Raw genomic sequence first — 57,671 nt, forward strand, 5'->3', positions numbered from 1 at the left:
GGTCACATTTGGCGCATCAGGCACCGCCAGCGCGTCAGGTTTGTCCCGCTTCAACCGCTTGCGGGGTTTGATCCGCAGGTTCAGTTCCAACTCGCAGTAGATGCGGTAAACGCGTTTGTGGTTCCACGGATGACCTTTGACGTTGCGCAGGTGCAGGAAACACAGCCCAAACCCCCAGGTCTTCCGGGCGTCCGTCAGCCCGGTCAGTAGATCGGCGATCTCTTCATTCTCGGCACGCAGCTTTGGGCCATAACGATAGCAGGTCTCACTGACGCCGAAGGTCCGGCAAGCCAGAGCGATGCTTGCCCCACGTCGCGCCACTGCATTCTCGGCCATCTCGCGGCGTTGAGATGGCCCGGTCACTTTTTTGCAAGGGCTTCCTTCAGCAAGTCAGCTTGCATGCTCAGTTCCGCATACATCCGCTTCAGCCTACGGTTTTCTTCCTCCATGGCCTTCATCTGGCTGACCATGGACGCATCCATGCCGCCATACTTTGCCCGCCATTTGTAGAAGGACGCTGAGCTCATGCCGTGCTCACGGCACAGCTCAGCCACCGGCACACCGCCTTCAGCTTGGCGCAGTATCGCAAGGATCTGGGGTTCCTGTATCTTGTCATCTTCATCTGAATCTCCTCGTTCATCTTGCCATTGATACCGCAGCTTATGCGGCTTGACTGTCCGTCACGGATGCCAATGGCACCCAGTTCCACGGCAGCAATTCATCCAGCTTGTTGATCTTGTGATCGTGGATGCGGCCGAGGATGTCGGCAAGGTAGGCCTGCGGATTGAGACCGTTCAGCTTTGCCGTTTCAATGACCGTCATCGCACGTGCGAGGGTTTCCGCGCCGGTATCTGCCCCTGCAAATAACCAGTTTTTCCGTCCTATTCGAATCGGGCGCAGGGCGCGCTCGGCGGGATTGTTGTCGATGGCCACACGCCCGTCGCTCAGGAACAGGCTGAAGGCCTCCTGCCGCGCGAGGCCATAGCGGAAGGCTTTGGCCAGATCGCTTTTGCCGGGGATGCGCAGGAGCTGTTGTTCAGACCAGGCAAAGAAGGCCGTCACCTTGGGCCGGGTAAGCTTTTGGCGCGTCGCATGACGCACGTCAGCGGGCTGGCCGTTGATATCGCGCTCGATGTCGTAGAATTTGCCGATCCGGTCGAGCGCCTCGCGGGCGATCTCGGATTTGGTCGAGGTCCAGAAGTCGTGGAAGTCGCGCCGCAGGTGCGCCCAGCAGGCCGCCTCGCGCAAACGCGATGTGCCATCAGGTTCAGGCGCGTAGAGCTTGGCATAACCTTTGTAACCATCGGCTTGCAGGATACCACGCGCATCGGCGAGATGGCCAAGAACATGCTCTTCCTTCCAATCCGGCGCAAAGCGATAGACAGCCCCCGGTGGCGACGCCCCCGCCCAGGGTCGCTGATCGCGCACATAGACCCAGATCCGGCCTTGTTTGACCCCTTTGCCAAGGCCTTTGTCGCGTAAAGAGCGATCCAGCACCCGGATCGGCGTGTCGTCCGCATGCAGCAGGTCGCTGGCCATGATGTCGGCCTTGATCCGTGCGATCAGCGGCTGCAGGGTCTTCATGGCCCGCCCGCACCAGCCGACAAGCGTGCTTTCGGGAATGTCGGCCCCCATACGGGCGAAGATCTCGTGCTGGCGATACAAAGGCAGGTGATCATCGAACTTTGAGACCAGCACATGGGCCAACAGGTTCGGTCCCGCCATGCTGCCCGGGATCGGGCGGCTGGGGGCCGGTTCCTGCACCATCCGCTCACAGCGACGACAGGATTTCTTGATCCGGGCGACCTGGATTACCTTCATCTGAGCGGCGATCATGTCCAGCAGTTCGCTGACATCCTCGCCCATCGCACCAAAGGTGCGTGCCTTTACATGCGCGCTTCTGGCGCGACACGCAGATCGCCGCCACAGTCGGGGCAGCAGGCACCGGGGTTCAGTTCGCGACGCTCGCGCGGGGTCGCATCCGAGACACGTGGCCGACGACGCAAAGCGGGCGCATCGGCAGTGTCCGGTGACGGTTCATCCTGACCTTCGTTAATGGGCGCGTCATCGTCTTCGGCCACCGCGACCAACAGGTCTTCGAGTGCCAGTTCCAGCTGTTCGATCTCGCGCTCGACCTTTTCCGAGGATTTGCCAAAGGCCAGTTTCTGCAACTTGGCGATCCGCAGGCGCAGCGCCTGAACCAGCTGGTCATGGACCCGAAGCGTTGCCGATATCTTGGCGTTTTCCGCGGCGATCCGGGCATTCTCAGCCTGCAAAGCGGCGATCATCGCGCGCAATTCAGCGGGATCATCCGGCAGATTTTCAGCAGGTTTCGACATGCGACTGATTAGCAAAAGTCAGGTCGAAGAACCATATGAATAACGCCAAAACGTCAATAAAATCATCCCACCCGCGCAGGCGGAGCACCCCAATCCGGACGTCGCCAGTCGATCCCTTCCCACAACATCGCAAGCTGCGCCGAGGTCAGCCGCACCGCGCCATCTTGCGCGCTCGGCCACACAAAACGGCCCCGTTCAAGCACCTTGTAGTAAAGGCAAAATCCCTGCCCATCCCAAAACAGAAGCTTGATCCGGTCACCACGACGACCCCGAAACGCAAAAACCGCACCACTGGCAGGCTTTTGCCGCAACACGTCCTGGGTCAGTGCCGCCAGCCCCGCGATCCCCTTGCGCATATCCGTGATCCCACAGGCCAGATACACGCGAACGCCGGTGCCGGGACCGATCATGCTGCGTCCACTGCACGGATCAGCACCGACAACGCAGTCGGATCGATCGTGCTGTCAAAATGCAAACTGCGTCCACCCCGCAGGCGCAATTCAACCGCACTTGGGCGCGGCACATCAGCGACACGAGACTGCGCCACCGGCACGCCTGCTGTCACGGGTATGTCCAACGGAAAGAAAAGCGCTCCGGCATCGGGCGACCACAGACCCTTCTTCTTCAGGTCATGCCGCCAGGCATAAATCTGCTGCCGCGTGATCTCGTGACGCTGCGCCACCTGTGTCACAGTTGCCCCGTCGATCCCGACCGACATGACAATCTCGAGCTTGTCCTCGTCACGCCAGAAACGCCGCCGCTCCACCCCAAGAATTTCGCCACGCATCGCAGACCCCGCATAAGACACGTCGTGAACGACGTCTTTAGCGACGTGTCTTAAATCATCGCCCCACACCCAGGCAGGCGGTGCCAATCGCCCGGTTACCCTTCTTCGACGGCTGAAACCGGATGTAGAGACGCTCATTTCGCGTCATCTCATGCAGCGGGCCGAGGATGTGCATGTCACCGACGCGGCCCGCTGTCGCCTCAGCGAGCAGAAACCACCGGCGGGCCATCGTGCCTTCTCTGTGACACAACAGGAATTTCTCTGCGTCGGCGTCGCTCCAAGGTTCTGCACCACCCTTCTCGACATGTCCGCTCTTCACCTTGAAGACCGGGCTGTCGATCGGATAGGCGCGCAGAACGAAAGCCCGGCTGTGCGACAGCTTGATATGCGCCACTTGCAGCTTGGTGCGCTCGCCGCCGAGAACCGCAAAATCCTCGCTCCAGTCGAACTGGACGGCATCGCCAGGGTCAAAATGCAACGGCACAAAGGTCCCGCGCCCCGTCGTCTGCTGTTCACGCTGCCGATCTGCCCGCCACGATCGCGCAAAAGCCGCCACCCGGGCATAGGACCCGGTGAAGCCAAGCGCAGATCGGCGTGCAACTGGTTCACTTTGCGCCGCTGTTTGCGCGACTTTCCGGCTTCGGTCTTCCGCCGACCCGCCAGCTTCTCGGCAAAGGGGGCGATCTTACTTTGCCGTTCCGGCGTCGCGAATTTTGACCCGATGGTGTTCGCCCCTAAATGCTTGGTCACCGTATTGCGTGACACGCCCGTAAGCCGTGCTATCTGCCGGATCGATAGCTTCTGCCGCAAATGCATCCGTCGGATGATGTTCAATAGTCCCATGTGGATCACTCCGTCGCCCCCTCCGCTCACCGCTTCGAGGAAAGGTTCACATGGCTCAGTTCTCAGTGAAAATTATGCGCCTAAACTGCTCAGTTCTGGGTGAAAATCAACAGCCATGGACACTGCCACGTCTGACATCCGAGCGGTGGAATTCACCCCAGGCAGCGCTGGCGATAGCCCTGTGCTACCGGAACTGCTCGGCCAGATCCCAGAGACCACGGTCACCGCCTATGACACCCGCCGCTGTCACACCGCCATCATCGACCGCCAGGCCACTGCGATCATCCGGATCCGCAAGAATGGTCGGCCCTGGAAAGAGGACTGTCCGGCAGCCCGAGCCCGCAACGACACCCTGCGCGCTACACGGCATTATGGCCGGGCGTTCTGGAAACGCTGGGCCGGATACCACACCCGAAGTCGAATCGAAGCGAAGATGCGTTGCCTCAAGGCTTTCGGTGAACGCATCGCGGCAAGAGACCCCGACCGCCAAGCTGCAGAAATCCAGATCCGCGTCGCCCTGATGAACCGCTTCTCCGCCCTCGGCACTGCCGAGATCGTTTGCGTGGCATGACGTCAGTCGGGAAAGGGGAAGTCACGCCTCAGTCGTAAATTGCGCAACAATGCCACAGTTGTCGCTGGATTTTGTCTCAGATCAACTGACAGATGGGCGGCGGTTTCCGACGCCGACCGTGGTCGACAAGCGCACCGTGAATATCGGTCGCTCGTCGCCGACACATCCCCGTCCGGCGCCCCATGACCAGCCCCCTTTGCACAAACGAGCTAACTGCGCAAAGCTGAACACCAGAGTTTCGTTCAGGTTGGATAAAACTTGGGGGCAACGTCAAATTTTGGCACCCTGCTAGGGCGCGCGGCCTCGGAAGAGAGCCGCGCTGCAAGTCTCAGACGATTTTGATATTGGCCTTGGCGGCGTCCTTGACGAATTGGTCCAGACCCTTGTCGGTCAGCACATGGTTCGCCATCGCCTTGATTACATTTGGGGGGGCGGTGCAGACATCGGCGCCGATCTTGGCGCATTCCGACATGTGATTGGCGGTGCGGATCGACGCGGCAAGGATCTGCGTCTCGAATCCATAATTGTCGTAGATGATGCGGATGTCCGAGATCAGCTCGAGTCCGTCCATGTTCAGATCGTCCAGACGCCCGATAAACGGCGAGATGAATGTCGCGCCCGCCTTGGCCGCCAGCAGCGCCTGATTGGCGGAAAAGCACAGCGTGACGTTGACCATATTGCCCTCGTCCGACAGAACCTTGCACGCCTTGAGGCCGTCCCAGGTCAGCGGCACTTTGACCGCGATGTTCGGCGCGATTTCGGCCAGCTTGCGGCCCTCATTGATCATCGATTCAGCGTCCAGCGCGATCACTTCGGCCGAGACGGGGCCAGAGACCAGGTCGCAGATCTCTTTGGTGACTTCGAGGATGTCGCGTCCGGATTTCAGAATCAGTGACGGGTTTGTGGTTACCCCGTCCACCATGCCAAGTGCGTTCAGTTCGGCGATGGCGTCGATTTCGGCGGTGTCTACGAAGAATTTCATACTGCGCTCCTCTGCGTTGCTTGGCAATTGGTTGGCGCTGTCATACCCCAGAGTCACGGCCACAGGAACCCCAATCCTGATTGCGCTAACATGAAAGGCCCCCATGCCCCCGAGCTTCTTTGACCAAGGCGCGACAATTGCGGTGCTGACGGCGCAACCGCTGGACAAGACGCTGGATTACCGCGCGCCCGAGGGCGGCTGCTTCCTCGGCGCGTTTGTCGAGGTGCCGTTGGGCCCGCGCAAGGTGGTGGGCGTGGTCTGGGGTCCTGGAACCGGTGACTGGGACCGGGCCAAGCTGCGCGCGGTGATCAGGGTGCTGGACGCGGCACCGATGCGCGATGAGCTGCGCAGCTTCCTTGAACGGGCGGGCGACTATACGCTGACGCCGCTGCCTGCGATGCTGCGGCTTTGTACACGGGCACCGGGGCTGGGTGACCCGCCGTCGATGCGCAAGGTGTACAGGTTGGGGCAGGGCGCTGCGGATCGCATGACCGATGCCCGTACCCGCGTGCTCGCGGTATTGCGCGATCTGGGCGGGCTGTCACTGACCCTGGGCGAGCTGGCCGAGGCGGCGGGCGTGACAACAAGTGTGGTCAAGGGGCTGGTCAAGTTCGGCGCCGTTCAGGAAGAAGAGAGCCCGCGCGACACGCCGTTTCCCGTGCTCGACCCCGCGTATGGTGGCAAGGAACTGACCGGCGATCAGGCGGCAGGGGCCGAACGGTTGCGCGAAGGGCTGCGCATGGGCGGCTATGGCACCGTTTTGCTGCGCGGCGTCACCGGGTCGGGCAAGACCGAGGTGTATCTTGAGGCGGTGGCGGAATGTCTGGCGCAGGGCCGTCAGGCGTTAGTACTGTTGCCTGAAATTTCGCTGACCGCGGAATTCCTGACGCGGGTTCAGGCGCGGTTCGGCGCGCGCCCCGCCGAATGGCATTCCGGCGTGACCATGACCGAACGCCGCCGGGTCTGGAAAATGGTGGGCGAGGGCAAGGTGCAGTTCGTCGCCGGAGCACGCTCTGCCCTGTTCCTGCCGTTTCGCGATTTGGGCCTGATCGTCGTGGATGAGGAACACGACACCTCATACAAGCAGGAAGAGGGTGTACTGTACAACGCCCGCGACATGGCGGTGCTGCGCGCGTCGATTTGCGGCGCACGTGTGGTGCTCGCCTCGGCCACCCCTAGCTTGGAAAGCTGGGCCAACGCCGAGACGGGCAAATACGAGCGGATCGAACTGACCTCGCGTTTCGGTGCGGCTGTCCTGCCCGAGATGCGCGCCATCGACATGCGGGCCGAGGATCTGCCGGGCAATAAATGGGTTTCGCCCACCCTGAGGCGGGCAATCGAGGTGCGGCTGGAACAGGGCGAGCAGTCATTGCTGTTCCTCAACCGGCGTGGCTATGCGCCAGTGACGATCTGCCGGGCTTGTGGGTTTCAGATCGGATGCGACCATTGTGATGCGCGGATGGTTGAACATCGGTTCCTTAAACGGCTGGTCTGTCATCAATGCGGAGAGAGCAAGCCGGTGCCGACCAAATGTCCGTCCTGCGAGGCCGAGGATCGGTTATCCGCCGTTGGTCCCGGCGTTGAGCGGTTGGGCGAAGAGGTCACCGAGTTGTTTCCGCAGGCGCGGGTCGCAGTGCTGTCGTCAGACATGTACGGATCGGCCCGCGCCATGAAGGCCGAGATTGAGGGGATCGCCGAAGGGTCGGCGGATATCATCATCGGCACGCAGCTTGTGGCCAAGGGGCACAATTTTCCGCTGCTGACGCTGGTTGGGGTAATCGACGCCGACCTTGGGTTGCAGGGCTCGGATCTGCGCGCCGCCGAACGCACGTTTCAACTGATGCGCCAGGTGGCCGGGCGGGCCGGGCGGGCGGAAAAGCCGGGTATCGCGCTGATGCAGACCTTTCAACCCGAACATCCGGTGATCCGCGCCATCCTCGGTGGTGACGAGGAACGGTTCTGGCGCGCCGAAGCCGAAGAACGCCGTGCCGCTGGGGTGCCGCCCTATGGCCGAATGGCCGGGATCATTCTGAGTTCGACCGAGGTGCAGGAAATCTTTGACCTTGGCAATGCGCTGGCACGGCAGGACGACGCGCTGCGCAAAGTGGGCGCGCAGGTCTTTGGCCCTGCGCCGGCACCAATTGCACGGGTGCGCGGGCGGCATCGGGTAAGGTTGCTGGTCAAGGCGCCAAAGGGCGCTCCGCTGCAATCCGCGCTGCTGGCCTGGACCGGGCAGTTCCGTTTGCGCGGGCAAATCCGCATGGCAATCGATATCGACCCTCAAAGCTTTTACTGATGTCATCGCGGGTCTGCCCCGCAGTGGCGCGCAGGATTCGACATGCGTGTCGATCTAAGACGCTAAAAACGGGTTCTTTCCTGCTGGTGCCTTGTTTGTCTGTGGCCGCCCCTCTACATCTCGGGCATGAAACGCTGGATCCCTTTTGTGAAATCCGACCCGGTTGTGTCGGTTGTCCGCCTGCAAGGCACCATCGGCATGGGTGGGCGCGGTGCGCTGAACGATTCCGGCCTGCGCAGCTTGTTTGAAAAGGCCTTTCGCAAGGGAAAACCGGACGCTGTTGCTCTAGAGATCAATTCTCCTGGCGGCTCGCCGGTGCAATCGTCGCTGATTGGCAGCCGTATCAGGCGGCTCGCTGACGAAACCGGAGTCCCGGTCTTTGCCTTTGTCGAGGATGTGGCCGCGTCGGGCGGATACTGGCTGGCTTCGGCCGCGGACGAGATCTATGCCGACAGCAGCTCGATCCTTGGCTCTATCGGTGTCATTTCTTCCGGTTTCGGCGCGCAGGTGTTTCTGGCGCGGCAGGGGATCGAGCGGCGGGTGCATACTGCGGGAAAATCGAAATCCATGCTCGATCCGTTCCGTCCCGAAACCGAAGAGGATATCGCCCGGCTGAACCGGCTTCTGGGTCAGTTGCACGACAACTTTATCAACCATGTGCGCAGCCGTCGCGGTGACAAACTGGCCGCAGACCCGGATCTGTTCACGGGAGAGGTCTGGATCGGCGAAAGTGCCGTGCGGGTCGGTCTGGCTGATGGTGTGGGTCATTTGTTGCCAGTGATGAAGGAGCGCTTTGGCGACAAGGTGAAATTCCGCCGCTTTGAGATGCGCAAGCCGCTGTTTTTGCGGTTTGGCGCCCAAATGACGCAGGATGCCATAGCCGGGATCGAAGAGCGTGCGGATTTCGCGCGCTTCGGGTTGTGACGTGATCGTCAAGATTGTCAGCCTGTTTCTGCTCGGCATGGCTGTGCTGGCGATGTTTGGCAAACTGCGCGTGCCGGGAGCACGACGCCTGAGCGATCGGAAATGCCAGCGATGCGGACGCTATCGGATCGGACGCAGCCCGTGCGCCTGTGGTCACAAAAAAGGCTAGGATGGTCCGGCCCGAAAGTGCGGCCGCCGATTTTGTTTTGGCGGCTTTGTGCTGACAGCGCTCTATCTAATATATGTGGCGAGTGTTCTGAGTTTGGGATCAAAAGATGCGCGCATTGGTGATAGGCGGTGAGACGGGTCCGGGCTGGGCAGCGGCACGGTATTTGGCGGCGCGTGGTTATGATGTGGCTGTGCAGCACGCGGGTACTGCCGCGTCAATGATGCAGCTGCTGAACGAGATTCGGGCACTCGGGCGGCGGGCCGTGGCCGTCACCGAGGACCAGTCCAACATTGGGGCGTGTGCCGGACCGGTTGCCCGCGCGGCCGCAGCGTTGGGTGGTCCTGTAACATGTTTGGTCCATGCGGATACGACAGGTGTTTCTGGCGCTCTGCCAGAGCAGGGGGGCACGCTGGCTCTGACGCAGCAACTTGCGGCACAGATGGGGCCTGCGTGCGTCGATGCGCAGGGCGAGCGTCGGGCACAGGCGTCAATGATCATCCTGATTGATCGTGGTTGCGCGGGGCGGGGCGCAGCGCGGCCTGCCACTGATCAGGCCCGCCATGCGCTGACACAGTTAACCCAGACAGCGGCGCTGGCTTTTGCGCCCGCTATACGAGTGAATGCCATCGGGATCGATGCTGTTCAGCCTGGCCGAACGGGGCTGTCGGGCGGGTATGACGACGCAGATTTTGACGACCTGCTGGCGGCGCTGGGCTATCTGGACGATTCGCACGCCGTGACGGGTCAGATGCTCTGCGTGAGGGTCTAGGGATATCGTATGACGGTATACGCGCTCGGCGGGACGCCGCCGGGTGCCGCGACGGAAAGTTGTGCACCGTGTTAATAATTGTTACGAGAGCGTTACAAATCCTTCAATAAAATCAGTTGCTTGCATGTGCCTTGACATAATTTTCTTTAAAATCAGATTGTTATAGTTTCGCTTAAAAATCGGGCAGATCAGCGAAGCCAGCCGAAACCATAGAAGAATTCGGATTCGGCAAATCTTGTGCGCAGACTTGTCCACAGGAACGGTGGATGTCTTCAGTCTTGCGCGCTGGAACGAGACAGTGCAGCGAAGGGAGAGAATCAGTGTTGAAATGGTGGATTGACAGCGGCGATGACAACAGGACTTGACACCGGCTCAGAGGCCCCGCTGACCGGGTACAACTGCATACATTCCTACCTCAGGACTTTGGAAACTTCCCCCGGCGTATACCGTATGCTGGATGCGGAAAGCCGGGTGCTTTATGTCGGCAAGGCGCGCAACCTGCGCGCGCGCGTCAGCAACTATGCACGACCCACCGGACATTCAGGACGCATCGCGCGGATGATCCGCGAGACAGCGTCGATGATGTTCCTGACCACCCGCACCGAGACCGAGGCGTTGCTGCTAGAACAGAACCTGATCAAGCAGCTCAAGCCGCGCTACAATGTGCTGCTGCGCGACGACAAGAGTTTTCCCAATATCCTGATGACGGATCACACCTATCCGCAGATTACCAAGCATCGTGGTTCAAAAAAGGACAAGGGTCAGTATTTTGGTCCCTTTGCCAGCGCAGGGGCTGTGAACCGGACGCTGAATCAGCTGCAAAAGGTGTTCCTGCTGCGCAACTGCGCTGACACCATGTTCGAAGGGCGCACGCGTCCCTGTCTGCAGCATCAGATCAAACGGTGCTCCGCCCCGTGCGTCGGCAAGATCTCAGAGGCGGATTATGCGACAACAGTGCGCGATGCGATGCAATTTCTGCAAGGCAAGAGCACGCATATCCAGGCGACGCTGGCGACCCAGATGTCCGAGGCCTCCGACGCGATGGAGTTCGAACGCGCGGCGGCGTTGCGCGACCGGATTCGCGCGCTGACGCAGGTGCAGACTGCGCAAGGGATCAACCCGCGCGGCGTCACCGAGGCGGACGTGATTGCACTGCATCTCGAAGGCGGTCAGGCCTGCGTTCAGGTGTTTTTCATCCGTGCCAACCAGAACTGGGGCAATCGCGACTTTTATCCGCGTGTCGGCCCGGATGTGGACGAGGCTGAGGTGCTTGAGGCCTTTGTTGGTCAGTTCTACGACACCAAGGAACCGGCGCGGTTGTTGTTGCTGAGCCACCCGATCGAGAACACCGATCTGATGGAGGACGCGCTGAGCGGGAAGCTGGGCCGCCGGGTCGAGATCGCGGTACCGCAGCGGGGTGAAAAAGCCGAGCTGATGGAAGGGGCTGCACGCAACGCCCGCGAAAGTCTGGCCCGCCGCATGGCCGAAACGGCGACACAAGGCAAACTGCTCAGGGGGCTAGCCGAAGCTTTTGGACTGAACGCACCGCCGGGGCGGATCGAAGTTTACGACAACAGCCATATTCAGGGCACCAACGCTGTCGGCGGGATGATTGTGGCAGGGGCCGAGGGGTTCCTGAAGAACCAGTATCGCAAGTTCAACATCCGGGGTGACGATCTGGTGCCAGGCGACGATTTCGGCATGATGAAAGAGGTGTTGTCGCGCCGGTTCAAACGCTTGCTCAAGGAAGACCCGGACCGGGATAAAGGGTTGTGGCCGGATCTGTTGCTGATCGACGGTGGCGCCGGGCAGGTGTCGGCGGTGGCGTCGATCATGCAAGAACACGGGGTCGAGGATATTCCGATGGTCGGTGTCGCCAAGGGGGTGGACCGTGACGCCGGAAAAGAGGAATTCCATCGCGTGGGCCAACGCCCCTTTGCCCTGCGCCACAATGATCCGGTGCTGTATTTTGTGCAGCGTTTACGCGACGAGGCGCACCGCTTTGCCATTGGCACCCATCGCGCGCGCCGCTCCAAGTCAGTGGGTGCGACGCCGCTGGATGATGTGCCGGGCGTCGGTGCCGCCCGCAAGCGGTCGTTGTTGGCGCATTTTGGCTCGGCCAAGGCAGTGAGCCGCGCCAACCTTGCTGATCTGCGCGCGGTCGATGGCGTGTCCGAGGCGCTGGCAGAACGGATCTACGGCTTTTTTCACGAGCAGGGCTGATTGCGCGGTGCGGGGGATCAACGATCCCGCAAAAGACGAAACCCGGTAGAGGCGCCCCAACCGGCGGCAATGGCGATTGCCAGCGACAGTAGGCCGTATAGCAGCGGCTGTTCGTGCGACAGATTAAAGAGCCAGCGTTCAATTCCGACCTTGCCGACCTCGATTGTGGTTTCATGTTCCGCGATCACGATGCTGTCGCGGGTCAGCAGGATGCGGGTGCGATAGGCCCCTTCGGTCAGGTTCGCGGGCAGCGCCACGGCGGTATCAAACAATGTCTGTTGGTTCAGATCGACAGTTTCCTCGTGCAGCTGATACAGACCGCTGTTCGTGCGGACTCGGATCAGCGCTTCGGTAAAGCTCTGGGAATCCTGCACCGACATCGGCGCGCCGACCGAACGGATCGCCTGCGGGATCGAGACCGAGTGGCGCAGGTCTTCGATTTCGCTGATTGTTTCGCTCCAGGGGGCAGAGGTGGCGACGGCATAGAAGGACGGGGCCAGGTCAACCTCGACCGCGTCTACATTGACCCAGATGCCAAAGCGGCGTTCTTTGCGCCGCACCGTGACGGGCACTGACGGGCCGGACACTGCGACGATGACCTGCAGCGGTGGACCTTGGGGAATCAGGCTTTCGCGTTTGATTGCACCAAATATCAGGATCTCGGAGCCGTCGAAATTCGTGGTGATCTGAACATTGCTGCGGCTAAGACCAATGATCACCTGTTCGTCGGTCTGCGCCGAGGCGGTGGCCGGGGCCAAGCCAAGGGACAGGGCCAGAAGGTGCAGAAGACGGCGGATCATGACGCGCCACCGGACAGAGAATAGAGTTCGGACGGCTGCAACAACAACTCTAGCGCAATCTTGCCACAGACAGCCAGCACGAGGATCGCAAGGAGGATGCGGAGTTGTTCAGCCTTCAGGCGGGCACCGACCACGGTGCCGAATTGCGCGCCGACCACCCCGCCGATGATCAGCGCGAGCGCAAGGATCAGATCGACTGTCTGGCTGGTCGTGGCGTGCAGGAGGGTGGTAAATGCGGTCACAAAGATGATCTGAAACAGCGATGTGCCAATCACCACCTTGGTCGGCATGCCCAACAGGTAAATCATCGCAGGCACCATGATGAACCCGCCGCCAACCCCCATGATCGCGGCAAGGATACCGACAAATGCACCGACCATCAGTGGCGGTATTGCCGAGATATACAGCCCCGAAGTGCGGAACCGGATCTTGAACGGCAAACCGTGGACCCAGCCATGCTGACGGCGCTTTGCCGGGGCGCCACGTTTGGAACGGCGCAGCGCGCGCACGCTCTCGACAAACATCAGGGCGCCGATGACGCCAAGAAACAGCACATAGCACAGGCGGACAAGCAGATCGACCTGCCCAAGCTGGCGCAACAGGTTAAAGACATAAACGCCGATTGCGGCACCGATCAGGCCACCGATCAGCAGGACGGTACCCATGCGCAGATCAACGGTCTTGCGCCTCAGATGGGCCAGAACCGCCGATATTGACGAGGCGACGATCTGGTTGGCCCCCGTGGCCACGGCAACGGCCGGCGGGATGCCCATAAAGAACAGCAGCGGCGTGATCAGAAACCCGCCGCCAACGCCAAACATCCCCGACAGCATACCGACCAGCGCACCCACCCCCAAAAGCAGGAACAGGTTGACCGAGACTTCGGCAATGGGAAGGTAGAGCTGCATGAAATCACATTGCGCTGCGTTGCAGCAGTTGGCAACGGGGCGTTTAGTGGAAAATACTTAATGCCGACGACTGTGTTGTCACGGCGTCTTTGCACAGTGATAGCCATTGATCGGATGTCCGCAGTGCGGCGGCGGAATGCCTCTGGCTGGCCTAGCGTTCCTTGACGTAGGGTTCGCCGCCGGCGCGGGGCGGGATCGCCTTGCCGACAAATCCGGCAAGGATCACAACCGTCAGGATGTAGGGCAGGGCGTCCATCACCTGTACCGGGATCACGATGCCACCAAGGTCGATATTCTGGTAGCGCAGCGCCACCGCTTGTAGCAGCCCAAAGAGCAGGCAGGACCAAAGCGCATACCATGGCCGCCATTTTGCAAAAATCAGTGCCGCCAAAGCGATGTAGCCGCGCCCGGCTGTCATATCTTTGACGAAGCCGGCCTGTAGCCCGGTGGCCAGATACGCCCCCGCGATGCCGCAAAGCAGCCCGCAGATGGCGACCGCGGCAAAGCGAAGCCCGACAACCGATACGCCGGCCGTATCCACCGCTTCGGGTGCCTCGCCCACCGCGCGCAGACGCAGGCCGAAACGGGTGCGAAACAGGATCCACCAGGTCAGCGGGACACACAGGAACGCCACATAAACCAGCACCGAATGACCCGAGATCAGCTCGGCGTAGATCGGGCCCAGAATTGGCACACCCGACAAGGCACCGGCAAACGGCAGGGTGATCTGTTCAAACCGTCCCCCACCCATCAGGGATGGCGTGCGCCCGCCCTGCGAAAACCAGTCCTGCGCGATCAGAACCGTCAGGCCAGCCGCAAGAAAGTTGATCGCCACGCCCGAGATCAGCTGATTGCCGCGAAAGGTGATCGAGGCCAGACCGTGGATCGCCGCCAGCACCATCGACGATGCGATCCCCGCCAGCAGGCCCAGCCAGACCGATCCCGTCAACGATGCCACTGCGGCTGAAAAGAACGCCGCCATCAGCATCTTGCCCTCAAGCCCGATGTCAAAGATCCCCGCGCGCTCGGAAAACAAACCCGCGAGGCAGGCCAGCAACAAAGGCGTGGCCAGACGGACGGTTGAATCGAGAACCTGCAAGAGGGTGAGGAATTCCATGCGTCTACCCTTCTGACGTCGCCAGCCGCCAGGCCGCGAATGTAAAGAAACCGCCCAGAGCTGCCTCGACCCAGCGACGTCCGCGCTGATAGGCGGCGCGCACCGGCCTGGCCGACAATAGCACCGCCCAGGCCGCGTGGCAGAGGAAAGAGATGCAGAATGCACCTACCACAAAGGCCGTGATTACCGGGGCGCCGCCGCCCTTGGTCGCACCTACCGAGGCGATGGCCAGCCAGAACACGATGGCCTTGGGATTGGTGACCTGCAGCAGGAACCCGGCCGCGAAATGTTTGGCCACGCTTTGCTGGGTCGCGACTGTCGGCGCGACCGTGGGCGGGTTCAGCGCCTTGCGGGCCGCGCCCCAAGCCAGCCAGAGCAGATAGGCCGCGCCGATCAGACGCAGAATTTGCATGGCCCAGGCGGCCTGCGCAATCAGCAGGCCAACCCCCAGCAGCGTGGCGATGTTCAGGCAGAGACTGCCACAAGCAATCCCGGTGGTGGCAATCAGCGCCGGGCCGCGCCCCTGCGACGTCGACAGCCCCAATAAAAACGCCACCGCCGGACCAGGCGACGCAGCGGCGAGAAAAAGAATCGAATAGGCAGCAACAAACGCGGGCAGGTGGGCAACAAGCTGTTCCATTCTCAGCCCTCTTGCCGGCGCATCGCCAGGAACACACGCTCCAGTGGGCCCCGCACCATATTGTCAAGCGCCCCGGTGAACAAGATCACCAACGCCTGGATGACGACGATCAACTCGCGCGGGATGTTGGTCCACAGCGCGAGCTCGGCCCCGCCCTGGTAGAGAAAGCCAAACAGTATGGCGGCGAGGAACACGCCCAACGGGTGCGAACGGCCCATCAGCGCCACGGCGATGCCGATGAAACCCGCCCCCTCGGTGGCATTCATGATCAGGCGCTCGGCTTCGCCCATCGTGGTGTTGACGGCCATCAATCCCGCCAGACCACCCGAGATCAGCATCGCGATCACGGTGATCCGCACGGGCGAGATGCCGGCATAGCGCGCCGCCGGTTCCGAATGGCCAAAGGCGCGGATCTCATACCCCAGTCTTGTGCGCCAGATCAGCACCCAGACGGCGATGCAGGCCAGTACGGCGACAAAAAACGACACATTGGCCGGTGCGCCGCGGAACATCGGATCCGCCGCGGTTGAGAACATGTCCTGAAAGGTTGGCAGGCTGACCGCATCGGGGAACCGCGCAGTGGCGGGGTCCATGGCACCCACCGGACGCAGGACATTGACCAGAATGTAATTGAGCAGCGCGGCGGCAATAAAGTTGAACATGATCGTGGTGATCACGATATGGCTGCCGCGTTTTGCCTGTAGCCAGGCCGGGATCAGCGCCCAGAGCGCGCCAAAGGCCGCAGCCCCGACACAGGCGAATATCAGCGCCAGTGACCAGTGCGGCCATGGGATATACAGGCACACCAGCGCCACGCCTAGCCCGCCGAGCATTGCCTGCCCTTCGCCACCAATATTGAACATTCGCGCGTGGAATGCCACCGACACGGCCAGACCGGTAAAGATGAAATTGGTTGCGTAATAGAGCGTATATCCCCAGCCTGCCGATCGCATCAGCGCGCCTTCGACCATCAGGTTGAAGGCATCAACCGGGTTTTCGCCGATGGCAATGATCACCAGCGCCGACAGGACCGCCGCCAGCAGCAAAGAGATCAGCGGAACAAGGACCGCATCGGCCCATGGCGGCATCTTATCCATGGCTGTGTCCTTTCATGGCGACGTGATCCTGATTTTGCGTGCTCCAAAGACGCCGCATCTGTCGCTCACTCATGCGACGCGGCCTCCCGCGCTTCTTTGGCGCGGAGCTGTTCATCGACAGCTTCGATCAGCGGTTTGTCGGGGATGTTGGTGATCCCGGCCATCATCAGACCCAATTCCTTTTGGTTGGTTCGTGCCGGGTTGCGAAAGCCCATGATACGTCCGTCGAACATCACCGCGATGCGGTCGGACAGCGAAAAAATCTCGTCCAGTTCGACCGATACCAGCAGGATTGCCTTGCCTGCGTCGCGCAGCGCCACGATCTGTTGATGAATGAATTCGATGGCACCGATATCCACCCCGCGCGTCGGCTGGCCGATGAGCAGGATGTCTGGATTGCGCTCGATCTCGCGGGCCAGAACCACCTTTTGCTGATTGCCGCCCGAGAAATTTCTGGCGGCGAGGTTGGGATCGGGCGGACGGACGTCAAAGCGCGCCATCTTGCCGGCGGCGTCGGCGCGAATGGCGGCGTTGTTCATGAACAGCCCAGATTGGAACGCTGGGTCGCGATGATAGCCGAAAACGGCGTTTTCCCAGGCGGCGTAGGGCATGATCAGCCCTTCGTTCTGTCGATCCTCGGGCACATGGGCGATGCCCTGCTCGCGGCGCGACTGACCGTCTGACTGACTGCCGGTCAGGTCCAGTTCGATGCCGTTGACGCGCACGATGCCGGTGGCGTTGGCATAGCCGCCCAGCACTTCGAGGAGTTCGGACTGGCCGTTGCCCGCGACGCCGGCGATGCCTAGGACCTCGCCCGCGCGCACCTCAAAACTGATGCCGCGCAGTCGTTCCACGCCCTTGTCGTCATGCAGACGCAGGTTTTCGACCTCAAGCACCGCAGGGCCGGGCAAGGCAGGAATTTTGTCGAATTGTAGCAGTACCTTGCGTCCAACCATCAGCTCGGCCAGCTCTTCGGGCGATGTGTCGGCTGTCTGGACCGTGGCCGTCATTTCGCCACGCCGCATGACCGAAACGGTGTCGGTGATTTCCATGATCTCGCGCAGCTTGTGGGTGATCAGGATGATCGTTTTGCCCTCGGCGCGCAGATTGTCGAGGATGCGGAACAGGTGATCCGCCTCGGCGGGGGTCAGCACACCAGTCGGTTCATCAAGGATCAGAATATCCGCCTGCCGGTACAGCGCCTTGAGGATCTCGACCCGCTGCTGGTGGCCAACGGAGAGGTTTTGAACCAAGGCATCCGGATCAACGGAAAGCTCGTATTCCTCGGCCAGCTTTTTCAGCGCGCCGCGCGCCTTGGCCAGAGAGGGGCGGAGCAGGCGGCCGTCCTCGGCCCCGAGTATGACGTTTTCCAGAACGGAAAAATTCTGCACCAGCTTGAAATGCTGGAACACCATGCCAATCCCTGCGGCAATCGCGGCCTGGCTGTCGGGGATTTCAGTCTTTTTGCCGCCGATAAAAATCTCGCCCGCGTCAGCCTTGTAGAATCCGTAAAGGATCGACATCAGCGTCGATTTCCCAGCGCCATTTTCACCAATGATGCCGTGGATCGTGCCCGGCATGACGCGAACCCGGATATCCTTGTTGGCCTGAACCGGGCCAAACGCCTTGGAGATCCCTTTGAGTTCGATGGCGGGGGCGATATCTGTCATGGGCCCGTTCATTTTCAGCGTCAGGAAAGCAGGTCGCGTCTTGATGGCGCCGCGACCCGTGTTTTCAAGCGATCAATTTGCCTGTGCAGATTATTCCACTGGGCAGGTGTTGTCGGACATGTAGTCATGCACCATCAGTTCGCCGCTGGCGATCTTGGCCGAGGCATCGTCAACTGCGGCCTGCATCTCGGCTGTAATCAGATCGGCGTTGAATTCATCTACGGCATAGCCGATGCCGCCGTTGGCAATCCCCATCACATTGATTCCAGTCTCGAGGTCCGCGCCCGAGGTCATGGCGTCGTAGACGGCATTGTCAACGCGTTTGAGCATGGATGTCAGGACCTTGCCGGGATGCAGGTAGTTCTGGTTGCTGTCGACGCCGATTGACAGGATATCCTCGTCCGCAGCGGTTTGCAGTACGCCGACACCGGTGCCGCCGGCGGCAGAATACACCACATCGGCGCCTTGGCTGATCTGGGCCTTGGTCAGTTCGGACCCCTTGACCGGGTCGTTCCAGGCGGCAGGCGTGGTGCCGGTCATGTTCTGGATCACAGTCGCATCGGCGTTCACGGCCTTGACGCCCTGCACATAGCCGCAGGCGAATTTTCGGATCAGCGGAATGTCCATGCCGCCGATGAATCCAACGGTGCCGGACTCGGATGCCAGCGCGGCCATCATCCCAACCAGGTACGATCCCTCATGTTCGTTGAACACAACCGAGCGGACGTTGGGGGCGTCGACCACCATGTCGATGATCGCGAACTTGGTGTCAGGATAGTCGGGGGCGACCTCACCCAGTACGTTGCCAAAGGCAAAACCGGTCATCACGATCGGGTTGTTGCCGTTTTCGGCAAAGCGGCGCAGGGCCTGTTCGCGCTGCGCCTCGGATTGCAGTTCGATTTCGCGAAAGGACTCACCGGTTTCCTCGGCCCAGCGGGTGGCGCCGGCAAAGGCGGCCTCGTTGAACGACTTGTCGAACTTGCCGCCAAGGTCAAAGATTAGCGCCGGTTCGGCTGCGGCGGCACCGGCTGTCAGAGCCAGCGTCGCAGCCGCGCCGAGGAATTTCTGCATGAGGGTCATGAGGTCTTGCTCCCAAGAGTTGGATCTGCGGCCGGTGATCCTGCCGCGTGTTCGTGGATCATCGAGGATCAACTGTAAGTAAGTCCGCACGCGGGGGAAGGGTCAACAGCTATTTGCAACTTATATTTGCAGCTGATCCGACCTTGGTGCTGTTAAAAGGGATAAGTTCCGCATCATGAGCACCGCATCAATGCGACTGCCGTCCGGTTGGGCATAATAGCCTTTGCGCAGGCCAGTGTTGACGTAGCCGAAATTTGCGTAAAATGCACGGGCTCTTGAATTTGTCGCAGCGGTTTCGAGGAAAATTCGCACCGCGCCGCGCACTTTGGCCTGTGACTCGAACCGGGTCAGGATGTCGGTGCCCAAGCCTCGGCGCTGATGATCTGGGTCAGTGGCAAGGGCCAGGATCTCGGCCTCGTCAATGATTACGCGGCCAAGGCAGAACGCATGTGGCCTGCTCACCAAGAGGGCGGTGGGCTGCGTCAGAAGATCGTCAAAATCCCGCGCTGACCACGGCGCCATGTCCTGATAGGCGCGGGCTTGCAGTGTCGCGAGCTGCTCTGATCTCACGGCAGCATAACCGGCGGCGCGGTGCGCGATGGCGCTGCGTCGGCGGGTTTGACATAGAGCGGGGCAGGGCGATGTGCGTCCGGTTGGTGCAGGTATTTGAGGCCGACAGCGGTCAGCGTTATCCCGATCCTGTCGGGCATCACCGGGTTGCTGTGGGCGTCCAACTGTTGGCAGATTTCGTCTGCCGCAAATCCCGATACTCCCATCCCGAAACGCATTTGCAAGTCAGCCGGAGTCGCAATGGGGTCGATCAGGCGCGCAGCCCCAACGGGCACTGCATCCTTGAATTGCTGCACATAGGCCTGCCCCCTCGGCGCAGGCAGGGAAAACAGCGTTGGTTCCATGGTTGGAATGGCCTTTGGCGTGGATTCCGGGTCGTCGGCGTAATGCGCCAGAACTTCGAACATCGACACGCCGATCGCTGGGATGTTCAGCGCCAGAGCCAGCCCGCGCGCCGCCGCAACCGATATCCTGATGCCGGTAAAATTGCCCGGTCCGATACCGACCGCAATGCCTGAAAGGTCATGCCAGTTCTTGCCTGCGCTGCGCAGCATGTCCTCAAGCATCGGAATCAGGTGCTCTGCCTGTCCCTTGGCCATGGCGTCATGGCGTTCTGCCAGAACAAAATTGTCATTGAGAAAGCCGTCCCGCCAGACCAAAGCGGCCGCGCAATGCGCGGCCGAGGTGTCAAAGCCCAGAACGAGTGCCTCAGACCGCAACCGGGCGAACCTCCGTCACCTCCGGAATGTAATGCCGCAGCAGATTCTCGATCCCCATCTTCAGCGTCAGGGTCGATGACGGGCAACCCGCGCAGGCGCCCTGCATGTGCAGGTAAACCACACCGCGATCAAAGCCGTGAAACGTTATATCGCCGCCATCCTGCGCCACGGCAGGCCGTACGCGGCTATCCAGCAGCTCTTTGATCTGGCCGACGATTTCGGAATCCTCGCCCTGGTGCGCGGCATGGCCGCCACTGCTCTTGGCATCGTCTGCCATGACGGGCTGCCCGGACTGGAAATGCTCCATGATCGCGCCAAGGATGGCGGGCTTCACGTGATCCCAGTCGGTGGCTTCATCTTTGGTAACGGTGACAAAGTCGGTGCCAAAGAACACCCCCTTGACCCCGTCGACGGAAAACAGCCGTGCCGCGAGCGGGGACGCGGCTGCGCCATCGGCGCTCGGAAAATCGGCGGTTCCCATCTCAAGCACAGTCTGTCCTGGCAGAAACTTGAGCGTAGCCGGATTGGGCGTGGATTCTGTCTGAATGAACATCGTGGCAGGTCCTTTCTGCGTTGAAACTTATATGCGCCTGACCGCCCGCTGCGTCAAGGTTTGGAATCGTTCTAAAATGGTGCCACCACGAGGCTACCGACCTACTCCGGTGCCTTTGGTCGCAGAATCGAAAATCGTTTGAAACGCGCGCAGCATATATCCTATGGCGCAGGTCTCAGGTGATCGCCTCTAGCCGCTCTTTGGACAGATCCCCCGGAACAATGGTGATCGGAATCGGTAACGAACCTGCACTGCGTGTCATCTGCGTGACCAGCGGCCCCGGACCTTTCTTGTCGGTTCCGGCCCCCAGCACCAAAACACCGATCTCGGGGTCGTCGCGGACCTGCTCGATGATTTCGCTCACGGACTCGCCTTCGCGGATCACAAGTTCGGGATCAACGCCCTGCTTGTCGCGCATCCATTTGGCGAACACTTCGAAATGCGCCTGAATACGCTCGCGCGCCTCTTCGCGCATGATATCTCCAACCCCGATCCAGTGGTTGAATTCATCTGGCGGAATCACCGACAGAATGGCCACGCCGCCGCCGGTGCGGGCAGCGCGCATCGCGGCGAACCGCATCGCATTGAGGCATTCGCGGCTGTCATCCAGCACAACGAGGAACTTGCGCATATTTTTCAGTCTCCCTTGGACGGGATCATGGCGCAGGGGACATTCCGGCGCAAGAGAGCCGTGACCGGACGTCCCATTCAGGCAGATTTGACTTGCTATGTGCGCGCGGTTCCTTATTGCAGAAGCAAAGCCACAAAACGAGCAGTGTATGACCTTTCAAAACGTGACGATGCGGCCCTCTGAGCAGCCAACAGGGACCGTACCTAGTGATGCCCGCGACTGGATCAAGATTCTGTCCGCCTATCGCGCGCCCAATCTGCGGCGCAGCCTTTGGGAACTGGCCGCGAGTCTGGTGCCGTTTCTGGCACTCTGGGTGCTGGCATATGGCGCTTTGCAGGTTTGGGCCCCGCTTGCGGTGGTTGTGGCGCTGTTCAACGGCATGTTTCTGTTGCGGTTGTTTGCGATTCAGCATGATTGCGGCCATGGCGCGTTTCTGAACAACCGCCGCGCCAGCGACTGGATCGGGCGCAGCCTGGGTGTGCTGACGCTGACCCCTTATACGGTGTGGAAACGTGCCCACGCGATACATCACAGCCATTCAGGTAATTTGGACACGCGTGGGATTGGCGACATCGACACCATGACCGTAGCCGAATATCAGGCGCTCAGCGCGTGGGGCCGGTTTGGCTACCGGCTTTATCGCAACCCTGTGGTGATGTTCGGCATCGGGCCGGCCTACCTGTTCTTTTTCAAGCATCGCCTGCCTTTTGGTCTGATGTCGGCCGGGCGCCAGTACTGGATCAGCGCGATGGGCACCAATCTGTCGGCGCTGTGCCTGCTGATTGGGCTGTATGTGATCGGCGGTTGGCAGTTGCTGCTGTTCGTTTATGTGCCGACCACGCTGACCGCTGCTTCGGTCGGTGTGTGGCTGTTTTATGTCCAGCATCAGTTCGAGACGACCCATTGGGACGGTGCCGAGGATTGGAAAATGCACGAGGCGGCGCTGCACGGCTCTTCGCATTACGATCTGCCGGTGGTGCTGCGCTGGCTGACGGCGAATATCGGCATCCATCACGTACATCACCTGTACAGTCGGATCCCGTTTTACCGCCTGACCGAAGTTCTGCGCGATCACAAGGAACTGGTCGAGAGCAGCCGCCTGACCCTGCGTGACAGCTGGGCCTGCGCCAGTCTTGACCTTTGGTGCACAGAAACACGGCGTCTGGTGTCGTTCCGGTCGCTGCGCAACATGGCGGGCTAAAAAAACCGCCGATTGCGCGTCGGTTCAGGCCGACGCGGCCCAGTCCCAATACAGTTGACGCGCGCGACGGGTGATCGGACCGACCTGATACTGCGTGTCATCAAACGCGGTGACTGGCGTGACCTTGTTCATGTTTCCCGACAGGAACACCTCGTCCGCGGCGTGGAAATCACCGAATGATAGCACATTCTCAACCACCTCGACGCCATCGGCGCGCAGGTTCGAGATGTGGCGCGCGCGGGTGATACCGGCCAGAAAGGTGCCGTTGGGCACGGGGGTGAATACGGTGCCATCCTTGACCATAAACACATTCGAGGTGGCGCTTTCGGCGACATTGCCCATGGCGTCCGCAACCAGCGCGTTGTCGAACCCCTTGGCGCGTGCTTCGGCGAGCATCCGGGCGTTGTTGGGGTACAGGCAGGCGGCCTTGGCGTTGACCACCGCATCCTCCATAACCGGACGGCGAAACTGTGTGCGGGTCAATGAGACCGAGGCCCCGTCGGGCGCCATCGGGATCTGTTCGAGGCTGATGGCAAAGCCGGTTGCGCCGGGTTTTGGCAGGATCGCACTATACCCACCGTCCAGCGCCCAGTACATCGGGCGAATGTAGACGGCAGCGTCTTTGGCATAAGCGGACAGGCCGTCCCAGACGATCTTAACCATGTCCTCGGGTGTCACGGTGGGCGTGACCAGCAGCGCCTCGGCGGATCGGTTGACGCGGGCGCAGTGCGCCGTCAGATCCGGTGCCATCCCGTTCACATAGCGCGCACCATCAAAAACGTTGGATCCCAGCCAGGCACCATGATCAGCGGCCCGGATCACGGATACGTCGCCATCATGCCAGCGGCCATCAAAATAGGTGCGGATATTTGTGCCGGTAACCATGCGGGATGCTCCTTGTGTTCTGCGCGGCGACGGTATGCCCAAGCCTAGGCGAGGTCCAGAGGCTCTGGCCGTTTCCGTCGCAGTCGGTGCCTACGCCGCCTCGGCCAGCAGGGCGTCCAGATCCAGCGGAGTGTTCACCATCTTCAACTGGCCCGATGCGTCGCGGGGCCACTCGGTTTGGGCGCGATCCCAATAAATCTCGATCCCGTTGCCATCCGGGTCGTTGAAATAGACCGCCTGAGACACCCCATGATCCGCCGCCCCCCGGAGCGGGACACCTGCGTCCAGCACATTTTGTAAAATCTGCGCCAGCGCCCGGCGGTCCGGATAGACAAAGGCGACATGATAGAGCCCGGTTGTCCCCGGTGCAGGCGCTTGGCCGCCGCGGCTGTCCCAGGTGTTCAGGCCGATGTGATGATGATAGCCGCCAGCGGACAGAAACGCCGCCTGTGCGCCGTATTGCTGCATCACATCGAACCCCATCACGTCGCGATAAAACATGATCGCGCGGTCAAGATCGGCCACCCTAAGGTGAACATGTCCAATACGGGTCTCGGGGTGGGTCTGTGTCATCGGTTCGCTCCTGTGCTTGCGACAGATATAGCTGTTGCGCCCACTTCCACATAGATCCCAAAAAACAGACCGAAGGTGCGCGCATGCACAGAGTAGGGCGAAATGTCAGTCGGGCCACGGTGACGATATCGCAGATTTCAGTCGTTGTTGATCGCCTCTTCGTCGCAAAGCACTTGCATGGCGCGCGCCATTTCTTGGCTATGGGCGTCGCGTATCGGCGCCTTGGCACGGGGGGCGGCTGTGGTGTCCACGGTGACGCCGGCCAGATGGTGAAAGAACAACCGCATCACATGCGCCACCCCGGCGGGCAGCACCTCGCGGCCATCTTCGGCAAAATAGCGGCCGCGCGCCTGCGGGCTGGTGATGACCTCGAATGAGGGAAAGTAGCAGCAGGCGTCAAACCGGTTGCGCACTTTTTCTGCGGCGATCCGCAGTGCCGCCTTGGACCAGGTGGTGGACACGGCCACATGCCGGTCGATAAACGTCGCGTTCAGCGGCACCGGTGATACGGTGAGGATGATCCGCACATCCGGGTTGCGCTGGCGGATCAGGGTCAGGGCCTCGGTTAGATCGTCGGCGGTTTCGACCTCATCAAAATTGCGAAAGGCCGTGAGAGCAGGATCATAAGTTCCACCGGCCACGCCGGGGGCGAGCGGAAACACTGCACCGTCGCGGGTATCTTCCCACCCCTCGGTCAGGCCAAGGGTGAACACAAAGACATCCATCGTCTCGAACGCGCGGCGCACAGCGGCAAGATGCTGTGCGCGATCCGCAGCCAGCTCTTCGACGCTGGCGTAGCCGCCGGGCTGGATCTGTGGGCGGAAGGGATCGACAAACGTGCCCGGCTTTGGTCCGTCCCAGGCGTCGGCCTGCGGGGTAAAGTCGCCATAGGCGCGGCGGATCAGCTGCAGCAATTGGCGGGCGGTATACAGGTTGCCGTATCGCGCAGAAAACAGACCATAATTATGCGCTTCGGCCACGTCTGCGGGAACAATAGGGTGGGCCGGTTCGGCAATGTGGTGGTCAAACCCCGACTGACTGAGATAGCGCGCCACATGCTGGGCAAAGCAACTCCCGGCGGTCACAATCCGGTCGTCGGGGCTGATCCGGAACGGCACGTCCGATACCGGATCAAAGGCGTTCAGATCAGCCACACCCGGCGCACGTTTCCAGAACTGGCGATCAGGCAGGCCGGAATAGGGGTGTTTACGGGTCATGCGGCCTCGGTAAAATGCTGCTGGATGAGATCAAGCATCACGCGCCCATAGGCGGTGTTGCCGTGGGTCGGATCGTTGTTGGCATAATCGTTGGCAAGAAAGCCGTCTGCGTCAAGCACGCTGGACGGCGCCATCAGCAGTGGATCGCCGGTTTCCGCCGCAAGGTCGGCATAAAGTACGGTCTGTATCCGGTAGAGCGCCAGCCGCAGCTCTGGTGGCGATATCCCCAATTTCAGCTGGGCGCGAAAAATGCCGGGATGGGCCAGAATATGTTCTGGATTGCCGATCGGTGGCGGTGGATTCAGGTACAGACACCGGCTGTTCGGAAACTGTGCCCGCACATTTCGGGCCAGTACAAACACCTGACGCAGGTTGTGTTCTGTCGTATCGCGCATCACCGCCTCGGGAATCAGCATCCGGCCCGGCGCGGGGCGATCCAGCGCAAACGGCTCTGGGTGGTTTAGCAACCCCAGCGTGCTATGAGCATTGCCACCAAGGCACAACACGATGCGGTCCGGCGTGCCTAGTCCCATATCCGAGATGTCGATCCCCCGCGCCCCGCGCTTGATGCGGTGCTTTTTCGTGGTGAGGCTTACAACATGCACGCCCCGGTCCTTGGGGTTCACAGCGCGGTCTAGGCATTCCACGTGGCTGTGGCCGACAATCAGCAGACTTGGATCAGGCTGCGATTTGCGCATAGCACGGGTAAGGGTTCGGAACATAATAAAAGTCCTGTGGAGCGTTGCGCCGAAACGTGACGCAGCCGTCAGAAGCTAGCAGTGCAATCACAGGGCGTCGAGGGGCGCGTTTGCGCCCCCGTCGCGGAATCAGCGAACCATGCCGATGATGTCATAGGTCTGTTGCAGGATCGGCGCAGCTATGGCGCGGGCCTGATCCGCCCCTTTACGCAGGATGGCGTCGATCTCGGTCGGGTTCTGCATCAGGCGGGCCATCTCGGACGATATTGGCGACAGTTTGGCCACGGCAAGATCGGCGAGCATCGGCTTGAATTCGGAAAACTGGCGACCGCCAACATCGCGCAACACCTCGTCCACCGTCTGATCCGACAGGGCGGCATAAATATTCACCAGATTGCGCGCCTCGGGGCGCTCGCTCAGGCCCTTGGCCTCAGAGGGCAGGGCATCGGGATCGGTTCGGGCCTTGCGGATCTTGGACGCGATGGTTTCGGCATCGTCGGTCATATTGATCCGGCTGGCATCCGACGGGTCGGATTTCGACATCTTCTTTGATCCGTCGCGCAGGGACATGACGCGGGTTGCGGTCCCTTCGATCACCGGTTCGGTGATAGGAAAGAAATCGACGCCGTAGTCATGGTTGAATTTGGTTGCGATGTCGCGGGTCAGCTCAAGATGCTGTTTCTGATCCTCACCCACGGGCACATGCGTCGCGTGGTAGACCAGAATATCGGCCGCCATCAGCGCTGGATAGCCGAACAGCCCAAGCGAGGCATTCTCGGCGTTCTTGCCGGCCTTGTCCTTGAATTGGGTCATGCGCTTCATCCAGCCCATGCGAGCGACGCAGTTGAACACCCAGGCCAGTTGCGCATGTTCGGCAACCTGACTCTGGTTGAACAGGATCGACCGGTTAGGATCGACGCCCGAGGCGATGAACCCCGCGGCAAGCTCGCGCGTCTGGCGTCGGAGCGCCGCTGGGTCCTGCCAGACCGTGATGGCGTGCATGTCGACCATGCAGTAGATCGTCTCGATGCCCTGGTTTTGCGCATCGGCGAACCGTTTGAGCGCTCCAAGATAATTCCCGAGCGTGAGGCCGCCCGAGGGCTGTATTCCCGAAAACACCCGCGTCTTGAAGGCGGGAGAGGTTTGGACCCCCTCGGACATGGCAATTCTCCGTCTGATCTCTGGCATTATGGCTGTGGCTGGCTTACCCATGCCCCGATGCGCCGTCAAGCAAAGGGCCCGGACATGCAAAGCGACCACAACGCCAGCCCCGTAAATCCGTTGCCGCCCGTGGTGGTGGCGCTGTTCCTGATGATGGCGGGGGTCGAACTGGCCTTTTCGCTGGGTGCGCGCGGTATTGTGGGCGGACCGGGGGCCATAGGCTGGCGGCTTGAGGCGATCCAGACCTATGCATTTTCCGGCGATATCCTCGACTGGATGTTGGCGACCGGGCAATATCCGGTGCGGCATTTGATGCGGTTTGTCACCTATCCCTTTGTCCATGGCAGTTTCAGCCACGCGATGTTCGCCTGCGTGATGCTGCTGGCGCTGGGCAAAATGGTCGGCGAGGCGCTGGGCCAGATGGCAACGCTGGCGATCTTTGTGGTGTCGGGTATCGGCGGGGCGCTGGCCTATGGCCTGGCGCTGAATGACCCGGTGCCGCTGCTCGGGGCATTTCCGTCGATCTACGGGCTGATCGGGGCCTTTACCTATCTGCTATGGCTTCGGCTGGGACAGATGGGCGCGCAGCAGATCCGGGCGTTTTCGCTGATCGGCATCCTGCTGGGGATTCAGTTGGTGTTTGGTCTGTTTTTTGGTAGCGGCAATGACTGGCTGGCGGATGTGGCGGGCTTTGCCGTGGGATTTGCGAGTTCGGTGGCATTGGTGCCGGGCGGCTTGGCGCGGTTGCTGGATCGGGTGCGCCGGGACTAAAGAACCCGATGAACAGCCCTGGCCGCCACCTAAAAGAAATTGTCCGGCACGATTGGCAGGCGGCGGGCAAACCGGCGCCCCGGCGTCATCGGGAACGGCAGGACAAAGCCCTCTCGCGCTTCAACTGACAAGGCTGCGTTGGCTCGGGCAGCGCGGTTCCAGGTCGCGGCCAGGGTCACGTCCGCGCCCTCTGCGTCCGGTCCCAGCCAAATACCGGCGAGACGTCGCCGCAAGTCCGCAACCACAGCGCTGTCGCGGAACAGCACCGATGCTTCGGTATCCCACAGCATCGAGCGACCATTCAGGTTGGCCGACCCGACCAGCCCGACCTCATCGTCGATCAACAACACCTTGGAGTGGATGTAAATTGGCCCAGCCCCATACAGCAGCGGGCCGTCATGATTCTTTTCGGCTGTCTGGCCCGGCGCGACCAAGGCCACACGTTCACCATACGCCGTCTGAAGTTGATCCAGCGCAGCCATCTGGAGTGCGTGCCCGTGGCGGGCATCCCAACTGCGGGTGCCCTCGAACAGCACGCGGTCTTCGGCAGCGGGAAGCAGGATGACCAACTGCAGCTCGGGCGCGTTCGCCGCGGCGTCGGCCAGCGCTTTGGCAATGGGCTGATAGCGCAGGAACTGCGTCTCGATATAGATATGACGGCGCGCCGCTCCAATCGTTGCAATCAGCGTTTTGATGTGGTCGGTGATCAGTGATGTCGGACCAAAGGCAAGTGCGCCCAGTTTGGGCCGCGACACTGTCCGCACCAGTCGCAGATCCGGCGTGCTTTGCGGAATGGCGCTGTTGTCCATCGGCTGCGCCCGCCCAGCCAGCGAAGCTGCCCCGGCCTCAAGCGCGGCATTCCAGGTGTCGGCAAGATGCGCGCGCAACGTGCCCGCGAAATCGCCGCTGACCTTCATGCTGACGTCATGCCAGGTTTGATTGGGCGCGCGGTCGTGGCTGGCATCGTCAAAACGGCGTTCGTTGATGTCCAGCCCGCCGATCACGCAGAGGCGGCCATCGGCCACAGCGCATTTCTGGTGCAGCGTCACGGGATACAGCGTCGGGCGCTGGTCTTTGATCTTGCGCTGCACCGGGGTCAGGCGTTGCGGATCATCCTGCGCCAGTTCGCCGACCTTTTCGCGGATCATCGAACCAAAGATCAGTTGCCAGACCCGCCCCAGCTTTTGGCCGTGCCGCGCGCAGAGGATTTGCACATCGCCGTCCGCCGCTTCTGCAAAGCCGCTGGCAGAAGCCCAGGCCAACCGGTGCAGATCCGGCATAAAAAGCGGGTCAAAATCCGCCAGAATCAGCCGCAGCCGAACCCCGCGCCGGGCCGCATCTGCCAGCAAGTCGCCCCAGGTCGCGAGACCCTGTTCGCGCAGTTCCGGCGCGCGCAAACGGGTGTGCGGGTCAATGATGCGGAACGACAGCACCAGTTCTTTCTGGGCGCTGGCGACCAGCCGTTCGAGGGCGGGAAACCCCTCGGCGGCAGTGATGAGGGGGGTGAGCGTCATGGTTTGCGAGGTCTCCTGCGGAGGGCTGTGCTAAATTCGGATAGGCGGAAGGCGCCGACCGCCTGTCCGGCGGCGCCATAAACTATAGCGCCCGCAATCAGCAGGACCAGCAATGCAAGGTAACGCCAGCCCGGTGCGACCAGCAGCGGCCCCAGCAGAAGGGTGGTCGCCAGCAGTCCGACCCCCATCAGCGCAGAAGCCAGGCAAATACGCCACAGGCGGCGGCGGAACCGCGCATCGAATCGCGCTACGGGGCCCAGGCGGCGGCCGCCGACGATCAGCAGGACAACCATGACCCAGCCCGCGACCGAGGTAGCGATCGCCGGGGCAACCCAGCCCAGAACCGGGGCCAGACCAATAGCCAGCCCTGCGTTCACCAGCATCGACCAGACTGCGTAGACAAACGGTGTCCGTGTATCCTCACGGGCAAAGAACAGCGGCTGCAATACCTTTTGGAGAACGAAAGCCGGCAGGGCGAGGCCATAGAGAGCGACAGCCATGGCGATGGCGGCGGCATCGTCCGAACTGGTGGCACCGCGTTGGAACAGGACCGACACCATCGGCAGCGGAATCACCACCAGTGCCACGGCACAGGGGATGGTCAGTGCCAGCGAAATCTCGCCCGCGCGGCTGAGTGCGGCCTGTCCGCCAGTGTCATCACCGGCCTTGAGCCTGCGGGACAGATCTGGCAGCAGCACGATCCCGACAGCGATCCCGACAACGCCCAGCGGCAACTGATACAATCGGTCCGCAGCATAGAGCCAGCCAACCGCCTTTTCGAAGTTCGACGCCACTTGCTGACCGACAAGCAGGTTGATCTGCATCACCCCGCCCGCGAGTGCAGCAGGAATGGCGACACGTGTCAGACGCTTCATGTCCGGTGTCAGGCGCGGACGACCGGGGCGCAGGCTGATTCCGGCCTGATCGGCAGCGTACGAGACCAGCGCAAGCTGCGCGACACCGGCCAGCGGTACGATCCAGACCAGTGCAGTCACCACGTCGCCGCCGGCATAATATGCCGCAACCATCGCGGTGATCACAAAGATATTAAGAAAGACAGGCGCGGCTGCAGCAGCAGCGAAATGTCCTGCCGCATTCAATGCGCCCGAGAACAGCGCCGCCAGCGAGATAAAGAAAATATAGGGAAACACGATACGCCCATAGCCAACGGTCAGATCGAAGCGGTCAGTCCCGGCAAAGCCACCCGCCGTGGCGTAGACCAGCGCCGGCATGAAGATCAGCGCCAGAGCGGTCAGGATCAGCAGTACAAAGCTCAGCCCGTTCATCGCATCGCGGGCAAATTTTATCGGATCGTCACCAGCTTCGTACTTTTTCGAAAACATCGGCACAAAGGCGGCGTTAAACGCCCCCTCGGCAAAGAAGCGGCGGAACATGTTGGGCAGGCGAAAGGCCGCGACAAAGGCGTCTAGGACCGGACCTGGCCCAATCAACGCGAGGATTATGATTTCTCGTGCAACCCCAAGGACGCGACTGGCAAGGGTCCAGAACCCGACCGTGAGAATGCCTGACATCAGGCGGATAGGCTTCATTTCGGGCTCCCGCTCCGGGCGTCGTTGGTGACACGATGAGCAGATCTAGCGGATTGCCGTTTAAGGGGAAAGAGGCGCGGCGTGCTGGTCGGCATAGCACGTTCGATTCGGTCTACCCTGCCGGTTTGCGGTGGGTTTGATGCGGGAAAAACCGTGCGGTATAGTATGTGTCGTGACGGTCGGGTGCCCTATAGGATCGATAGGTTGATGAATAAAAACTGGCAAGCCCTCCTTAGCGAGTGCACTTGCCCCCAACCTTGGACCACCTGGGTCTAGAGATTTCCGGCTTTCGTCAGATCGGTGGGCTGGTTTCACCTTCTGATTTTACGAGCATGATCGGTGACTTGTTTCCGATCGCGCTGTGGGGCCGTTCTTCGTTGTAGTATCTACGCCAAGTCTCCACCTTTTCTGCCGCATCCGCAAGGCTCAAGAACCAATGCGCGTTCAAACATTCCTGGCGAAACTTACCGTTGAAGGCCTCGATGAAGGCGTTGTCTGTCGGTTTTCCTGGCCTGCTAAAATCCAAAACCACGCCCCGATGATAAGCCCACAGATCCAGATCCCGAGAGATAAATTCCGGCCCATTATCGACTCGAATGGTCTTAGGATACCCAATCTTGGCACAAGCCAGATCAAGAGATTTAACCACATCCTCACCGCGATAATTGAACCTTACGTCTAGAATTGGCACATAGCGCGAGAACGTATCGACGACGGTCAAAACGCGCAATTTGCGGCCTGTGGCGAGTTGATCATGCACAAAATCCATTGCCCAGACGTCGTTATTCTTCACAGCTTCTGTGCGAGCATCCCGCAGCTTCGCTTTCACGCGACGTTTCGGTGTCTTGTTGCGCAGTTGAAGACCCATCTCCTTGTAAATACGATATGTTTTTTTAGCGTTCACTGGCCAACCCTCACGCTGCAACACAAAATGGACGCGCCGATATCCATATCGAACGCGTGTCTCACAAATCTCCTTAATGCGCTTTTTCAACGCGGCCGGATCGGTGCGGCGGGATTTGTAATGATAGGTCGAGCAATCAAACCGCAAAGCACCACATGCCTTTCGGATCGACACACGCCAATCAGACCGCATCCCATCGACAAGCTCACGCTTTCGATCCGGCCTTAGAGCTTTCGCTTGATAACGTCCTGCAACATCTCACGATCCAACGTCAGATCAGCGACAATCCGTTTCAAACGGTTGTTCTCGTCTTCCAGATCACGCAACCGGCGCATCTCTGACGGCATCAGCCCCTCATACTTTTTCTTCCAGTTGAAATACGTCGCCGGACTTATCCCGGACTTGCGGCAAATCTCCGCAACCGTCGTGCCCTCATTACCTTGCTTAACAATAAACGCCTTTTGGGCGTCCGTGAATTTGGATGCTTTCATCGCGTCCACTCCTTTTCCAGCCAGGAAAGTAGCAGTCGGAAACTCTAATTCAAAATGGTCCAGTTTTTAGGGGGCAGAGCACCTCCACCTTTTCCAGCCTCCTTAACATATCCCGGTAGGCGATTTGGTATTCATGCAAGATCCGTTCCGGGCGGCTGTCTGCCTCGGCCTGAGGGATGCCACTGGCCTCACAGAACTGGGTCAGGAAGGCGTCGGTGCCCTCGGGGCGCATTATCCCCCAGTATTCCTCTGACGACGCCTCAGCGAGCGCCAGAGAGTTCTCATACGGTGCGCGCTGATAATCGGACCTCGGGCCATCTGCGCCCAGCCGGTCTGTGGCTTTGGCGAGGCTTGCCGTGAAATACGCGTGTATCAGCTTTCGGAGTTCATCATGCCGCATCTCGGTCGGCACTCCGTTGCTGAGTAGTGAGGAACTGCACAAGGCGAGATACCGGGCTAGGCACCCAGCGTACTTTGGGCAGCGTGTCCGAAGTGATACCCGGACTGTGTGTCTCTTGGTGGTAGCTGGTTGCTTTGGCATAGGCCAGCGGAAGTAGAAAATGCCGTGTCGGGAGCGCGAAAGGTATGAGTCGAAATGCATCTCTGTGCCTCACCTGTGTGGCACACCTATCTAAATCTTCTCTAAGACGTTGATCTTGAAGGAAATGGTGGAGCCTAGGGGGATCGAACCCCTGACCTCCTGCATGCCATGCAGGCGCTCTCCCAGCTGAGCTAAGGCCCCATTCCTGCACTGACGATATCTTTTTGCCAGTGCCGTAGCGCTGTGCCCGTTCAGGACACTGTGCGCGCTCTGTTACGCAAAGCTACGGGGGGGATCAAGGGAAAAATCAGCCCCCCGGAACAATGCTTCAGTCGTCGTCGGTTGCAACGTCCTTGATATCGTCGAGCGAGACGTTCTCGTCATCGTCGTCGTCATCCGCCAGAACATCGTCGTCGTCGTCCAGATCCACATCATCTTCGTCGAGAACGTCTTCGTCTTCGTCCTCTTTAACCTTGGCTTTGCGGGTCGCGCCATCGGCCGCGTCCGCCGCGATCATGCTGCGTTTGTTGACATCAACCTCGACAACCTCGCCCGTGTAGGGGCTGATGATCGGGTTCTTGTTCAGGTCATAAAACCGTTTGCCGGTCGTCGGGCAGACGCGCTTGACGCCCCATTCTTCTTTGGGCATGGGAAGTCCCCTTCGCTCTCTTGATCCATGTGGACGATCCGGGCCAACTGCCATAACACTAAACCGGTGTCAAAGGCTTTGGCCGCATAACTCTTGATAGGTGTATATGGGCGATCTCACGCTCCCCGGCAACCCTCCGATTCCTGTGATCTTGCGACGATCGGCGCGCGCGCGTCGGCTGAGCCTGCGATTGTCGCAGTTGGACGGGCGTGTGACGCTGACCTTGCCGCAGCGTTTGCCCCAGGCGCAGGCGTTGGCTTTCCTGCATGAAAAAGAGGGCTGGTTGCGCAGCAACCTGGCGCAACAAGCCGAAATCGTGCCTGTCGGGCGCGGCGCGATGGTGCCGGTCGAAGGGAATGTGCGCCAGATCCAGTGCGTTCCGGGGCGCGGCATCCGTCTAGAGCCCGGCGCGATTCTGGTGCCTGGTGATCCGGCGCGGGTGGCGCCGCGTCTGCTGGGGCATTTCAAGGCGCTGGCGCGTGACCGGCTCGCACAGGCGTCGGATGCTTACGCAACGGAACTGGGGCGACCCTACACGCGGCTGACGCTGCGTGACACCCGGTCGCGCTGGGGATCCTGTACCAGCGATGGCGGGTTGATGTATTCGTGGCGGCTGATTCTCGCCCCGCCAGAGGTGTTGCGCTATGTCGCGGCGCATGAGGTGGCGCATCTGGCCGAGATGAACCATTCGCCTGCTTTCTGGGCCGTGGTCACGCAACTCTATGGCAACTGGAAAACACCGCGTCTTTGGCTGCGAAACCATGGTGCAGATTTGCACCGTTACCGGTTTGGCAATTGACGCCGTCGAAATTTGTGATCACAAGCGCCGCATGAGAAGTGTTCCACGTACACAAGAGGCCGTCGTTTCGGCCCATGACCGGGTCTACCGCGGGCTGCGGTCGCGGATCATGCTGGGACAGATTGCTCCGGGTGAACCGCTGACCCTGCGCGGCATCGGTCGGTCGTTTGAGGTGTCGATGACACCCGCCCGCGAAGCGGTGCAGCGGCTGGTTGCCGAAGGCGCGTTGTCAATGTCGAACTCGGGGCGGGTTTCGACGCCGGAGCTGAGCAATGAGCGGATCGAGGAGTTGGCGGCGCTACGTGCCTTGATCGAGGTCGAGCTGGCCAGCCGGGCGCTGCCAAGGGCGCATATGGCCTTGATAGATCGGTTGCAGGCCGTCGATGGCACCATTTTGCAGGCGGTATCGAACCGCGATGCGGTGGGCTATATCCGTGGCAATCTGGAATTTCACCGAACCTTGTACCTGCGTTCCCAAGCGCCCGCGATGCTGGCCATGGCAGAAACCGTCTGGCTGCAACTTGGCCCTACCATGCGCGCGCTTTACGATCGACTGCGTCGCACCGAGGCGCCGCAGTTTCACCGACTGATCATTGCGGCCCTCAAGGCGGGGGACGAGCCGGGGCTGCGGCTCGCCGTGCGGTCGGACGTCACGCAGGGTCTGCGTATGCTGATCAACTGACGGCGCGGGGGGCGCGACATCGGTTCAGAAATCCAAGCCTAATCGCGCATCGAGCCGGACAGTCGTCGCGAGGTCACCACCACTTGCGGTGATGCCCGCGCTCCAGATCGCGCCAGAACCCGCAGTGTAGGACGCACCGGCACCGACGCGCAGTTCGATCCCCTCGGCTGACCGTGCCTTTAGTGATCCGCTGGTGCCCGCGGTGCGGTAGCGAATGTCGGAACTGTCTGTGTCGGCATGGTAAAATACATCGGCACTGACCCAGGGCGACAGCGTCAGATCGCGCGGCTGGCGTTCCGCCTTGACCCCCAGGCCAAGCCGCAGGCGTTCATAGCTGCGTTCATCAAAGCTCATCGCGACGCCGGACGACGCGGATTCGGTAAAGGCGTCCTCGCTCACATGGAAGTAAGCCAGACTCGAGCGCCAGCTTGGGCGCCAGTTGCCGTGTTCGATGGTCTGGCCGACGCCGACGATCGCGCTCCAGCGCTGTTGGTCGGTGCTGCCATGGGCGGTGCCCGCGCCAGTCTCGCGGCTGTAATCGACATCTGCTTTGCCGTAGAACACCGACGCCGAGACGTCGAGCGCGCCAACCCCGAACCCGACGCTAAACCCCGCGGATAGGTTGTCGATATCCTGGGTCGCGCCGCCATCACTGACGCTGGCGCTGGATTGGGTCTGAGCCACGGACAGCGCGTAGTAGCCGCCAGATCCAAGCGGCCCGCCGATCCCCCCCATCAACCCGCTGGTGCCGATATCAAACCCGGCGACGCCATCCTCTTTGTCATACGAGGCAAAGGACCCCAGCCCGCGGGCGAATCCAAAGGGGCGGGACGGGGTGTTGCGTGCCATACCCTCGGACTGGCTCAGTGCCTGATCCAGAACCGAGAGGCTGTCGTTGTAGCTGCCGGCTGCCACGGCATCAAAGGCCGCCGGGCTGGTGCTGGTCAGTAGAACGCTGTTGGTGGTGTAGACCAGATTGTACTGCAGGCGACCGGATGACGCGTCAAGCACCCCAGCGGTATCGTCGATCTGTGAAAATGTGCCGGTCAGGCCGTTGACCGCTGTCAGGATCGGAGTCTGAATATCGCCGCTCAGCGGCGTACCCGTCAGGCGAAGCGTGCTGTTGTCCAGAACTGCGATCCCTGTGTGAGAGACGGCAAAGCCCTCGGACTTTTGTTCGTCGACCAAAAGGATATTTGCAGTGCCTGCGTTGCCAAACACGTTGATTTCAAGCATGCCGCCGGTCGGTTCAAACCGCGAAACGGTCATCGAGGAAGCAGTGGTGCCGCCCGGCATTCCGGGGGCTGTGGTACCTGTGCCATCGACCATTCCCATCACCATGCCAACACCGTCCAGACGCGCGGCGCTGCCCAAGCTGATGTCGCCCAGCACGGCCCCGTTGATATGTACCGCGTCACTTCCGCCGGTGGCCAGGATGTCGCCGGCGATATTGCCAGTTGCCGCGACATTGATCGTATCGTCCGAACTCGAACTGGCGTCGATCGCCACGGCGCTGGCTCCGGTGGCCTCAACCTCGCCGAACACATCGACGGTGTTGCTGTTGCCGCCCAGTTGCAACAGGGTCAGTTCGTTGCCATAGCCTTCGATGATACCGTCAGCTTCGACTGTGATGGTCGTATCGGTTGCGGTCACGCCAACGCCATTGTTGCCGTAGTAAACATATGTCGGCACGGCCGCGTCAAATCCAACGTCTGTCTCAATCCAGCGCTGCCCCGAGGGCTGGATGGTAAAGGCGTCGCTGACTGTCATCGTTGTGTCTGCAACAGTGGTGGCGGTGCAAGTGGTTCCTGTCGCGTCAGAGGTGCATCCGCCCGGATTGTCCTGATAGGCGTTATACAGAAACACGGTTTTTTGCAGGTCGTAGTAAACGCTGTTGATATCTGATGGCAGAAAATCCCGGTCGGACGGCAGGTTCAGAAACGTGTTAAGATCGCTGACGATAAAGAGGTCATCCAGTGGTGTAGTGGTGTCGCCGGGATAGTGGAACATCAACGTCTGATAGCCGCTCAGCTCGCCGCCGTGGCCCAGCATGAATGCGCCGGTTTCAGTGCTGTGCTGCCCGTAGATGCCCAGACCGTAGCCACCTTTGATCGTGCCGATCATGCCGTTCATGTCCGTGGTGTTGACCAGGCGTTCCGCAAAGACGGCAGGGTCCAGCGTGCCTTGGGCATTGGTGCTCACTTCGACCAGCCAGTTCAGCTGGTCCTCTATGTTCGAGATCATTGCGCCGGCAGAGTTTGGCACCGATGGCGTCGTATCGGTAAAGTCGCTGAGCGTGCCGTATTGGTCCCACGTGCCGTTGGTGTGCTGGTCGGTCCCCCACTCGATGCCTATGGGGTATAGCGTGTTGGTCAGGTTCAGCGGCGTAATCACCTCGTCTGTGATCAGCGTGCCGATGTCGCGGCAGTTTCCAGCCTGACAACTTGCCGCCTCGGCAATGATCCCGGCAAGCATGAAGTTCGCGTTCGAATATTCAAATGTGTTCTGGTCGCCGGGTGTCATGGTTGGCGCTTGAGCAAGGCTTGCGGTTAGCAGTTCCTGCCGGGTCAGATCATAGTCGCCGTCGTTGGCGTTCCAGACGTCCAGCACTGTCTGGCCGGGATGGATCGGATCAGGACCGGCCAAATATTCTGCAACCCCGGTGCGCATCGACAGCAAATCGTGTATGGTCAGGGTCTCGCGCAGGCTTTGTGACATCACCGACAGCGCTGAGGTTGCGTCGGGTTGCAATTCGTACCAGTGTTGGAGGGTGTCATCGAGGCTGACAACGCCATCATCGACAAATTGCAGCACGACAGTGCCGGTATACGTCTTGGTTTGACTGCCGATGTGAAACCTGTCGTCCACAACTAGCGCGCGACCGCCCTGCGAAGCAGAGGTCGGTCCGGTGACCCCTGTGGCGTCGGTCCATCGGGTGCCGTCACCAAACTGAATTGCAGCAGTTGACCCATAGAATCCGTATGCGCCAACAGTCGATTCGTGAGCGATGTCCAGCAATTCGGTCAGAGCAGGTGAATTTTGCGATGACGCAGCGTAAGGTGATAATATTAAACAAATGATTAACGTCGTGCGGTTGTTGTTCACTTTGCGCATAAAACCTGATTCCTCAAAACAGAATGTTGTTTTCTAACATATATTTCCTTACAGACCAAGTTGAGTGTTTACCGTTTTTCAGAATTGTCCTAGCGTCACACCGCTAGATTTTGGAATCGGCTGATTACTTTTTTCGGGTCAAAAATTACGGGGTGTGGGACGTGTCGAACAAGCTGCAATCACTGCATCTGATGACGGGTCTGCAGGAATCCCTGTTCGCGTTTGAGGCTGATTCCGGGTCCGATAAGAGACAATCCGCCTACATCGAGCAGTTCACCTGCAAGTTGATCGGGCGCGTTGATGTCGTGGCGCTGTCTCAGGCGTGGCAGGATCTGTCGGACCGGCACACGTCCTTGCGGACGGCATTTGTGCGCACGCGTGAGGGCAAGGCAATTCAGGCGGTTCTGACCGCCCGCGCGCCAGATGTCCGTTGTATCGAGCCCGGCGCGGAGAGGTCCGTTGTGGCGGTGGCGCAGGCTGAACGCAGCGCGCGTTTTGATTTGGCGCGCGATTCCCTGCTGCGTGTGGTCCTGGCCCCTGAACCCGGCGGATCCTGTGCGATGATCGTCACCTTTCACCATATCATATTGGACGCATGGTCCGCGCCAACGCTGATTGATGATTTGATGGCACTTTACGCGCGGGGTATCGGGCAGGGGGCAGAGCCAAGTACGCCCGCGCGTACCACGACTGGCGCGCTTGCTGACAGCCAGAAGGCGCGGCGCGGTGCGGCGGGCAAAGCGTATTGGCATTCGGTCCTGCATGGCGCCACGATTGCCGCATTGCCGGTACTGGATGCGACGGGATCGCCGGGGGCAAAATCCGCGGTCATCCGACTTCTGCCGGAGCAGCTTGGCGCCCGGATTCACAGCTTTTCCAGCCGCCATGGCGTCACACCCAGCGCTGTCCTGCATGCTATTTGGGGGGCGGTTCTGGCGCGGTTGAGCGATCAGGACGATGCGGTCTTTGCCTCGGTCATGGCGAATCGCAGTCATGATCTGCCTGAGATAGATCGCGCCGTGGGACTGTTTGCCGCGACCTTGCCGGTGCGGGTGGATCTGTCGCAGGACAAAGGCTTTGCCCAGCTCTGCAAGGACGTGCAGGCACAGCTGCGTGATGCGCCGCTGTGGTCAGCGCTGCCACTGGCTGATATCCTTGCGGCGGGTGGACTGCGGGCCGACCATCTGGACCACACGATGATCGGCCGTCCGGCCGCGCTGGCTTGGGGACAGGCGGATTGTCTCGAGTTTCCGCAAGCCGGGCTGACCATCGGTGAGTACAGCGCGCAAAGTTGGGATCACTATGACTTCCAGATCGGATTTTCGCTCGGCGATGCGCCGTATCTAGAGGCGCGCCATGATGTTAACCGCGTGCCGCTAGACCGGGTCGAAATGCTGCTGTCCCTGACGCTCGATCTACTCGGGCGGCTTTTATCCCGTCCGTCAGATGCAATTGTATCTGTGCCACTCTGCATCTCGGACGCCCTGTCCAGCCGGATCACCGGCACGGCGGCGGCACCGGCTCTGTCCGTGGCAGAGATGATAGCCCAGCACGATCCGACCTCAGAGGTTGTTGGCGACGCAAGCAATACGCTGGACCGCGCCGCGTTGATGACCGAGGTGGCACAGACAGCACTCGCGCTTGCCGAACAGGGGGTGCGCACGGGCGACCGCGTTGCGATTGCCGCGGTCCAGGGCAACACCTTTGTTGTGCAGGCGCTGGCCTGCTGGCAGCTGGGGGCGGGTTTTGTTCCGGTCAATCCGGCGTGGCCTGTATTGCGTCAGCAGCAGATCATTGACGCGGCCCGCCCACGACTGACACTGGGTCTGCCAGACCGGCAATTGTCGCAAGACCCCGTGCGTGACGCGTCTGACGCCGCGAGCGCCGGGTTGGCCTATTGTATCTTTACCTCGGGCTCAACCGGCGCGCCCAAAGGCGTTGCGGTGCCGCAAGAGGCGCTTGCCAACTATTGCCAGAGCGTCGGGCACACCTTTGGGTTCACTGCGCAGGATCGTGCGTTGCAGGTGACCTCGCCGGCCTTTGATCTGGGCTACACGACGGCCTTTGGAGTGCTTGCGGCGGGTGGTGCTGTGTTCTGGCTGGGGGCAGAGGCGGCGGTGGATCCGGATCTGGTGCTGCGTGCCATGGCCGAGCGCGGCATCACAGTGATGAAGACGACGCCCGCCTTTTTGCACCTGTTGCTAAGCGCGCCCGACCTGTCACGCTTTGCGGCGCTGACGCAGTGGCGGTTGTTGATTCTGGGCGGAGAGAGCCCAGACCCTGACCAGATTGCCCGACTGGCGGCGCTGTGCCCCTGGCTGCAACTGGCCTGCCACTACGGGCCAACCGAAGCGACCATCGGGTGTGCAATGACAGCGCCGCGTCCGATTGGCATTTGGATAGAACAGGATGCGCATGATCTCGGGATGCCGGTCGCGGGGTCTGAGATCCGTATCGTTGACCGCTTTGGCGATATTCTGCCGCGCGGCGTCCGGGGCGAGATTGCGGTTGGCGGCGCCGCGCTGGCGCGCGGCTACCTATCGCCCGCGCCGCAAGGTGGGTTTACCCGGATCGGCGGCCAGCGGTTTTATCGAACCGGCGATCTGGGCCTGATCACGGCGGATGGAACTCTGCGGTTTGCCGGGCGTCGCGATGGTATCGGCAAGATCCGCGGGCACCGCATTGATCCCGAGGAAATCCGTCTGGCGCTGTTGCGCGATGCGCAGATCGATGAGGCGGCGGTCGCCATACGCGGTCAGGGGGCGGCGGCGCAGTTGGTGGCCTTTGTCAAAACCCGCGATGGATCGCGCGACCCGGCCCGGCTGCGCGCTGGGCTGGCGCAATATCTGCCAGGGGTGCAGATCCCGCAACGTTTTGTCTTTCTGTCGCGGCTTTTGATGACAGAGAATGGCAAGACCGACACCACCGCGATGCTGGCCGGACTGGGTGATTTGCCTGACCGACTGAGCGCCGGATCACCGCCAGACACGACAACCGAACGACACCTTGCTCGCATCTGGGCGCAGGTTCTTGGGCTGAACACTGTTGCGGGTGACGACGATTTCTTTTTGCTGGGCGGGCATTCCCTGCGCGCCATCGAAGTATCTTCGCTGATGGAGCAAGAGACCGGCCAGCGTCTGCCGCTGCGCTGGTTCACCGATGCGCCTGTGCTGTCGGATCTGGCTGCGCGGATCGACGCCGCACAGGCGGCAGGTACCGCACATCCGTCGCAGTCGGCTGCCGCGCTCATGCGGCTGTGGGGACAGGACGACGCGGCGCAAATGCTGTGTTTTCCGGGCTTGATGGGCAGTTCCAGCATTTACCGCGAGTGGCTGAGCACATTGGCGCCGGGGTATTCGGTGGACGGGATCGACGATTTTCCGGCGTTCGACAGCGCACCGGATATTCCCGCAACGGTACGCTGGATCCTCGAGCAGGCTCCAGACGCTGGACGCGGGTATCAGGTTCTTCTGGGCTGGTCTGTCGGCGCTGATCTGGCCTATGAGGCGGCAAAGCAGCTTGCCGCGCACGGTGTGTCACCGCTTGTGATCCTGCTGGACCGGTTGCCGGGCGAGCCGCAGTTGATGCAGGACAGCGGCCAGACCCCGCTGGAGTCGCGCCGCTACTGGTCGCAGGTGATGCGCACTCTGCGCGGTGCCTTGCCCGAGGCTGTCGTCGCGCAATACGAAACCCAGTTTGTGCAACGTCTCGCCAAACAGGGTGCCTATGTGCCGACGATACCGATCAAGAACCGGGTGGTTGGCGTTCTGGCGACCCCCGACGGCGTTGTCGTGCAGCGGCGATTAGACCAGATGGCGGCGCTGAGCCGGGGTGAGAACAGCGTTCTGAGCTGCGGCGCGGATCATTTCAGCCTGTTCCATCCGCCCCATGTGGCCGAGTGGACCGGGACACTGCGGCCGCTGATTGCAGCCCATCTTGCCGGTGTTTCCATGTCCGACGACGGCACGCCTGCACCGGGATGGCGCGTTCCCGATCCCCGGCCGCTTGCGAATGACGAGGTAAAAGTGTGAACAACAGCAGCGTTTTTGATCATCCGGGCCTGCCCGACCCGATCGGTGCCACAGATTTGTGGGGGGCCTTTCTGACCATCGCGCATCAGGGGGTGGCGACAGTGACCCGTCGCAACCGCGCGGGCGAAGATCTGAGCATCAACGCTGCCGAACTCGAAGAAATAGCGGGCACTCTGGCGTCGCAGCTGTGTGCCGCCGGTGCGCAGCCGGGCGATTGTGTGCTGCTGGTGAACGCAGATCCGATGGCGTTCGTCTGCGGGTTCTGGGCCTGTCAGGCCGCCGACCTGACTGCCGTGTCGATGCCCCCCATGGGCACGGCGGTTCAGATCGAACGCACCCGTGCAGCAATCAAGGTGCTGGGCCGGGCCTGGGTTCTGACCGAAGACGCCAGCTTTCGCGACGCCTTGGTGGATGCCGAAGGTGTCGTTGGTGCCTTTGTGATGACTGGTGATCACTTTGCTCGCCTTGACGTTACGGCAGAGAGCGATGTGCCCGCAGAAGCGATGAATCGCGCGCCAAACCCAGACGCGACTGCGGTGATCATGTTTTCCTCGGGTTCGACAGGCGATCCCAAAGGGGTCGAGCTGAGCCACCGTGCCATTCTGGCCCAGACCGCGATGTTGCAGGATGCGTTGTCGGTCACGGCGCGCGACTGTTTTGTCAACTGGATGCCGATGTCGCATGATTTCGGGTTGTTCCACTTTCACATCCTGCCGCTTCTTAGCGGGTTGCCGCAGGTGCTCATGGCACCCGAGGATTTTGCCCGTCAGCCGGTATCCTGGATCCGTGCGCTGCATGATCACCGTGGCACCATCACAGGCGCACCGAACCTGGCGCTGCAAATGGTGACGAATCTGCTCAAGCCGCAGCGCGCGGCGCAATTTGATCTGAGTCGGGTGCGCTGCGTCACCCTGGGGGCGGAACCGCTGGACCCGGTGGTGCTGCGTGCCTTTGCTGACCGGCTGGCACCGGCCGGGCTAGAGTCGGCGGCGTTGTGGCCCGCCTACGGTCTGGCCGAGGCGACGCTGGTGGTCACGATGCGGTCGGGCCTGGACACCGTGCACGTGGCGCGCCGGTCGCTGGAACCCGGTCAACGGGTCGAGCATTTGACACAGGGCGATCCCGAGGCGGTCGAACTGCCATTGCTGGGTCGGCCTGTCACAGGGGTCAGGGTGCAGATCGTTGATGACGCTGGCGCGCCGTTGCCACCCGGTACCGTCGGCCACCTTCAGATCCGATGCGGTTCGCTGATGCAGGGCTACCGCAATCGACCTGACCAAAGTGCGCAGGTGTTGCGCCAGGATGGCTGGCTGGACACCGGCGATATCGGTTTCCTGCGCGAGGGTCAGTTTGTCATGGCAGGCCGGGCCAAGGACGTGATCATTTCCGGCGGGCGCAATTACCATCCCGCCGACCTGGAGCGGATCGCGCAGGGCGCGCCCGGGCTGACGTCTCTGCATCAGATCGCCATCGCGCAGGGACGCGATCCGGCGGATGGAGCGGTCAGAACGCTTGGGTTCCTGCGCGTTCGCGGGCAGGGGACGCAAGCTGTGGCCTTGCAAGAGGCGCTTGCCGCGCATGTGGTCGCCCAGACCGGCGTGGTTTTGGATCACGTCTTGTGCGTGCGGGATCTGCCGCGCACGACCAGCGGCAAACTGCAACGCCATGCGCTGTCGCGTGCCTATGAACATGGCGCCTACTCTGACCAGCTCAGCGGCGATGCAGACGCGGCACAGGCGCGCGGCGCGCCTTTGCGCCGGGCGATTTCCGATGGCCATGTCGCTGTTGTGACCAGTCTGATCTGCAACGAAGCCGCTCTGTTATGCGGGACGTCTGTCGATCCGGCGGCGGGGCTGATGGATCAGGGGCTGTCGTCGCGCCAGGCCGTGACGCTGTGCGCGCGGTTGGGCACATGGCTGGGGCGCGAGCTTTCGATTGCACAGCTTTTCGATCACCCCAGCCCGCGCGCGTTGGCGCAGGCGCTGATCCAGGACGGGGCGGTAACCACAGAGGTGCCGACGCGGGCCACAACCGCGCAACCCTCATCTGATGCTCGCATCGCAGTGATTGGGTATGGCTGCCGCTTTCCGGGCAGCGACTCGCCCGAGGCGTTCTGGGATTTTCTGACCGCCCCGCACCCGGTGGTGGCTCCGATTCCGGCAGATCGCTGGACGCTGAACCCAGGTGATCCGGATCTGCCGCCCGCCGCACTTCTGTCGCAGATCGACAGCTTTGATGCCGGGTTGTTTGGCGTGTTGCAAGGTGAGGCCGAGGCGATGAATCCCATTCAGCGTCTGCTTTTGCAGGTGTTGTGGCAGGCGCTTGAACACGCTGGGCTGGACGCGGCACGATTGCGCGGGAAACGCGTCGGGCTGTTCGTCGGCCTGAGCGAGACGGGCCTGGGGACAGGGCGCGGTGAGATTGTCGCCGATGGCGATGCGCTGGCCGCCTATGCCGTCACAGGCAGTGCGGGCAGCATCGCTGTTGGTCGCATGGCGCATCTGTTTGATTTTCGCGGGCCGGCGCTGGCGGTGGACACTGCCTGTTCGTCGTCCATCGTGGCGCTGGACCTTGCGGCGCAGGCCTTGCGGCAGGGGCGCTGTGATCTGGCGGTCGCCGGAGGTGCGAACCTGATCCTGTCGCCCGATTTGCATGTGGGTCTGCACCGGATGGGTGCGCTGTCACCGGATGGTCTGTGCAAGACCTTCGATGCGTCTGCTGATGGCTATGGCCGGGGCGAAGGTGCCGGTCTGGTCGTGCTCAAACGGCTGGATGAGGCGGCGCGCGATCAGGACACTCTGCGCGCGGAACTGCTGGCCACCACACTCAACCACGATGGTCAGAGCGCCAGCGTCACCGCCCCGAACGGCCGTGCTCAGCGGGATCTGTTGCGTCGCGCGTTGCAAGAGGCTGGGTTGGCAGGCGACGACCTGGATTGGGTGGAAACCCATGGCACCGGCACTGCGTTGGGTGATCCGATTGAACTTGAGGCGCTGCGTGACGTTCTGCGCCGTACAGCAGGTCGACCTTTGCCCCTTGGCGCGGTCAAGAGTCTGATCGGCCACCTTGAGGCGGCGGCAGGAATCGCGAGCGTTATCAAGATCTTACTGGCGTTTGAGCATGGTTTGGTGCCCCCGGATCGTGCATGCGCTATGCTGAACGACCGCTTTGACTGGGCGGCGGGCGGGATGCAGCCGATCACCCAACCACTGGATTGGTCACGCAGCGGGCGGCGTCTGGCCGGGGTTGCGTCCTTTGGGATGAGCGGCACCAACGCCTATGCCATCCTGTCCAGTCCGCCGGTTACACCACCGGCTGGAGCACTCGAAACGCCGGACAGGCCGTTGGTGCTGCCGCTTTCGGTGCTCGGCAAAGCCGCAGCCGAGCCGTTGCTGGACGCATGGTCTGCCAAGCTTGAGGGAGCGAAGTCTGCCGAACGCGCCGATCTGGTTGCAGGTCAAGCGAGCCGCCGCGTCTCTGGCCCCTGGCGTCGGGCGGCCATCGTGGCGCGCACGGGATCGCTAACCGGTATCATGCAGGCCCCGTGGGTCAATGCGTTGACAACGCCGCGTGTGGTTTTTGCCTATCCGGGTCAGGGGGCGCAATCGGTCGCGATGGGCGCGGACCTCTATCGAAACGAGCCGGTCTTTCGCGCTGCATTTGATCAGGCGTCAGAGGCCGCGGGACTGGTGCAGGGCCATCCTCTGAGCGAATGGCTATATGGCGCTGCTGCAGCGGATGAGGCACGGATGACTCAGACCGATTTGTCTCAGCCTGCGCTGGTGGCATTTGGTCACGCTCTGACAACACTTTGGGCCGAATTTGGGCTGCGCCCTGACGCGGTGCTGGGTCATAGTGTCGGAGAGATTGGCGCGGCGCTGGCATCGGGGCAGTTCGGGATCGAGACTGCGATGCGGCTGGCGGTACGGCGTGGTCGACTGATGCACGACCGCGCCGGGGCAGGCGCAATGCTGGCCCTGCGCGCGGACGAGGGTACGGCGCGCGGGCTGATGACCAACCTTCCTGACGTCGTGATCGCCGGATACAATGGCCCAACCGCGCTGAGCCTTTCAGGCCCCGTTTCGCACATAGCGCAATTGCGTGAACGGGCCGAGGCGGCGGGCCATGTCACGGCGCCGGTTCGGGTCTCACGGGCATTCCACAGCCCGGCCATGGCACAGGCGGCACAGGATCTGTTCGACGGGCTAACGCTGGATTCACAGCCGGGACATCTGCCGGTCTTTTCGACGCTGTCGGGAATGCTGGCGTCATCGGATGCTTTTGGCGCGCCGGAATACTGGCGCGATCAGATGCTTGCACCTGTCCGGTTCGTCCAAGCCGCGCAGGCTGCTACTGCGGCGGGCGACACGATCTGCCTAGAGATCGGCCCGGGCGCAGTCCTGTCGCGCCTAGGCGCTGCGGCCGCGCCAGAGGCAATATGGATTGGCGGCGCAGGCGCGCCAGAGGCATTCGCCGTTGCTGCCGGCACAGTCTGGAGCCACGGTGCTGCTGTGGACTGGGCACGCTATTACGGCACGCGCGGCGCGTCGGGTGATCGTTTGCCGCGCCACCCGATGGCGGATCAGCCGCTGCCACGCCGTCCGGTCGGCGCATTGGGTCTGACCATGAACCGCACTGGACAAACCGCGATTCCAGCGATCACTGCAACATCCCTGGATCCGGTTGCCCCACAGGACCTGCTACAGACCGAAATTCTGCCGATTATTGCCCGGATTTCAGGTGTCGCGGCTGAGCTGATCGCGCCCGATGCGGCGCTGACCGCGCTGGGCATGGATTCGCTGGGCATGGTACAGCTTCAGCGCGCTCTCTCGTCGCGGCTCGCGCTCGAGGTTGAGTTGCGAGCCTTGTTTGAAACGGTCGAAACCCCGCGCAAACTGGCCGACCTTCTGGCCTCGACGCGACCGACGCCGATCCCGGACAACGCTGCGGTCGGTCGTCAAGCCGCAATCGTGACGGATGCAGCATCTGGTGGCATGGCCGCGGTGATGCAGGCGCAACTGAAGATGGTCGAGGACGTCATTGCACGACAGTTGCAAGTGATGTCAGATGGTGGTGCGATGCCCGCGCCCGAAGCAGCCCGGTCAAAGCCTGCGATGGGGGCACGACCTGTCGGAACCGAAATCAAGGGATTGTTCCGCCAACCGAAAAAGGACACCTCGGGTCTGACGGCGGCGCAGCAGGCTCATGTGGCGGATCTGAGCACCACGTGGAACGCGCGCAGCGCCGGGTCCAAGGCCGGGGCGCAATCCGCCCGCCGACATGTGGCCAACAGCCGCGCGGTGTTTGGCTTTGCGCCTGACCTCAAGGAGTTGACTTACCCGCTGATGGCCGACCGGGCGCATGGTGCACATGTCTGGGACGTCGACGGCAACCGCTATGTCGACGTGACAATGGGATTTGGCGTCTACCTGTTTGGGCACAATCCAGATTTTGTCACCAAAGCCTTGCATGAAGAGCTGGACCGGGGCGCCGCGATTGGCCCTGCGACGCCACTGGCCGAACAGGTGGCAGAGCGTATTCACGCCATGACCGGGGCGGAGCGCAGCGCCTTTTTCTCTACCGGTACCGAGGCAATCATGTGCGCCGTGCGCATTGCCCGCGCGGTGACCGGTCGCCAAAAGATCGTGATCTTCAAGGGCGCCTACCACGGTAGCTTTGACGGGGTTCTGGCCACCGGCTGGATCGACGCGGATGGCACACCGCAGGCTGCTCCGATGACCGATGGCACATTGCAGGGCATGGTCGATCCGGTGATTACATTGGATTACGGCGACATGGCCGGGCTTGAGGTGATCAGGCGTCATGCGGATGACATTGCGCTGGTGCTGGTCGAACCGGTGCAAAGCCGCAACCCAGAAAACCGTCCGATTGAATATCTGCGTGCGCTGCGCGATCTGACCCGTAGGCAGGATGTCCCATTGCTGTTTGACGAAGTGATCTCGGGGTTTCGGTTCTCCGCAGGTGGGATGCAGGACATTTTCGGGATCGAGGCGGACCTGGTGACCTATGGCAAAGTGCTGGGGCATGGTCAGCCGATCGGAGTGCTGTCGGGGGCGGCCCGCTATATGGACGCGGTGGATGGCGGCACGTGGCGCTATGGGGATGACAGTGGGCCGGGCACGCGCACAGCCTTTGTGGCCGGTACGTTCAACGGTCATCCGATGGCTTTGGCTGCCGCGCGCGCTGTGCTGGATCATATTCGCGCTGACGGCGGCGCGATGTTTGACCAGCTTGCTGCGCGAACCGAGGGAATGTGCCAACGCCTCGATGCGCTGTTTCAGGCCGAAGAGGTGCCGGTACGGATGGAGCGGTTCGGATCGCTGTTCCGGTTCAATTTTGGTGCAGGTACCGAGATCCTGAACACTCATCTGCTGAACAACGGGGTGTTTGTCTGGGAACAGCGAAACTGTTTCCTGTCGACCGCGCACGGGGACGACGAGGTGTCGCTGATCGTTGATGCGGCACGTCAGGGGATCGCAGCGATGAAGGCAGCGGGTTGGTTCGGCACGCCGATGTCGAGTGCACCAACGCAATTGGTCGGCGGCGCCGGAGAGCTGGCGCTCAGGCGTCGGGCCGCGATGGTACGACGGGGGACATGGACCGACCTCATCCTGCTGCGGTTGGGCGACAAACGCTATCCATCCGACGCCGTAGCCGCAGCTTGGGCGCAGGTTTGTCAGCGCCACCCGGCCTTGCACGCCTGTCTCGCCCCCGATGGTACACGGCGTGTGGCCGCCGCCGCTGCCGCACCGTTCGAGATGTTCCGCCTTGACGGCGCGGGGGGGGTAGACGCTGCGCTGGACGCCTGGGGCACACAGGCGCTTGAGCATACCTTTGCGTTCGACCGCGCCCCACTGCGGCTGAGCCTGATCGACGTCGCAGAGCAGACACTGGCACTGACCAGCAGTCATCTGGGCTTTGACGGTTGGTCGCTGGCGCTAATCCTGAACGAACTGGGGCAGATTCTGGATGGGCGCGTGCCGGATCCGGTCGACGCTTTTGACATCTATCGTCTATGGGAGGAAAAGACCGACTTTTTCCGCCTTGATGCGGTGCCGCTGGCGCTGAATCTGCCGGTGGACGGTCCTGAACCTGATGCCCCCGCGCCGCGTGGTCAGCGCGAAACGCGGGTCGATATCGCGCCGCTTTACGCCGAGATGGCGCAGGTGGCACGTGCCAATGGCATCACGCCACTGGCGGGGTTCATGGCGCCGTATGTGGCACTTCTGGGCTGGCTCAGCGGGCAAACCCGGGTATCTGTCGGCATTCCTGTGGCGGGGCAGGCGCTGTCGGGATGTCTGAACCTTGTTGGCAACCTTAGCTTTGTGCGTCCGGTCAGTGTTGATCTGACGTCCGAAATGACGATGACCGAGCTGGGCCGACACCTGCATTCCGAACTGCTCAGACCCGGTTCACAGCCGCCTCTGGATGGTTTGCCTGACCGACATGCGCTGTTTAATCTGGATGGGCCGATCAATCTGGGCGCCGGGCTGTCCGGGGCTACCCTGCATCCGTCGCCCGTCTGCGGAGCGCGTGCGGATCTGTTCCTGAACCTGCTGCGTATCGGGGATCGGGTGGTGCTGGACTTTGATTGGAACAGCGACCGGTTTACGACCCAGTCAGCCCAGGGCTGGCTAGAGGCGTATCTGGCTTTGACCCGGCGGTGCACGGCTGGCGATCTGACGCTGGCCGGGGCGTTTGCTCAGTTGCAGGAGGCGTTACCGCAACAACGGCCTGCGTCCCTTGTCACCCATGAAGCGTTGGAAACCGTTTCAACCCCGCAGGCGCCGGAGCGCGCGATGACCGCGACCGAGGCGGCTCTGGCACGAATCTGGCAGGATTTGTTGGGACGGCCTGTCACATCGCCTGACGCGGATTTTCTCGATCTTGGCGGCAGCAGCCTGCAAGCGGTTCGGTTGCTGGGCCGGATTACCGCGCAGTTTGACACGGACCCGAGCCTTGAGTGGATCTTTGCCACGTCCCGCCTTGCCGATATGGCGACGGGGCTGGAGAATCACAATGGTGATCGCGCCGACGAGGTGTCGCTGCCAGCGGTGTCTCGGCCCCGCGATGGTCGGGTGCCAGCCCTGCCGCAACAGCAGCAACTTCATCTGCTTGCGGCGGTCAGCGACCCGGGCCCGGCCTACAATATCTGCCTTCGGCTGGACTTGGGTCAGCGGCTTGAGGCGCACACTCTGGCATTGGCGATGCAACAATTGGCGCGGCGTCATGCCAGCCTGCGCACAACCTTTGCCTGGAGCGAGGATCAACTGGATCAGGTCATCGCGCCCGAGCCATCCGCCGGGCTGTCGCCACAGCGGTTGTCCCCCGAAGCGGATATCGAAGCGGTGCTCGACCGCTTTGCCCAACGCCCGTTCGAGGATGAGGGCGCGCCGCTGTGGCGGATTGGCCTGTTGGATCAACCCAAAGGCGGCAGCACGCTGGTTCTGGTCCTGCACCACATCATCAGTGATGCATGGTCAGCCGAAATCATGGTCCGCGATCTGCTGGACGCCTGTCAGCGCGTGGTGCTGGAGGCCCAGCCATTGCCAGCGCTTGCGCAGGATTTCCCTGACCATGCCCAGTGGGTCGCCGACTCAGAAAGCGCACGCAACACGGCGCTGGCGTTCTGGCGCGAGCGCGCGGCGCAGGTGCCCGCACTGACCGCGCTGCCGGGTGATGCGTCGCGTCCAGTGCAGAAATCCTTTGCCGGGGCACGTGCCTCGCGCAAGCTGCCGCCGGACCTGCTGCGCCAGATGCAGAAACACGCGCGGACATTGCGCACGACCCCGTTCCAGATAGTCATGGCGGCGATTGCCACCCATGCTGTCGCGGTGTTGGATTGTCGCGATGTGGTGATCGGGACCGTCAGCGCGGGTCGCAACCGGCCCGGCATGGACCGGGTGATTGGTCTTTTTGCCAATACGCTGCCGCTCTGTCTGGATTTGCCACGGGGGCAAAGCTGGTCTGAACGGATCGCGCTGATCCGCGCCGCGCTGCTAGAGGCAGCGGCGCATGACCTTGTCAGCCTACAAGAGATCGTGGCCACGCTTGGCCTGCGGCCTGATCCATCGGCCAACCCGCTGTTTGAGATCTGCGTGACCCATGACGACCGGCGCGGGCTGGCGCAGTTGGGTGCTGAATTGGGCTTTGACTTTGCGGAGATGGCGTTGCCGACATCGCAGTTCGACCTGTCGTTCTATGTGATCGAGACCGGTATCGACGTGACGCTGGACGTGACCTATGCCACCGCGATTCATTCGGCATCGCGGGTCGAGGCATTGCTGGACGTGGTCTTTGCAACGCTGGCCCGGATCTGCCGCAATCCTGACGCGCCTGCGGATTCCGCCGACTTCGCCGGAGCGAGAGAGGCCACGCTCGGACAGACGGCACCCGAGGCCGAGCCGACTGCGCTGCAAAAGCGGCTGTGGTTTGTCGATAGCTTCGAAAACGGCGTCCTTTATGACGCGGCGCCGACCTATTACAATATGGCGGCGCACTACACCCTTGATCCAGCGGTAACGGCCGACTGCCTAAATCGACGGTTGACGCAGCTTTATCAAAAGGTACCGGCATTGCGCGTGGCCTTTGACATGCGGGCCGATCAACCATGCTGCACAGCGATGACGGCAGAAGTCCCGCCTTGTGCCACATTGGCGCCCGACTCTGTGGAGGCGTTTATAGATGCCCCCTTTGATCTGGCAGCGGGCGGGTTGTTGCGGGTGGCGCGGGTGTCCGAGCCGACTGGCGCCGTTGGTCTGCTTGTGGTCGCGCATCACATTGTGGCTGATCTGCGCGGGCTGGATCGGCTTGCCGCCGCGATGTTGCAGGACAGCGTACCGGCCGACCTGATGCTGGCTTGCGATGCGCCGATGGCGCCGCCGGACACCTCAGAGACGGATCTGGCGTTTTGGCGCGCGACGCTCGGGGCGAATCCGCCGCGGCTTTTGCTGCCCGTCGATCAGGCCCGTGCCGCGGTGCATGTGTTTGCGCGTGGCACCACCACGGTTCGACTTGGCGCGGCGCAATGTGCCGCGATTGAGGTTTGCGCCGCGCGCAACGACGTGCAGTCCGATGATCTGATCCTTACGGCATTTGTTGCGTTGCTGCATCGGCTGAGCGGACAGGACAGTATTGTTCTGGGACAGACATGTCCGCGCACCGGTCGCGGCCTTGGGTCGCATGACAATCTGGTGACGCTGAACATCGTCGTTGACCCGGATCATAGCACCACTGACATCATCGCCGCGATCGCGCGGCAGTCGCGCCTCGCCGAGGCGCATGGCCAGACAGACTTTGACACCGTTGTCCTGGACCTGAAACCGGACAACGACATGAGCCGCACGGCGTTGTTCGATGTTCTGATGGTGCGCGACAGCGAACCGGCACCCTCACGCTGCTCACCGGGTGCGATCGGCTGGGGCAAATACGATCTCGTGCTTGCCCCCCTGCGCCGCCAGGATGGCGGGCTGGATCTGGGGCTGACCTTCAACTCAGGCATGTTTGATGCCGCAACCATCCGCCATTGGGGGGATATGTTGGCCCATCTGCTGACCGCGCTGCAGCAGCGCGGGGATCAACCGTTTGATCTGCTGTCGCTTATGCCAGATGTCGATGTAGCGCCGCTGATTGCTGCAGGGGCACCGCGCCGCAGCGGGGCAGACATCGCCTTTGCCTCGGTCCCCGAGGCTCTGACCGCTGCGGCCGCGCGCTATCCCGATGCGATAGCCCTGCGGGACGAGATGGGTTGTACGACTTACGGCACGCTTGTCGCCGACGCACGGGCACTCGCCCATGGCCTGGTCGCGGGGGGGGTTCAACCGGGCGACCGGGTGGCGGTGCTGCTGCCACGCGGGCCGCACTATGTTCGCGCCATGCTGGCAGTGATGCAGGCCGGTGCGGCGTTTGTACCGCTGGACATGCAGGCCGCGCGCGAGCGAACGGCTCGCATTCTTGAGGATGCCGCTGTGCGCTGTGTCCTCATTAGCAGTGACGCGGGTGTGGAACTGTTGCCGCCGGGCATCGTCCGGCTGGACATTACCGAAGTGGCGGCTGACATCGGACAAACAATCGAGTTGCCCGATCTGCGGGCCGATGATGCAGCTTATGTGATCTTTACCTCGGGATCGACAGGACGGCCGAAGGGAGTTGTTGTTGAACACCGCAACCTGTTGTCCCTGGTGCTGGGGCAGGGCGGGATCTATCCTGTCGCGCCGGGCGACCGATGGAGCTGGTTTCACTCGCCTGCGTTCGATTTCTCGGTATGGGAGGTTTGGGGCGCCCTGCTGACAGCGGGAGAGGTGGTGGTGATCCCCGATGCGGCACGCACCGACATGGTGGCGTTCCGGTCGGTTCTGGTACAGCACGAGGTGACACAGCTCAGCCTGACACCTTCGGCCTTTCGCGCCCTGTCGGACCTTGAGATGTCGGACGCGGGCGGCGCCCTCTCGGTTGCAACCGTTTGGTTCGGAGGCGAGGCGCTGACCCCTGCGGTGCTGCAGCCCTGGTCGCGGCGGTATCCGGCGTGCCGTCTGATCAATCTGTTCGGCATAACCGAGACGACGGTACACACCACATTCCGTCCCCTTACCGACACAGACCTGACCCGCAACGACAGCCCCATCGGCGTACCGCTGCCGAGCTATGGGCTGACCATCCGCGACCGCGCGCTGCGGCCGGTTCCCGCAGGTGTGCAGGGCGAAATCGTTGTCAGCGGATCAGGCGTCGCGCGCGGCTATCTGGGCCAGCCCGAACAGACGGCAAATCGGTTTGTCGACGATCCCCATGATCCGGGGCGGCGGCTCTATCGGTCAGGCGATCTCGGACGGATGAGCCTGACTGGCGAAGTTACCTATCTGGGGCGCGCCGACGATCAGGTGAAACTACGCGGCTACCGTATCGAGCTGGGCGAAGTCGAGAGCGGCCTGAGCAGCTATGCTGGTGTGCGTGCCGCCGCTGCCGGGCTGCTGGGTGACCACGGGAGTGAGGCGATCCTGTCGGTCTGGCTGACGCTGGACAATCCTGTCGACCCGGACGCGCTCAACGCGCATCTGGCGGCGGTTTTGCCTGCCTATATGATCCCGCGCCGGATCTTTGTGGTGGATAGCCTGCCGCTGACCTCGAACGGCAAGATCGACCGCAAGGCATTGCGCGGCGCCACTAATCGACCGCTGGCGGCCGACGATGACGCGGCCCCGCCCCGTGCCGGGCTTGAGATGCAGATTGCTGCGATCCTCTGCGCATTGCTTGAGCGGCCTGTGATGGCGCGCACCGACAGCTTTTTTGCGCTTGGCGGGCACAGCCTGATGGCGAACAAGGCGGTGCTGCGACTGCGTGCGCAACTGGGCATGAGCCTGACCCTGCGCGATTTCTTTGCGGCACAAAGCGTGGCTGCGCTGGCGGCACTTGGTGGTGCTGATCCAGCCGCACCTGCGCTGACGATCCCGCGTGTTCCTGAGGCTGAAAGTTATCCTCTGTCCTCGGCCCAGACGCGGCTGTTTGCTATGCAGACGGCACAGCTCAACTCGGCAGCGTACAACATGGTGGGCGGATTCATCATTGAGGGGCCGGTGCAACGCGACGCTCTGGCGCTGGCGTTCGGTGATCTGGTGAATCGGCATGAAATCCTGCGAACTCGGTTCGTGACACGGTCGGGAAGGCCGGTTCAGATCGTTGACCCGGCGGGCGCGGCCTTTGATCTGTTTGAGATTGCGAATGGGACGGGCGATACCGGTATGCATGCCACCCGCGCCCTGGATCCCGAATTTGCGCATGTGTTCGATCTTGCGCGCGGGCCGCTGTTGCGTGCCGGACTGGGGCAAATGTCTGCCAATCAATGGCTGCTGGTGGTGAATTTGCACCATATCATTTCGGACGGGTGGTCGGTGCCAATCATGATGGCGGACCTTTCGGGGTTCTATGCGGTCCGCATTGGAGAAAGAGAGGCGGTGTTGCCCGATCCTCTGGCTATACAGTACCGCGATTTTGCCTGCTGGCAGGCGGATCAACCGACCGGTGACGCGTTGCAAGAGGCCTGTGAACACTGGCGGCAACGTCTGGGTCACGGCGCGACCGTCACCAGCCTGCCGACCGAAGCGCCGCGCCCGGTGCAGCGATCGGGGCGGGGTCAGATGGCGCGCCACCAGCTGGATGCTGCAACCAGCGCAGCACTCAGGGCGCATCTGGCGCAACAGGGGGCGACGTTGTTTTCTGTCTGCGCCGCAGCGTTGCATATTCTGCTGCGATTGCGCAGCGAGGGCGAGGGGCCGACGGTGATCGGCACGGCAGACGCGGGCCGTGACATGATCGAAACCGAAGATCAGCTTGGCTTTTACCTCAACTTGCTGCCGCATATTCTGGATGTGGGTGCGGCGGCACCGCTATCGGGCTGGCTGCGCTCAGCAACGGTCGAGACAGGGGCGATGCTCGGCCATAAGACCGCGCCGTTTGAGCAGATTCTGGACGCGCTGAACCTGAGGGCCGAGCCGGGCCACAATCCGGTTTTTGACACCCTTCTGCTGGTGCAGAACAACGCGGCAACGGGACAGTCTCTTGGGCCGCTTGGCCTGCGCGCGCTGCCCGATCAGACCCGTACAGCGCGCTATGATCTCAACCTGATGGTTGAGGACCGTACCGAGATTGAGCTGGTGCTGGAGTATGACACCGCCTTGTTCAATAGTGACAGCATGGACTGGTTTCTGGACGATCTTGGTCGACTTTTGGATGGTTTCATGCACACGCCCGATCGCAGTCCCCTGGATGTTCTGGGCGCAGAGTGCCCCGAGCAAACCGATACGGCGCAGGGCCTTCTGGATGCCGATGATCCCTTGATGGGGGCGCTCTGATTCATGTGTGGAATTGCCGGGATCTATCGCGCGTCCGGGGTGTCGGGGGCTGACAGGGATGTTCTGCCCGCGATGCTGAATGCCATTCGCCACCGTGGCCCGGACGAAGAGGGGCAGTTCGTCGCCGACCGGGTTGCGATGGGCTGTCGTCGCCTGTCGATTATCGACCTCGCCGGGGGGCAGCAGCCGATGTTTGCGGCTGACGGCCAGATTGCTGCGGTGGCCAATGCCGAGATTTATAACCACGACGTCCTACGTGCCGATCTTGCGCGGCAAGGTGCCCGATTTGGCAGTCGCTGCGATGTTGAGGTGATCCCGCATCTATATGCGCGCGACGGGATGGATCTGGCGCGTGGTCTGAACGGGCAGTTCGCCTTTGCTGTCTATGATACGGCCCGCGACCGGCTGGTTTTGGGGCGCGATCAGACTGGCATCGCGCCGCTGTTCTGGGCGCGGGTGCGGGATGGGATTCTGTTCGGGTCAGAAATCAAGGCATTGCTGGCGCATCCCGAACTGGCGCGCCAACTGGACCCGGCGGGGCTGGACCAGATCCTGACATTCCCCGGCCTGGTCAGCCCTCGCACGATGTTTAAGGGGGTGCAGGCCCTGCGCCCCGGCCATCTGCTGGTGGTCGAGGGCGGATCGGTGCGCGAAGAGCGCTATTGGGACTACGATTTCCCGACAGACCCCATGGCTGCGGGGGACGAGGCCGCGTTGCTGGACGAACTCGACACTGCACTGCGGGGGGCGGTGGCGCGGCGGCTGGTAGCGGATGTGCCGGTTGGGGTCTACATCAGTGGCGGGCTGGATTCCGCGCTGATTGCGGCGATGGCGCATCAGATTGCGCCCGATACGGCGCGCCATTCCTTTTCCATCACCTTTCCTGACCGCGCCATTGACGAAGCGCCCTGGCAGGCGATTGTGCGCGATCAGATTGGGTCAGTTCACCACGAAATCGCGTTCAGCGAAGACGACATCCTGCAAAACCTGCGCCAGATTGTCGTCTCTGGCGAAACTGCGCTTAAGGAAAGCTATAACGCCTGCACGCTGGTGCTGGCCCGACTGGTTGCGGCGCAGGGGATGCGGGTGGTCCTGACCGGAGAGGGCGCGGACGAGCTGTTTGGCGGCTATGTCGGCTATCGTCTGGATCTGACCCGTGAGCCCGGGTTTGACGACGATATCGAAGCGATGATCGAGGAAGAGACCCGCGCGCGGCTTTGGGGGGATGGCGGGTTCTTTTACGAACGTGACTATGCGGCGAATGCCGATTTGACTGGTGCGTTACTGTCTGACGCTCTGCTGGCGCGGCGGGCTGAATATTCGGCGCTGTCCAATTC

The 57,671-nt window shown here is 61.8% G+C and carries 36 protein-coding genes, 1 tRNA gene and 5 pseudogenes (2 of these 42 only partly in view); 13 read left to right on the forward strand and 29 right to left on the reverse strand.

The genetic code is table 11. From position 1 onward, the window contains the following. The 5 genes and pseudogenes from IMCC21224_RS05330 to IMCC21224_RS28445 all read right to left on the reverse strand — a co-directional run. Positions 1–608: pseudogene (locus tag IMCC21224_RS05330) on the reverse strand (IS3 family transposase) (it extends 461 nt beyond the left edge of the window). A 52-nt stretch (positions 609–660) separates the two neighbouring features. Next, positions 661–2,339, reverse strand: a pseudogene (locus IMCC21224_RS05340) (IS66 family transposase). A gap of 62 nt (positions 2,340–2,401) precedes the next feature. Continuing rightward, positions 2,402–2,749 (reverse strand): IS66 family insertion sequence element accessory protein TnpB, encoded by a 348-nt coding sequence (tnpB, locus tag IMCC21224_RS05345; RefSeq protein ID WP_047994474.1) that lies wholly within the window; start codon positions 2,747–2,749, stop codon positions 2,402–2,404. Further along, positions 2,746–3,126 carry a transposase gene (locus IMCC21224_RS05350; protein ID WP_047994475.1) on the reverse strand — a complete coding sequence of 127 codons (381 nt, stop codon included), beginning with the start codon at positions 3,124–3,126 and terminating at the stop codon, positions 2,746–2,748. Before IMCC21224_RS05350 ends, tnpB begins: the two co-directional genes overlap by 4 nt. A gap of 343 nt (positions 3,127–3,469) precedes the next feature. After that, positions 3,470–3,969: pseudogene (locus IMCC21224_RS28445) on the reverse strand (IS21 family transposase); the annotation flags it as partial. Between the two features lie 112 nt (positions 3,970–4,081). Here IMCC21224_RS28445 and IMCC21224_RS05360 point away from each other — a divergent pair. Together IMCC21224_RS05360 and IMCC21224_RS28450 are read left to right on the forward strand one after the other, a co-directional pair. Next, a pseudogene (locus IMCC21224_RS05360) lies at positions 4,082–4,540 on the forward strand (transposase); the annotation flags it as partial. Positions 4,541–4,562: 22 nt separating this feature from the next. Continuing rightward, positions 4,563–4,720: pseudogene (locus IMCC21224_RS28450) on the forward strand (IS3 family transposase); the annotation flags it as partial. Between the two features lie 148 nt (positions 4,721–4,868). On the opposite strand, the gene fsa reads toward IMCC21224_RS28450, so the two are convergent. Further along, positions 4,869–5,522, reverse strand: coding sequence for a fructose-6-phosphate aldolase (fsa, locus tag IMCC21224_RS05365; protein WP_047996886.1), 654 nt, complete (start codon positions 5,520–5,522; stop codon positions 4,869–4,871). Positions 5,523–5,625: 103 nt separating this feature from the next. Here fsa and IMCC21224_RS05370 point away from each other — a divergent pair, with 103 nt between their 5' ends. The 4 genes from IMCC21224_RS05370 (at position 5,626) to uvrC (ending at position 11,903) form a co-directional block, all read left to right on the forward strand. Beyond that, on the forward strand, positions 5,626–7,818 hold the full coding sequence (locus IMCC21224_RS05370) for a primosomal protein N' (RefSeq protein ID WP_047994477.1): 2,193 nt from the start codon (positions 5,626–5,628) through the stop codon (positions 7,816–7,818). A gap of 126 nt (positions 7,819–7,944) precedes the next feature. Beyond that, positions 7,945–8,742, forward strand: a complete 798-nt coding sequence (locus IMCC21224_RS05375) for a S49 family peptidase (protein ID WP_047994478.1) — start codon at positions 7,945–7,947, stop codon at positions 8,740–8,742. Between the two features lie 275 nt (positions 8,743–9,017). Further along, a complete protein-coding gene (locus tag IMCC21224_RS05385) occupies positions 9,018–9,680 on the forward strand; it encodes an SDR family NAD(P)-dependent oxidoreductase (protein ID WP_047994479.1) in 663 nt (220 codons plus the stop codon). Between the two features lie 348 nt (positions 9,681–10,028). After that, the gene (gene uvrC, locus IMCC21224_RS05390; RefSeq protein WP_047994480.1) at positions 10,029–11,903 is read left to right on the forward strand and encodes an excinuclease ABC subunit UvrC; all 1,875 of its coding nucleotides are present in this window, start codon (positions 10,029–10,031) and stop codon (positions 11,901–11,903) included. A gap of 17 nt (positions 11,904–11,920) precedes the next feature. On the opposite strand, the gene IMCC21224_RS05395 is transcribed toward uvrC, so the two are convergent. The 11 genes from IMCC21224_RS05395 to IMCC21224_RS05445 form a co-directional block, all read right to left on the reverse strand. Further along, complete coding sequence (locus IMCC21224_RS05395) at positions 11,921–12,703, reverse strand: TIGR02186 family protein (protein WP_047994481.1); 783 nt, start codon at positions 12,701–12,703, stop codon at positions 11,921–11,923. Next, entirely contained in the window at positions 12,700–13,611 is a 912-nt protein-coding gene (locus IMCC21224_RS05400; protein ID WP_047994482.1) for a sulfite exporter TauE/SafE family protein, read from the reverse strand. Before IMCC21224_RS05400 ends, IMCC21224_RS05395 begins: the two co-directional genes overlap by 4 nt. Before the next feature lie 151 nt (positions 13,612–13,762). Further along, positions 13,763–14,728: an ABC transporter permease gene (locus IMCC21224_RS05405; protein ID WP_047994483.1), complete on the reverse strand. Its 966-nt coding sequence runs from the start codon at positions 14,726–14,728 to the stop codon at positions 13,763–13,765. 4 nt (positions 14,729–14,732) lie between these two features. Further along, positions 14,733–15,368, reverse strand: coding sequence for a LysE family translocator (locus tag IMCC21224_RS05410; protein WP_047994484.1), 636 nt, complete (start codon positions 15,366–15,368; stop codon positions 14,733–14,735). 2 nt (positions 15,369–15,370) lie between these two features. Further along, positions 15,371–16,465: an ABC transporter permease gene (locus IMCC21224_RS05415; protein WP_047994485.1), complete on the reverse strand. Its 1,095-nt coding sequence runs from the start codon at positions 16,463–16,465 to the stop codon at positions 15,371–15,373. Positions 16,466–16,530: 65 nt separating this feature from the next. Next, positions 16,531–18,135, reverse strand: coding sequence for an ABC transporter ATP-binding protein (locus tag IMCC21224_RS05420; RefSeq protein WP_047994486.1), 1,605 nt, complete (start codon positions 18,133–18,135; stop codon positions 16,531–16,533). 90 nt (positions 18,136–18,225) lie between these two features. Beyond that, on the reverse strand, positions 18,226–19,215 hold the full coding sequence (locus IMCC21224_RS05425; protein ID WP_047994487.1) for a BMP family protein: 990 nt from the start codon (positions 19,213–19,215) through the stop codon (positions 18,226–18,228). 120 nt (positions 19,216–19,335) lie between these two features. Next, positions 19,336–19,785 (reverse strand): GNAT family N-acetyltransferase, encoded by a 450-nt coding sequence (locus IMCC21224_RS05430; RefSeq protein ID WP_053078899.1) that lies wholly within the window; start codon positions 19,783–19,785, stop codon positions 19,336–19,338. Beyond that, positions 19,782–20,504 (reverse strand): tRNA (adenosine(37)-N6)-threonylcarbamoyltransferase complex dimerization subunit type 1 TsaB, encoded by a 723-nt coding sequence (gene tsaB, locus IMCC21224_RS05435; protein ID WP_047994489.1) that lies wholly within the window; start codon positions 20,502–20,504, stop codon positions 19,782–19,784. The genes IMCC21224_RS05430 and tsaB overlap by 4 nt, the downstream gene beginning before the upstream one ends. Further along, positions 20,494–21,057 (reverse strand): NifU family protein, encoded by a 564-nt coding sequence (locus tag IMCC21224_RS05440; protein WP_047994490.1) that lies wholly within the window; start codon positions 21,055–21,057, stop codon positions 20,494–20,496. Before IMCC21224_RS05440 ends, tsaB begins: the two co-directional genes overlap by 11 nt. A 175-nt stretch (positions 21,058–21,232) precedes the next feature. Continuing rightward, positions 21,233–21,688 carry a universal stress protein gene (locus IMCC21224_RS05445; protein WP_047994491.1) on the reverse strand — a complete coding sequence of 152 codons (456 nt, stop codon included), beginning with the start codon at positions 21,686–21,688 and terminating at the stop codon, positions 21,233–21,235. 148 nt (positions 21,689–21,836) lie between these two features. Here IMCC21224_RS05445 and IMCC21224_RS05450 point away from each other — a divergent pair, with 148 nt between their 5' ends. Further along, entirely contained in the window at positions 21,837–22,889 is a 1,053-nt protein-coding gene (locus tag IMCC21224_RS05450; protein WP_156178139.1) for a fatty acid desaturase, read from the forward strand. A 24-nt stretch (positions 22,890–22,913) separates the two neighbouring features. On the opposite strand, the gene IMCC21224_RS05455 is transcribed toward IMCC21224_RS05450, so the two are convergent. The 5 genes from IMCC21224_RS05455 to trpS all read right to left on the reverse strand — a co-directional run bounded on the left by IMCC21224_RS05455 (position 22,914) and on the right by trpS (position 27,423). Beyond that, the gene (locus tag IMCC21224_RS05455) at positions 22,914–23,774 is read right to left on the reverse strand and encodes a branched-chain amino acid aminotransferase (protein ID WP_047994492.1); all 861 of its coding nucleotides are present in this window, start codon (positions 23,772–23,774) and stop codon (positions 22,914–22,916) included. Positions 23,775–23,864: 90 nt separating this feature from the next. After that, a complete protein-coding gene (locus IMCC21224_RS05460) occupies positions 23,865–24,347 on the reverse strand; it encodes a VOC family protein (protein WP_047994493.1) in 483 nt (160 codons plus the stop codon). Positions 24,348–24,484: 137 nt separating this feature from the next. After that, positions 24,485–25,564, reverse strand: a complete 1,080-nt coding sequence (locus tag IMCC21224_RS05465; RefSeq protein WP_047994494.1) for a GSCFA domain-containing protein — start codon at positions 25,562–25,564, stop codon at positions 24,485–24,487. Next, complete coding sequence (locus IMCC21224_RS05470; protein WP_156178141.1) at positions 25,561–26,286, reverse strand: hypothetical protein; 726 nt, start codon at positions 26,284–26,286, stop codon at positions 25,561–25,563. The genes IMCC21224_RS05465 and IMCC21224_RS05470 overlap by 4 nt, the downstream gene beginning before the upstream one ends. Positions 26,287–26,391: 105 nt before the next feature. Then, positions 26,392–27,423: a tryptophan--tRNA ligase gene (gene trpS / locus IMCC21224_RS05475; protein WP_047994496.1), complete on the reverse strand. Its 1,032-nt coding sequence runs from the start codon at positions 27,421–27,423 to the stop codon at positions 26,392–26,394. An 84-nt stretch (positions 27,424–27,507) separates the two neighbouring features. Between trpS and IMCC21224_RS05480 the strand changes: the two genes are divergently transcribed. Further along, positions 27,508–28,194, forward strand: coding sequence for a rhomboid family intramembrane serine protease (locus tag IMCC21224_RS05480; protein WP_047994497.1), 687 nt, complete (start codon positions 27,508–27,510; stop codon positions 28,192–28,194). Between the two features lie 29 nt (positions 28,195–28,223). On the opposite strand, the gene IMCC21224_RS05485 is transcribed toward IMCC21224_RS05480, so the two are convergent. From IMCC21224_RS05485 to IMCC21224_RS05515, 6 genes are all read right to left on the reverse strand, one after another. Then, positions 28,224–29,708 carry a phospholipase D family protein gene (locus tag IMCC21224_RS05485; RefSeq protein ID WP_047994498.1) on the reverse strand — a complete coding sequence of 495 codons (1,485 nt, stop codon included), beginning with the start codon at positions 29,706–29,708 and terminating at the stop codon, positions 28,224–28,226. Next, positions 29,705–31,258, reverse strand: a complete 1,554-nt coding sequence (gene murJ / locus IMCC21224_RS05490) for a murein biosynthesis integral membrane protein MurJ (protein ID WP_047994499.1) — start codon at positions 31,256–31,258, stop codon at positions 29,705–29,707. The genes IMCC21224_RS05485 and murJ overlap by 4 nt, the downstream gene beginning before the upstream one ends. A 292-nt stretch (positions 31,259–31,550) precedes the next feature. After that, positions 31,551–32,653, reverse strand: a protein-coding gene (locus tag IMCC21224_RS05495) for an IS3 family transposase (protein WP_156178069.1) whose coding sequence is annotated in 2 segments (ribosomal slippage) — positions 31,551–32,392 and positions 32,392–32,653 — 1,104 coding nt in all. Because the reading frame shifts where the segments join, the coding sequence is not laid out codon by codon here. Positions 32,654–32,702: 49 nt separating this feature from the next. Then, on the reverse strand, positions 32,703–33,053 hold the full coding sequence (locus IMCC21224_RS05505) for a hypothetical protein (RefSeq protein WP_047994500.1): 351 nt from the start codon (positions 33,051–33,053) through the stop codon (positions 32,703–32,705). A 266-nt stretch (positions 33,054–33,319) separates the two neighbouring features. Further along, a tRNA-Ala gene (locus tag IMCC21224_RS05510) sits at positions 33,320–33,395 on the reverse strand. 127 nt (positions 33,396–33,522) lie between these two features. Next, complete coding sequence (locus IMCC21224_RS05515; protein ID WP_047994501.1) at positions 33,523–33,843, reverse strand: TIGR02300 family protein; 321 nt, start codon at positions 33,841–33,843, stop codon at positions 33,523–33,525. Between the two features lie 106 nt (positions 33,844–33,949). On the opposite strand from IMCC21224_RS05515, the gene IMCC21224_RS05520 reads away from it, so the two are divergent. Both IMCC21224_RS05520 and IMCC21224_RS05525 read left to right on the forward strand, forming a co-directional pair. After that, positions 33,950–34,642 (forward strand): M48 family metallopeptidase, encoded by a 693-nt coding sequence (locus IMCC21224_RS05520; protein ID WP_047994502.1) that lies wholly within the window; start codon positions 33,950–33,952, stop codon positions 34,640–34,642. A 31-nt stretch (positions 34,643–34,673) separates the two neighbouring features. Next, positions 34,674–35,324, forward strand: a complete 651-nt coding sequence (locus tag IMCC21224_RS05525; RefSeq protein ID WP_047996889.1) for a GntR family transcriptional regulator — start codon at positions 34,674–34,676, stop codon at positions 35,322–35,324. Between the two features lie 24 nt (positions 35,325–35,348). Here the strand turns inward: IMCC21224_RS05525 and IMCC21224_RS05530 are convergent, their stop codons facing one another. Beyond that, positions 35,349–38,342 (reverse strand): serine hydrolase, encoded by a 2,994-nt coding sequence (locus IMCC21224_RS05530; RefSeq protein ID WP_197089167.1) that lies wholly within the window; start codon positions 38,340–38,342, stop codon positions 35,349–35,351. 257 nt (positions 38,343–38,599) lie between these two features. Between IMCC21224_RS05530 and IMCC21224_RS05535 the strand changes: the two genes are divergently transcribed. The 3 genes in view from IMCC21224_RS05535 to asnB are tightly spaced (at most 3 nt apart) and all read left to right on the forward strand, a layout consistent with a single transcriptional unit that may run on beyond the window. Next, positions 38,600–42,469: an AMP-binding protein gene (locus IMCC21224_RS05535; RefSeq protein ID WP_156178143.1), complete on the forward strand. Its 3,870-nt coding sequence runs from the start codon at positions 38,600–38,602 to the stop codon at positions 42,467–42,469. Beyond that, positions 42,466–56,334, forward strand: a complete 13,869-nt coding sequence (locus IMCC21224_RS05540) for a hybrid non-ribosomal peptide synthetase/type I polyketide synthase (RefSeq protein WP_047994505.1) — start codon at positions 42,466–42,468, stop codon at positions 56,332–56,334. Before IMCC21224_RS05535 ends, IMCC21224_RS05540 begins: the two co-directional genes overlap by 4 nt. A 3-nt stretch (positions 56,335–56,337) precedes the next feature. Further along, on the forward strand, positions 56,338–57,671 hold the 5' portion of the coding sequence (asnB, locus tag IMCC21224_RS05545; protein WP_047994506.1) for an asparagine synthase (glutamine-hydrolyzing). It continues 523 nt past the right edge of the window; the window shows 1,334 of its 1,857 coding nt (coding positions 1–1,334); it begins with the start codon at positions 56,338–56,340; its stop codon lies off the right edge, out of view.

The organism is Puniceibacterium sp. IMCC21224 (genome assembly GCF_001038505.1).
Classification (GTDB): Bacteria; Pseudomonadota; Alphaproteobacteria; order Rhodobacterales; family Rhodobacteraceae; genus Puniceibacterium.

Coding starts and splice junctions, on each gene's coding strand:
- IMCC21224_RS05465 (WP_047994494.1), bottom strand. CDS start 25,564: ATGACCCGTAAACACCCCTATTCCGGCCTGCCTGATCGCCAGTTCTGG.
- IMCC21224_RS05350 (WP_047994475.1), bottom strand. CDS start 3,126: ATGCGTGGCGAAATTCTTGGGGTGGAGCGGCGGCGTTTCTGGCGTGAC.
- IMCC21224_RS05485 (WP_047994498.1), bottom strand. CDS start 29,708: ATGACGCTCACCCCCCTCATCACTGCCGCCGAGGGGTTTCCCGCCCTC.
- IMCC21224_RS05470 (WP_156178141.1), bottom strand. CDS start 26,286: ATGTTCCGAACCCTTACCCGTGCTATGCGCAAATCGCAGCCTGATCCA.
- IMCC21224_RS05395 (WP_047994481.1), bottom strand. CDS start 12,703: ATGATCCGCCGTCTTCTGCACCTTCTGGCCCTGTCCCTTGGCTTGGCC.
- tnpB (WP_047994474.1), bottom strand. CDS start 2,749: ATGATCGGTCCCGGCACCGGCGTTCGCGTGTATCTGGCCTGTGGGATC.
- IMCC21224_RS05375 (WP_047994478.1), top strand. CDS start 7,945: ATGAAACGCTGGATCCCTTTTGTGAAATCCGACCCGGTTGTGTCGGTT.
- uvrC (WP_047994480.1), top strand. CDS start 10,029: ATGACAACAGGACTTGACACCGGCTCAGAGGCCCCGCTGACCGGGTAC.
- IMCC21224_RS05515 (WP_047994501.1), bottom strand. CDS start 33,843: ATGCCCAAAGAAGAATGGGGCGTCAAGCGCGTCTGCCCGACGACCGGC.
- IMCC21224_RS05450 (WP_156178139.1), top strand. CDS start 21,837: ATGACCTTTCAAAACGTGACGATGCGGCCCTCTGAGCAGCCAACAGGG.
- IMCC21224_RS05425 (WP_047994487.1), bottom strand. CDS start 19,215: ATGACCCTCATGCAGAAATTCCTCGGCGCGGCTGCGACGCTGGCTCTG.
- IMCC21224_RS05445 (WP_047994491.1), bottom strand. CDS start 21,688: ATGCGCAAGTTCCTCGTTGTGCTGGATGACAGCCGCGAATGCCTCAAT.
- IMCC21224_RS05385 (WP_047994479.1), top strand. CDS start 9,018: ATGCGCGCATTGGTGATAGGCGGTGAGACGGGTCCGGGCTGGGCAGCG.
- IMCC21224_RS05370 (WP_047994477.1), top strand. CDS start 5,626: ATGCCCCCGAGCTTCTTTGACCAAGGCGCGACAATTGCGGTGCTGACG.
- IMCC21224_RS05460 (WP_047994493.1), bottom strand. CDS start 24,347: ATGACACAGACCCACCCCGAGACCCGTATTGGACATGTTCACCTTAGG.
- IMCC21224_RS05405 (WP_047994483.1), bottom strand. CDS start 14,728: ATGGAATTCCTCACCCTCTTGCAGGTTCTCGATTCAACCGTCCGTCTG.
- murJ (WP_047994499.1), bottom strand. CDS start 31,258: ATGAAGCCTATCCGCCTGATGTCAGGCATTCTCACGGTCGGGTTCTGG.
- IMCC21224_RS05520 (WP_047994502.1), top strand. CDS start 33,950: ATGGGCGATCTCACGCTCCCCGGCAACCCTCCGATTCCTGTGATCTTG.
- IMCC21224_RS05440 (WP_047994490.1), bottom strand. CDS start 21,057: ATGTTCATTCAGACAGAATCCACGCCCAATCCGGCTACGCTCAAGTTT.
- IMCC21224_RS05410 (WP_047994484.1), bottom strand. CDS start 15,368: ATGGAACAGCTTGTTGCCCACCTGCCCGCGTTTGTTGCTGCCTATTCG.
- IMCC21224_RS05420 (WP_047994486.1), bottom strand. CDS start 18,135: ATGACAGATATCGCCCCCGCCATCGAACTCAAAGGGATCTCCAAGGCG.
- IMCC21224_RS05525 (WP_047996889.1), top strand. CDS start 34,674: ATGAGAAGTGTTCCACGTACACAAGAGGCCGTCGTTTCGGCCCATGAC.
- IMCC21224_RS05455 (WP_047994492.1), bottom strand. CDS start 23,774: ATGGTTACCGGCACAAATATCCGCACCTATTTTGATGGCCGCTGGCAT.
- IMCC21224_RS05480 (WP_047994497.1), top strand. CDS start 27,508: ATGCAAAGCGACCACAACGCCAGCCCCGTAAATCCGTTGCCGCCCGTG.
- IMCC21224_RS05415 (WP_047994485.1), bottom strand. CDS start 16,465: ATGGATAAGATGCCGCCATGGGCCGATGCGGTCCTTGTTCCGCTGATC.
- trpS (WP_047994496.1), bottom strand. CDS start 27,423: ATGTCCGAGGGGGTCCAAACCTCTCCCGCCTTCAAGACGCGGGTGTTT.
- IMCC21224_RS05505 (WP_047994500.1), bottom strand. CDS start 33,053: ATGCGGCATGATGAACTCCGAAAGCTGATACACGCGTATTTCACGGCA.
- IMCC21224_RS05400 (WP_047994482.1), bottom strand. CDS start 13,611: ATGCAGCTCTACCTTCCCATTGCCGAAGTCTCGGTCAACCTGTTCCTG.
- fsa (WP_047996886.1), bottom strand. CDS start 5,522: ATGAAATTCTTCGTAGACACCGCCGAAATCGACGCCATCGCCGAACTG.